The organism is Bradyrhizobium sp. AUGA SZCCT0158, from assembly GCF_018130065.1.
Taxonomy (GTDB): domain Bacteria; phylum Pseudomonadota; class Alphaproteobacteria; order Rhizobiales; family Xanthobacteraceae; genus Bradyrhizobium.
Genome location: NZ_JAFCME010000030.1, coordinates 1 through 55,224, shown reverse-complemented (window position 1 = coordinate 55,224; position 55,224 = coordinate 1). Strand labels below are relative to the sequence as shown.

56 protein-coding genes and 1 other RNA gene (1 of these 57 only partly in view) are annotated in these 55,224 nt (G+C 63.6%); 27 read left to right on the top strand and 30 right to left on the bottom strand.

Annotation, left to right across the window (positions count from 1 at the left end; translation table 11 throughout):
* Positions 1–566 carry the 3' portion of a nicotinate-nucleotide--dimethylbenzimidazole phosphoribosyltransferase gene (gene cobT, locus JQ574_RS29855; RefSeq protein ID WP_212213125.1) on the top strand. 451 nt of this gene lie to the left of the window's left edge, so only the last 566 of its 1,017 coding nucleotides appear in the window; its start codon lies off the left edge, out of view; its stop codon occupies positions 564–566.
* A 179-nt stretch (positions 567–745) separates the two neighbouring features.
* Positions 746–1,177 (top strand): hypothetical protein, encoded by a 432-nt coding sequence (locus JQ574_RS29850; RefSeq protein ID WP_249119690.1) that lies wholly within the window; start codon positions 746–748, stop codon positions 1,175–1,177.
* A gap of 142 nt (positions 1,178–1,319) precedes the next feature.
* Here JQ574_RS29850 and JQ574_RS29845 read toward each other — a convergent pair whose 3' ends face one another.
* Genes JQ574_RS29845 through JQ574_RS29835 form a run of 3 tightly spaced genes read right to left on the bottom strand, consistent with a single transcriptional unit; the run spans position 1,320 to position 2,778 of the window.
* Positions 1,320–1,736 carry a VOC family protein gene (locus tag JQ574_RS29845; protein WP_212213130.1) on the bottom strand — a complete coding sequence of 139 codons (417 nt, stop codon included), beginning with the start codon at positions 1,734–1,736 and terminating at the stop codon, positions 1,320–1,322.
* Positions 1,737–1,791: 55 nt separating this feature from the next.
* Positions 1,792–2,328: an SRPBCC family protein gene (locus JQ574_RS29840; RefSeq protein WP_212213132.1), complete on the bottom strand. Its 537-nt coding sequence runs from the start codon at positions 2,326–2,328 to the stop codon at positions 1,792–1,794.
* A gap of 24 nt (positions 2,329–2,352) precedes the next feature.
* Positions 2,353–2,778 carry a DoxX family protein gene (locus tag JQ574_RS29835; RefSeq protein ID WP_212213280.1) on the bottom strand — a complete coding sequence of 142 codons (426 nt, stop codon included), beginning with the start codon at positions 2,776–2,778 and terminating at the stop codon, positions 2,353–2,355.
* 652 nt (positions 2,779–3,430) lie between these two features.
* Here JQ574_RS29835 and JQ574_RS29830 point away from each other — a divergent pair.
* Positions 3,431–3,856, top strand: coding sequence for a globin family protein (locus JQ574_RS29830; RefSeq protein WP_212213134.1), 426 nt, complete (start codon positions 3,431–3,433; stop codon positions 3,854–3,856).
* A gap of 358 nt (positions 3,857–4,214) precedes the next feature.
* Here JQ574_RS29830 and JQ574_RS29825 read toward each other — a convergent pair whose 3' ends face one another.
* Together JQ574_RS29825 and JQ574_RS29820 are read right to left on the bottom strand one after the other, a co-directional pair.
* Positions 4,215–5,489 (bottom strand): RNA polymerase sigma factor, encoded by a 1,275-nt coding sequence (locus JQ574_RS29825; RefSeq protein ID WP_212213136.1) that lies wholly within the window; start codon positions 5,487–5,489, stop codon positions 4,215–4,217.
* Positions 5,486–5,854 (bottom strand): YciI family protein, encoded by a 369-nt coding sequence (locus JQ574_RS29820; protein WP_212213138.1) that lies wholly within the window; start codon positions 5,852–5,854, stop codon positions 5,486–5,488. Before JQ574_RS29820 ends, JQ574_RS29825 begins: the two co-directional genes overlap by 4 nt.
* 262 nt (positions 5,855–6,116) lie before the next feature.
* On the opposite strand from JQ574_RS29820, the gene JQ574_RS29815 reads away from it, so the two are divergent.
* Positions 6,117–7,082: a glyoxylate/hydroxypyruvate reductase A gene (locus JQ574_RS29815; RefSeq protein WP_212213283.1), complete on the top strand. Its 966-nt coding sequence runs from the start codon at positions 6,117–6,119 to the stop codon at positions 7,080–7,082.
* A gap of 144 nt (positions 7,083–7,226) precedes the next feature.
* Here JQ574_RS29815 and JQ574_RS29810 read toward each other — a convergent pair whose 3' ends face one another.
* A complete protein-coding gene (locus JQ574_RS29810; RefSeq protein ID WP_409411230.1) occupies positions 7,227–7,934 on the bottom strand; it encodes a TetR/AcrR family transcriptional regulator in 708 nt (235 codons plus the stop codon).
* 121 nt (positions 7,935–8,055) lie between these two features.
* Between JQ574_RS29810 and JQ574_RS29805 the strand changes: the two genes are divergently transcribed.
* Positions 8,056–8,700 carry a glutathione S-transferase family protein gene (locus tag JQ574_RS29805; protein ID WP_212213142.1) on the top strand — a complete coding sequence of 215 codons (645 nt, stop codon included), beginning with the start codon at positions 8,056–8,058 and terminating at the stop codon, positions 8,698–8,700.
* 148 nt (positions 8,701–8,848) lie between these two features.
* Here the strand turns inward: JQ574_RS29805 and JQ574_RS29800 are convergent, their stop codons facing one another.
* The 11 genes from JQ574_RS29800 to JQ574_RS29750 form a co-directional block, all read right to left on the bottom strand.
* The gene (locus JQ574_RS29800; RefSeq protein ID WP_249119689.1) at positions 8,849–9,424 is read right to left on the bottom strand and encodes a TetR/AcrR family transcriptional regulator; all 576 of its coding nucleotides are present in this window, start codon (positions 9,422–9,424) and stop codon (positions 8,849–8,851) included.
* 7 nt (positions 9,425–9,431) lie between these two features.
* A complete protein-coding gene (locus JQ574_RS29795) occupies positions 9,432–9,899 on the bottom strand; it encodes a nuclear transport factor 2 family protein (protein WP_212213144.1) in 468 nt (155 codons plus the stop codon).
* 71 nt (positions 9,900–9,970) lie between these two features.
* Positions 9,971–10,420 carry a tol-pal system-associated acyl-CoA thioesterase gene (gene ybgC, locus JQ574_RS29790; protein ID WP_212213146.1) on the bottom strand — a complete coding sequence of 150 codons (450 nt, stop codon included), beginning with the start codon at positions 10,418–10,420 and terminating at the stop codon, positions 9,971–9,973.
* A 69-nt stretch (positions 10,421–10,489) separates the two neighbouring features.
* Positions 10,490–11,401, bottom strand: a complete 912-nt coding sequence (locus tag JQ574_RS29785; RefSeq protein ID WP_212384128.1) for a metallophosphoesterase — start codon at positions 11,399–11,401, stop codon at positions 10,490–10,492.
* A 91-nt stretch (positions 11,402–11,492) separates the two neighbouring features.
* Positions 11,493–12,362: a DUF6869 domain-containing protein gene (locus tag JQ574_RS29780; RefSeq protein WP_212213150.1), complete on the bottom strand. Its 870-nt coding sequence runs from the start codon at positions 12,360–12,362 to the stop codon at positions 11,493–11,495.
* Between the two features lie 170 nt (positions 12,363–12,532).
* Positions 12,533–13,189 (bottom strand): hypothetical protein, encoded by a 657-nt coding sequence (locus JQ574_RS29775; RefSeq protein WP_212213152.1) that lies wholly within the window; start codon positions 13,187–13,189, stop codon positions 12,533–12,535.
* A gap of 12 nt (positions 13,190–13,201) precedes the next feature.
* On the bottom strand, positions 13,202–14,251 hold the full coding sequence (gene ruvB / locus JQ574_RS29770; RefSeq protein WP_212213154.1) for a Holliday junction branch migration DNA helicase RuvB: 1,050 nt from the start codon (positions 14,249–14,251) through the stop codon (positions 13,202–13,204).
* A 39-nt stretch (positions 14,252–14,290) separates the two neighbouring features.
* Positions 14,291–14,605: an NIPSNAP family protein gene (locus tag JQ574_RS29765; RefSeq protein ID WP_212213156.1), complete on the bottom strand. Its 315-nt coding sequence runs from the start codon at positions 14,603–14,605 to the stop codon at positions 14,291–14,293.
* A gap of 25 nt (positions 14,606–14,630) precedes the next feature.
* Positions 14,631–15,248 carry a Holliday junction branch migration protein RuvA gene (ruvA, locus tag JQ574_RS29760; protein WP_212032930.1) on the bottom strand — a complete coding sequence of 206 codons (618 nt, stop codon included), beginning with the start codon at positions 15,246–15,248 and terminating at the stop codon, positions 14,631–14,633.
* Positions 15,245–15,772, bottom strand: coding sequence for a crossover junction endodeoxyribonuclease RuvC (ruvC, locus tag JQ574_RS29755; protein WP_212213160.1), 528 nt, complete (start codon positions 15,770–15,772; stop codon positions 15,245–15,247). The genes ruvA and ruvC overlap by 4 nt, the downstream gene beginning before the upstream one ends.
* A gap of 255 nt (positions 15,773–16,027) precedes the next feature.
* Positions 16,028–16,774 (bottom strand): YebC/PmpR family DNA-binding transcriptional regulator, encoded by a 747-nt coding sequence (locus JQ574_RS29750; RefSeq protein WP_212213163.1) that lies wholly within the window; start codon positions 16,772–16,774, stop codon positions 16,028–16,030.
* Positions 16,775–16,993: 219 nt separating this feature from the next.
* On the opposite strand from JQ574_RS29750, the gene JQ574_RS29745 reads away from it, so the two are divergent.
* The 8 genes from JQ574_RS29745 (at position 16,994) to ppk2 (ending at position 27,082) form a co-directional block, all read left to right on the top strand.
* The gene (locus JQ574_RS29745) at positions 16,994–18,760 is read left to right on the top strand and encodes a methyl-accepting chemotaxis protein (protein ID WP_212213165.1); all 1,767 of its coding nucleotides are present in this window, start codon (positions 16,994–16,996) and stop codon (positions 18,758–18,760) included.
* 196 nt (positions 18,761–18,956) lie between these two features.
* Complete coding sequence (locus JQ574_RS29740; RefSeq protein WP_212213169.1) at positions 18,957–20,381, top strand: methyl-accepting chemotaxis protein; 1,425 nt, start codon at positions 18,957–18,959, stop codon at positions 20,379–20,381.
* Positions 20,382–20,534: 153 nt separating this feature from the next.
* On the top strand, positions 20,535–21,152 hold the full coding sequence (locus tag JQ574_RS29735) for a CDP-alcohol phosphatidyltransferase family protein (protein ID WP_212213171.1): 618 nt from the start codon (positions 20,535–20,537) through the stop codon (positions 21,150–21,152).
* Positions 21,153–21,183: 31 nt separating this feature from the next.
* Entirely contained in the window at positions 21,184–22,935 is a 1,752-nt protein-coding gene (locus tag JQ574_RS29730; protein ID WP_212213175.1) for a bifunctional alpha/beta hydrolase/class I SAM-dependent methyltransferase, read from the top strand.
* Positions 22,932–24,278 carry a phosphatase PAP2/dual specificity phosphatase family protein gene (locus JQ574_RS29725; protein ID WP_249119688.1) on the top strand — a complete coding sequence of 449 codons (1,347 nt, stop codon included), beginning with the start codon at positions 22,932–22,934 and terminating at the stop codon, positions 24,276–24,278. The genes JQ574_RS29730 and JQ574_RS29725 overlap by 4 nt, the downstream gene beginning before the upstream one ends.
* Before the next feature lie 77 nt (positions 24,279–24,355).
* Positions 24,356–24,988 (top strand): lysophospholipid acyltransferase family protein, encoded by a 633-nt coding sequence (locus JQ574_RS29720; protein WP_249119687.1) that lies wholly within the window; start codon positions 24,356–24,358, stop codon positions 24,986–24,988.
* Entirely contained in the window at positions 24,985–25,929 is a 945-nt protein-coding gene (locus JQ574_RS29715; protein ID WP_212213181.1) for a phosphatidate cytidylyltransferase, read from the top strand. The genes JQ574_RS29720 and JQ574_RS29715 overlap by 4 nt, the downstream gene beginning before the upstream one ends.
* Positions 25,930–26,161: 232 nt before the next feature.
* On the top strand, positions 26,162–27,082 hold the full coding sequence (gene ppk2, locus JQ574_RS29710) for a polyphosphate kinase 2 (RefSeq protein ID WP_212213184.1): 921 nt from the start codon (positions 26,162–26,164) through the stop codon (positions 27,080–27,082).
* Positions 27,083–27,087: 5 nt separating this feature from the next.
* Here ppk2 and JQ574_RS29705 read toward each other — a convergent pair whose 3' ends face one another.
* The 5 genes from JQ574_RS29705 to ssrS all read right to left on the bottom strand — a co-directional run bounded on the left by JQ574_RS29705 (position 27,088) and on the right by ssrS (position 31,310).
* Entirely contained in the window at positions 27,088–28,869 is a 1,782-nt protein-coding gene (locus JQ574_RS29705; protein ID WP_249119686.1) for an adenylate/guanylate cyclase domain-containing protein, read from the bottom strand.
* Positions 28,870–28,962: 93 nt separating this feature from the next.
* Positions 28,963–29,604: a hypothetical protein gene (locus JQ574_RS29700; RefSeq protein ID WP_212213187.1), complete on the bottom strand. Its 642-nt coding sequence runs from the start codon at positions 29,602–29,604 to the stop codon at positions 28,963–28,965.
* 21 nt (positions 29,605–29,625) lie between these two features.
* A complete protein-coding gene (locus JQ574_RS29695; RefSeq protein ID WP_212213190.1) occupies positions 29,626–30,453 on the bottom strand; it encodes a TIGR00282 family metallophosphoesterase in 828 nt (275 codons plus the stop codon).
* A gap of 3 nt (positions 30,454–30,456) precedes the next feature.
* Positions 30,457–31,032, bottom strand: a complete 576-nt coding sequence (locus JQ574_RS29690) for a 5-formyltetrahydrofolate cyclo-ligase (protein ID WP_212213193.1) — start codon at positions 31,030–31,032, stop codon at positions 30,457–30,459.
* A gap of 116 nt (positions 31,033–31,148) precedes the next feature.
* Positions 31,149–31,310, bottom strand: a non-coding RNA gene (ssrS, locus tag JQ574_RS29685) — 6S RNA.
* A 164-nt stretch (positions 31,311–31,474) separates the two neighbouring features.
* Between ssrS and JQ574_RS29680 the strand changes: the two genes are divergently transcribed.
* Entirely contained in the window at positions 31,475–31,735 is a 261-nt protein-coding gene (locus JQ574_RS29680; protein ID WP_212213196.1) for a BrnT family toxin, read from the top strand.
* On the top strand, positions 31,716–32,015 hold the full coding sequence (locus JQ574_RS29675) for a BrnA antitoxin family protein (RefSeq protein ID WP_212213199.1): 300 nt from the start codon (positions 31,716–31,718) through the stop codon (positions 32,013–32,015). Before JQ574_RS29680 ends, JQ574_RS29675 begins: the two co-directional genes overlap by 20 nt.
* A gap of 33 nt (positions 32,016–32,048) precedes the next feature.
* On the opposite strand, the gene JQ574_RS29670 is transcribed toward JQ574_RS29675, so the two are convergent.
* Both JQ574_RS29670 and JQ574_RS29665 read right to left on the bottom strand, forming a co-directional pair.
* Positions 32,049–32,432, bottom strand: coding sequence for a cell division protein ZapA (locus tag JQ574_RS29670; protein WP_212213202.1), 384 nt, complete (start codon positions 32,430–32,432; stop codon positions 32,049–32,051).
* The gene (locus JQ574_RS29665; protein WP_192736870.1) at positions 32,429–32,749 is read right to left on the bottom strand and encodes a DUF4164 domain-containing protein; all 321 of its coding nucleotides are present in this window, start codon (positions 32,747–32,749) and stop codon (positions 32,429–32,431) included. Before JQ574_RS29665 ends, JQ574_RS29670 begins: the two co-directional genes overlap by 4 nt.
* Before the next feature lie 350 nt (positions 32,750–33,099).
* Here JQ574_RS29665 and tkt point away from each other — a divergent pair, with 350 nt between their 5' ends.
* The 9 genes from tkt to JQ574_RS29620 all read left to right on the top strand — a co-directional run bounded on the left by tkt (position 33,100) and on the right by JQ574_RS29620 (position 43,326).
* Positions 33,100–35,082, top strand: coding sequence for a transketolase (gene tkt, locus JQ574_RS29660; protein WP_212213204.1), 1,983 nt, complete (start codon positions 33,100–33,102; stop codon positions 35,080–35,082).
* Between the two features lie 299 nt (positions 35,083–35,381).
* Entirely contained in the window at positions 35,382–36,389 is a 1,008-nt protein-coding gene (gene gap, locus JQ574_RS29655) for a type I glyceraldehyde-3-phosphate dehydrogenase (RefSeq protein ID WP_192736872.1), read from the top strand.
* 151 nt (positions 36,390–36,540) lie between these two features.
* Positions 36,541–37,737 carry a phosphoglycerate kinase gene (locus JQ574_RS29650; RefSeq protein WP_212213218.1) on the top strand — a complete coding sequence of 399 codons (1,197 nt, stop codon included), beginning with the start codon at positions 36,541–36,543 and terminating at the stop codon, positions 37,735–37,737.
* Between the two features lie 58 nt (positions 37,738–37,795).
* On the top strand, positions 37,796–38,863 hold the full coding sequence (gene fba, locus JQ574_RS29645) for a class II fructose-bisphosphate aldolase (RefSeq protein ID WP_212213221.1): 1,068 nt from the start codon (positions 37,796–37,798) through the stop codon (positions 38,861–38,863).
* A gap of 111 nt (positions 38,864–38,974) precedes the next feature.
* Positions 38,975–40,015 carry a class I fructose-bisphosphate aldolase gene (locus JQ574_RS29640; protein WP_212213225.1) on the top strand — a complete coding sequence of 347 codons (1,041 nt, stop codon included), beginning with the start codon at positions 38,975–38,977 and terminating at the stop codon, positions 40,013–40,015.
* A 2-nt stretch (positions 40,016–40,017) separates the two neighbouring features.
* Entirely contained in the window at positions 40,018–40,725 is a 708-nt protein-coding gene (locus tag JQ574_RS29635; RefSeq protein WP_212213228.1) for a thiamine phosphate synthase, read from the top strand.
* An 8-nt stretch (positions 40,726–40,733) separates the two neighbouring features.
* A complete protein-coding gene (locus JQ574_RS29630; RefSeq protein ID WP_212213230.1) occupies positions 40,734–41,864 on the top strand; it encodes a tetratricopeptide repeat protein in 1,131 nt (376 codons plus the stop codon).
* A 101-nt stretch (positions 41,865–41,965) separates the two neighbouring features.
* Complete coding sequence (locus JQ574_RS29625) at positions 41,966–42,754, top strand: inositol monophosphatase family protein (RefSeq protein ID WP_212213233.1); 789 nt, start codon at positions 41,966–41,968, stop codon at positions 42,752–42,754.
* A gap of 203 nt (positions 42,755–42,957) precedes the next feature.
* Positions 42,958–43,326, top strand: coding sequence for a hypothetical protein (locus JQ574_RS29620; protein WP_212213236.1), 369 nt, complete (start codon positions 42,958–42,960; stop codon positions 43,324–43,326).
* Positions 43,327–43,329: 3 nt separating this feature from the next.
* On the opposite strand, the gene JQ574_RS29615 is transcribed toward JQ574_RS29620, so the two are convergent.
* From JQ574_RS29615 to JQ574_RS29600, 4 genes are all read right to left on the bottom strand, one after another.
* Positions 43,330–46,467, bottom strand: a complete 3,138-nt coding sequence (locus tag JQ574_RS29615) for a multidrug efflux RND transporter permease subunit (RefSeq protein WP_212213239.1) — start codon at positions 46,465–46,467, stop codon at positions 43,330–43,332.
* A gap of 5 nt (positions 46,468–46,472) precedes the next feature.
* On the bottom strand, positions 46,473–47,681 hold the full coding sequence (locus tag JQ574_RS29610) for an efflux RND transporter periplasmic adaptor subunit (protein ID WP_212213242.1): 1,209 nt from the start codon (positions 47,679–47,681) through the stop codon (positions 46,473–46,475).
* A 309-nt stretch (positions 47,682–47,990) separates the two neighbouring features.
* The gene (locus JQ574_RS29605; protein WP_212213245.1) at positions 47,991–49,019 is read right to left on the bottom strand and encodes a cyclopropane-fatty-acyl-phospholipid synthase family protein; all 1,029 of its coding nucleotides are present in this window, start codon (positions 49,017–49,019) and stop codon (positions 47,991–47,993) included.
* Complete coding sequence (locus JQ574_RS29600) at positions 48,985–49,332, bottom strand: hypothetical protein (protein WP_212213246.1); 348 nt, start codon at positions 49,330–49,332, stop codon at positions 48,985–48,987. Before JQ574_RS29600 ends, JQ574_RS29605 begins: the two co-directional genes overlap by 35 nt.
* Positions 49,333–49,506: 174 nt before the next feature.
* On the opposite strand from JQ574_RS29600, the gene JQ574_RS29595 reads away from it, so the two are divergent.
* Together JQ574_RS29595 and JQ574_RS29590 are read left to right on the top strand one after the other, a co-directional pair.
* Positions 49,507–50,505, top strand: a complete 999-nt coding sequence (locus JQ574_RS29595) for a flagellar motor protein MotA (RefSeq protein WP_212213250.1) — start codon at positions 49,507–49,509, stop codon at positions 50,503–50,505.
* A gap of 150 nt (positions 50,506–50,655) precedes the next feature.
* Positions 50,656–51,687 carry a peptidoglycan -binding protein gene (locus JQ574_RS29590; protein ID WP_212213253.1) on the top strand — a complete coding sequence of 344 codons (1,032 nt, stop codon included), beginning with the start codon at positions 50,656–50,658 and terminating at the stop codon, positions 51,685–51,687.
* Positions 51,688–51,792: 105 nt separating this feature from the next.
* Here the strand turns inward: JQ574_RS29590 and JQ574_RS29585 are convergent, their stop codons facing one another.
* On the bottom strand, positions 51,793–53,652 hold the full coding sequence (locus tag JQ574_RS29585) for an ABC transporter ATP-binding protein/permease (RefSeq protein ID WP_212213255.1): 1,860 nt from the start codon (positions 53,650–53,652) through the stop codon (positions 51,793–51,795).
* 181 nt (positions 53,653–53,833) lie between these two features.
* Here JQ574_RS29585 and rpmE point away from each other — a divergent pair, with 181 nt between their 5' ends.
* A complete protein-coding gene (gene rpmE, locus JQ574_RS29580; RefSeq protein ID WP_192736886.1) occupies positions 53,834–54,061 on the top strand; it encodes a 50S ribosomal protein L31 in 228 nt (75 codons plus the stop codon).
* Between the two features lie 209 nt (positions 54,062–54,270).
* On the opposite strand, the gene JQ574_RS29575 is transcribed toward rpmE, so the two are convergent.
* Positions 54,271–54,783: a DUF1465 family protein gene (locus JQ574_RS29575; RefSeq protein WP_192736887.1), complete on the bottom strand. Its 513-nt coding sequence runs from the start codon at positions 54,781–54,783 to the stop codon at positions 54,271–54,273.
* Positions 54,784–55,224 lie beyond the last annotated feature (441 nt).

The following is a 55,224-nucleotide window of genomic DNA, read 5'->3' as shown; positions in this document are numbered from 1 at the left end:
CCGAAGATTGCGACCTGCTGGCGGTCGGCGAGATGGGCATCGCGAACACCACGTCGGCGGCGATGCTGTGCGCGGCGTTGATCGGCGGCGGCGCGGCGCGCTGGGCCGGCCGCGGCACCGGCGTCGATGATGAAGGGCTGGCGCGCAAGCGCGCGGTGATCGATGCGGCGCTGGACTATCACCGCGGCATTCTCTTGGATCCGCTGGCCGTGGCGGCGGCGCTCGGCGGCCGCGAGCTGGCTGGTATCGCCGGCGCCGTGCTGGCGGCGCGGCGGCACGGCATACCGGTGCTGCTCGACGGGTTCGTGGCGACATCGGCCGTGCTGCCGCTGGCGCATCTCGACGCGGGCGCGCTGGATCACTGCCGCGCCGGGCATGTCTCCGCCGAGTCAGGGCATCGCGATCTCTTGCGCGAACTCGGCCTGGCCCCGCTGCTCGATCTCGACATGCGGCTTGGCGAAGCCTCAGGCGCCGGTCTCGCAATCCTGCTGATGCGTGCGGCGCTGGCCTGCCACGCCGGGATGGCGACGTTCGCCGAGGCCGGGGTTTCCGGCGCGGATGATTAGAGCGTTTTCGAGCGAGCATGCCCTCGGCTTGATCCGGGGGTGGGTACCGGTTCGCGTCAAAAAAGAGAAGTTCGAGCCTCGATTCTGATGCAATCGGAACCGAGGCTCTAGCGAACCTTGCCGGCCGCGCCGAGGTTGACTGGTTCAACAGGTCCGGGACGAAGGAGCCGCACATGCGAATGGCGCTCATCAAGGCAATTGTTGTTGCGGCGGCGCTATGCGCGGCGGTTTCACCTGTTCGTGCCGAGGTGCGCATCCTCGCCAGCCCCGGCGGACAGGTCGGCCCGTTTCTCGACCTGTTCGAGCGCCTGCGCGCGTCCGGCGAGCGCGTCGTGATCGACGGGCCATGCCTGTCGGCCTGCACGCTGGTGCTGAGCACGGTACCGAACGAACGCATCTGCGTGACGCGCCGCGCGGTGCTCGGCTTCCACGGCGCGCGGTCGATCGACCGCCGCGGCCGGTTGTATGCCGAACCGGAAGCGTCGCAGGCGGTGCTGGAAGCCTATCCGGCGCCGGTCCGTAACTGGATCAGCCGCCGCGGCGGATTGACGTCGCGGATGTTGTTGCTGCGCGGGCGCGAACTCGCCGCGATTTACCCGTCGTGCAGGTGAAGGATCTGTAGGGTGGGTTAGGCGAAGCCGTAACCCACCGCCTTTGAGCGGGGAAAGTGGTGGGTTTCGCGGAGTTTATCATCGGGCGCGCATTCGCGCGACCCGGTGGCTCTACCCACCCTACGCAGCTACGCACCCACCGTCATGACTGCATATCTGCCGGGCAGTTGACCATCCAGGGCGTGCCGAACTTGTCGACGCACATGCCGAAACCATTGGAGAAAAAGGTCTTGGCAAACGGCATCTTCACGGTGCCGCCATCGGCCAGTGCATTGAAGCGGCGCTCGGCGTCGGCGGGATCATCGACCTGCAGCGCGACCGAAAAACCCTGCGGCTGATGGAAGTCGCCGGGAAATGCGTCGGAGGCCATCACCACCTCGCCATCGACCGTGAAACTGGCGTGCATGATCTTCTTCTTCCATTCCGCAGGGATCGGCATGTCGGCCGGCCCGCCTTCATAGAGCATCATCGCGTCAATCTTGGCGCCGAGCACTTTCTCATAATACTTCAGTGCTTCTTCGCAATTTCCGTTGAAGAACAGATAGGGATTGACCTGCATGGTTGGCTCCTTGGGTGGACAGATTTGACGTGAACGCATTCGCGGTGACCGTGCGCTACTTCTCGGTGAGCTTCTTCAGATTGGCAAGACCAGTCTCGAAATCCCTGCCGATCATGCGGTCCAGGTTCATGAACACCTGCATCACCTTGGACAGGAACACGGCGGGGCCGGTCATCGTCCAGGTCAGACGGGTAGCATCGCCCTGCGGCAGCATTGTGAATTCGGCGGTGTTGTGACCTTCGAACGGCTTGAAGAAATCGAGCTTGATGAGGATCCTCGAGGGCACTGACGTTTCGAGGATTTCCATGCGGCCGGACCCGACATTCTTGTTGCCGTCCCAGGCATAGACCGCGCCCTTGCCGCTGTCGGCGCCGCCATAGGTGCGCTTCAGCGCAGGATCCCTGTCCTCGTAGGGCGACCAGCTGCGCCATTGGCGAAAATCGTTGATCAGCGGAAATATCCGGTCCGCCGGCGCCTTGATGCTGATGGCGCGCTGGACCTGGAACGTATCCGGCTTGGTCGCGGCCAGAACCAGCACGGCGGCGATGGCAATCGCCAGTATGACGGCGATGATGGCAATGATGTCGAGCATGTCAGGCTCCGTACGGGCTGGTCATTATGATGGAAGTCGGCGGCGGAAAGGAATGAAATTGCGCAAGGCCGGATCGCGCAGCCACAGCCCGCCCCATACCATCAGGCCGAGATAAAGCCCGAACAGCGTGTGGGTGAACAGCGGGCTGTCGATCCGGACATGGGATGCCATCGCGCCGCCGAGGTAACCGGTCAACAGGATGGCGCCGAGGATCGAGGTCGGCGGCACCGAATACAGCACCGTGCAGACGATGGTGATGATGCCCAGGCTGCGCGCCAGCGTTTCGCTCGAACCATAACCCATCTTGTCCATCGTTTCCGTGACGACCGGCCACGGCACCAGCTTGATGGCGCCGTCGAACAGCAGGAACACGATGACCAGGCCGGAGAGAACACGGCCGGTCCAGCGGGCGGTTTTGGCGACCGGCGCGGTTTCGGCGATCGCAGACATGGTGGACATGGCTTTCTCCTGTCATTTGCACAATTCCAGGACGAACGAGCCTGACGCAAACAGACAGGACGGCCGAACTTTTTTCAGAGGCCGCCGCACCCCACGCCACACAAGCGGTGGGAGGTGGGCCGCATGAATCGACAGAGCACGCCGCCAACACGGTCTCCGGCGAAGACATCTCTGATCGAGATGGCACACATCACCATGGTCGATTTCATGCGTGCGATCAGCGGCATGCGATCGAGATAACCGCGCGCCTGGCACGAACCTTTCATCGCGAAGGCGCGACTAACGGCTGTCAATCGAAACAGCCGCCCCCGGCAAAACCCATCCATTCTGGAGCACGACCAATGTCCTGCGAACAAAAGACGCTTGTCCAAACCAACCGGCCTGAGGACTCGATGTCCTACGCCATGATCGTCATCGGCGGCGGTGTCGGAAATCTTGCCGCAGGGATTTATTCTGCTGTTGCATACGCCCTGCGTCGCGTCCTGGCTCCGCAATCGCCGGTTCGGGAACGCCGTCTCCCGGCTGCGTACACTCAGCGGGCTAATTGGGGGCCGCAGCTGGCGCGGCCTTTCACAGCGAAGCGCGACCAATGCCAAATTCATTGAAGACCAATCATTTAAATCATTCATTGCGGAGCACGACCATGACCCCCGACCAGAAGGCGCTTGTCAAAACTACCTGGGGCATGGTGGTCCCGATCGCCGATACCGCCGCGCAACTGTTCTACGGCAGGCTGTTCGAAATCGACCCGTCCACGCGCCCCATGTTTGAGAGCACCGACATGCCGGAGCAGCGCAAGAAGCTGATGCAGGCGCTGGCAACCGTGATCGGCGGTCTCGACAACCTCGCGCCGCTGATCCCGGTGCTGGAAACGCTCGGCAAGAAACACGTCGCTTACGGCGTCCTCGACAAGCATTACGACTCGGTCGGCGCCGCATTGCTGTGGACGCTCGAACAGGGCCTGCAAACCGCGTGGACACCGCCGGTGCAGGACGCCTGGATCGCGGCCTACACGGCCGTCGCCGGCGTGATGCGCAATGCGGCGAAGACGGTTCCGGACGCCGCATGACCGGCGCCGCCTGAAGCCCATTTGCGACAAGATTGATTCGGTGATGAGCGCGCCGTTTCCGGCGGCGCTTCAGCCCCGGCGGAAGCCGTCGTGAGGCGCTAATGGCGTGATGAGGTTATGTTGAATTGGTCTGGCGGCGGTCTCGCTGCACCTCTCCCGCTTGCGGGGTCGAGACGAGCGAAGCTCGCTCTTAGGTCGACGCGCGAAGCGCGGCGGGTGGGGGCTCTCTCCAATCGAAGAGTGCGAATCGCGGATAGACCCCCACCCCAGCCCTCTCCCGCAAGCGGGAGAGGGAGCGCGCTTCCTTCGCGGTTGCTATTTGACCTAACTTGATCAAGCTCTAGATGAGGAAGCTAGGCTACTTCCCCGCCTTGGCGCCGCGCGGCTTGCTGTCGCGCATCAGGCGGTCGAGGTGCATGCGGATGTGGGCGGCCTCGGCCGAGGTATTGGCCAGTGCGATGGCGCGGTCGAAGGCGACACGGGCTTCATCGTTGCGGCCGAGCTGCATCAGGAAGGCGCCGCGCACGCCGAAGTAATGAAAGTAATTCGACAGCCGCGCCGCCAGCGGCTCGATCATGTCAAGCGCGGCTTCGGGACCCTTCACCTTCGAAACAGCGACGGCGCGATTCAGCGTGACCACGGGCGATGGTTGCATGATCTCAAGCGCGCCGTACAGCAGATCGATCTGGGTCCAGTCGGTATCCTCAGGCTTTTCGGCGCGGGCATGCAGGGCGGATATCGCCGCCTGAATCTGATAGGGCCCGCTGCGGCGATGGCGCATCGCCTTGTCGATCAGCGCCAGCCCCTCGGCGATCATCTTGCTATTCCACAGCGTGCGATCCTGGTCGTCGAGCAGGATCACCGCGCCATCGGCATCGAACCGCGCCGCGGCGCGCGCGTGCTGCAGCAACAGCAGCGCGGTCAGCCCCATGATCTCGGGCTCACTCTGGAACAGCCGCAGCAACAGCCGCGCCAGCCGGATCGCTTCCTCGCACAGCGGGCTGCGGATCTCGGCGGTATCGCCGCTCGCCGAATAGCCCTCATTGAAGATCAGATAGATCATCGCGGCTACCGCAGCCAGCCGCTCGGTGCGCTCCACGGCCCCCGGTGTCTCGAACGGCACGTCGGCGTCAGCCACGCGCGCTTTTGCACGCGTGATGCGCTGCTCCATCGCGGCCTCCGAAACCAGGAAGGCGCGCGCGATCTGCTTGACGGAGAGGCCCGAGACGATGCGCAGCGCCAGCGCGATCTGCTGTGTCGCCGGCAAATCCGGATGGCAGCAGATGAACAGCAGCCGCAGAATGTCGTCGCGGTAATGCGAGCCGTCGAGTCGCTCGGCGAGTTGCTCCTCGGCATCGTCGGTATCCGAGATCGCGTGGTCGTCCTCGGGCAGCGGCTCCTGCTTGCGGCCCCGCCTGATGTCGTCGATCGCGACGTTGCGCCCGACCATGATCAGCCACGCCGCGGGGTCGCGCGGCGGGCCGTTCTGCGGCCAGCTTTTCAGCGCCCGCAGGCAGGCGTTCTGGAATGCTTCCTCGGCGGTGTCGAGGTTGCGGAAATAGCGCAGCAGCGCGCCGACCGCCTGGGGGCGCGCCGAGGTCAGCGCGTTATCGATCCAGGCGGTGTCGGTCATTTCGGTGCGCTCCCGGGTGTGAAATGGCCAACTGGGCGGATCTCATAGGCGCCGCCGGGATTGGCCTTGCCGAGATCGCGCGCGACGTCGAGCGCCGCGTCGAGATTCTCGCAATCGACGACATAGAAGCCGAGCAGTTGCTCCTTGGTTTCGGCATAGGGGCCGTCGATCACGACCGGCGGATCGTCCTTGCGCAAGGTGGTCGCCGCCGTGGTCGGCAGCAGCCGCGCCACCGGGCCGAGCCGGCCCTGCTTGGTGAGCTTGTCCTGCACGACCCGCAGTTTCGTCATGACCGCGGCGTCCTGTTCCTTGGTCCAGGAACCCGTTAAATCTTCGTCGTGGTAGCAAAGGATGGCGTACAGCATGCGACCGGCATCTCCGTTCTTTGTAATGACGAATGGTTATGCCCGCTGCCGACAGGGGAGCGAAAGAAATTTTCGAGTGTTCCGTGCCCTGTCAGAGACCGACAATCGAAATGCCGGCAGGTGCATGACAGCCATGACCGCAGCCGGAATTACGATGATTTGGCCATTTGGTATCTCCCTTGCTTGATGAAAGGAGGTTAGAGGAATGTTCAATCCTCAGAAGGTACCGGTCACGCTGCGTGGCGATACGAAGGGAAAATCAATGAAAAAAGGGGCGCTTGCGCTGCTGGTGCGTGGCGGGACCGATAACTGGGCAGCGTCGCGGTGGATGAAGCGGTTTGGCGACGTCTGCCCGGATCGCCTCGTGGTGGAGATGCCGGATCCATCGTTCGACCCGGCCGAGGTCCATTACGCCGCGGTATGGAAGCCGAAGCCGGGGGACCTCGCCGCGTTCAAGAATCTGCGCGTCATCTTCAACCTCGGCGCCGGCGTCGATGCGCTGATGGCTGACACCTCGCTGCCCGACCTGCCGCTGGTGCGGGTCGCGGTAAGCGACCTTACCGAGCGGATGACCGAATATGTCGTGCTGCACGCGCTGATGCACCATCGGCAGGAGCTTTATCTGCGCGAGAGCCAGCGGGTGAAACGCTGGTCGCCGCAGCCGCAATGGGCGGCGGGCGCGATCACCGTCGGCATCATGGGGTTGGGCGCGCTGGGTGCCCATGCGGCCGGGGTCCTCAAGCACGTCGGCTTCAAGGTCGTCGGCTGGAGCCGGAGCCCCAAGGAAATCGCCGGCGTCCCCTGCTTTCACGGCGAACAGCAATTGGAGGCCTTCCTGCGGCAGACCGACATTCTGGTCAGCCTACTGCCGCTCACGGCCGATACGCGGGGTATCCTCAATCGCGGGATGTTCGAGAAACTCAACCGCAGCAGCCCGATGGGCGCGCCGGTCCTGATCAATGCCGGCCGCGGCGCCTTGCAGAACGAAGCCGACATTCTGAGCTGCCTGGAAGACGGCACCCTCGGCGGCGCCTCGCTCGACGTCTACGTGACCGAACCGCTGCCCGCGGACAGCCCGTTCTGGACCCATCCAAAGGTGGTGCTGACCCCGCACAACGCCGCCGACACCGATCCCGAAGAGATTTCGAAATACGTCGCGCAGCAGATCGAACGTTTCGAGGCCGGCGGCGCGCTGGAGAATGTGGTGGACCGCGGACGGGGGTATTGAGTCCAATTTGAATGACGATGTCGTCCCGGCCTTGAGCCGGGGCCCATAGCCACCGGCGATTATTGGTTTGCACGCTGGTCGTTATCTTCCATTCAACAACATCCGCCGCGGCGTATGGGTCCCGGCTCAAGGCCGGGACGACAGTTACCCGCGCACCATCACATCGACAGCGCCGTTGACGAGCGCTTCCAGTTCCGCGCGCGGGATCTGGGCGCGGGCGCGGATCGCAATGGTGTGGATGGTCGCCGACGCGAGATTCGCCAGCACTTGCGGATCGGCGGAGGCGGCGAGTTCGCCGCGCTCCTGTGCGATCTTGAACAGCCGCGCAAAGAATCGATCCATCTCGCCGAGGCCGCTGACCACCAGGGCGCGGATGTCAGGGTCGAACACCGCTTCCGAGGTCGCGGTCATCACAGTGAAACAGCCGCGCGGTCCGCCCTCGCCCGACAGATACATGTCGAGCGCGATGCCATAGATTCGAAGCAGCATCGGCCGCAGCGGCATGTCGGCCGCGAAGGCCTCGCCCATCCGCGCGCGGGCGCGGTTGCGGTAGCTCTCATAGGTCTTCTTGTAGAGTTCGCGCTTGTCGCCGAACGCGCCATAGAGGCTCGGCCGGTTCATGCCGGTGGCGGCGCTGAGATCATCGAGCGAGGTCGCGGCAAAGCCGTCCTTCCAGAACACATCGAGCGCGCGCGACAGCGCCACGTCAGGCTCATAGGCGCGCGGCCGGCCGCGGCGTTTTGGCGGGATGCCGCCGGCCGGGGGTTGCGGCCTCGCAGGCTCGGGCATTGAAAGCTCAGCCTTCGCCTTGGCCCGGGCACGCGGCGGCGGTGGATTCCTTTTTTGTACCATCTTGCAAATAATCCTTGACGCTTATTTATACGAAGCGGTACATAAATCAAGCTCAGCCGTCGCGACCGTCTGAAGCCAAAGACCGAAACCCCAAAAGTGAACCCCACAGGGAGATTCGACCATGGACCTTTATTTCTCGCCCCTCGCCTGCTCGATGGCAACCAGGATCGCGCTGTATGAGGCCGGCAGCCAGGCCAACTTCATCGAGGTCGACCCCAAGACGAAACGCGTGTTGAAGGACGATTCGGATTTCTACGCGGTCAATCCGCTCGGCCTCGTGCCCGTGGTGCGGACCGACGACGGCGTGACGCTGACCGAGAACGCCGCGATCCTGCAGCACGTCGCCGAGCGCCTGTCCGATTCCAATATCGGCGCCGGACCCGGCATCGAACGCTCGAAGCTGCAGCAATGGCTGTGCTTCATCGGCACCGAACTGCACAAGGGCCTGTTCACGCCGCTGCTCGGCAAGACCGTGCCGGCGGAGGTCAAGGCCTATACGCTGGAGCGGTATCTGTCGCGCCTCGACTACCTCAACAAATATCTCGAGGGGCGTGAATTCGTGCTCGATCATTTCAGCGTGGCGGACGCCTATCTCACCACCGTGCTGAACTGGAGCATCGCGACCCCGATGATCGACTTTTCGAAATATCCAGCCGTGAAGGATTATCTCGACCGGATGAAGAAGCGGCCGAGCGTGGCGAAAGCGCTGGCGGAAGAGTTCGACCTCTACAAGGCCGAGATCGCCCGGCACAAGGCGGCGGCGTAATTCAGTTGTCGCCCCGGCGAACGCCGGGGCCCATACGCCGCGGCGTGCGTAATTTAGGCGGGTGTCTGCCGACTTTTTTCTACCGATAGATCACGCGGTATGGGTCCCGGCTCAAAGCCGGGACGACATCAATGGAAAGTGACGTACCTCATTTCGCCAGCAAACGCGCCTTCATATCCACCATCGCCTGCCCGAACACTTTTGTGTCGTCGAGCGCCCGCGCCAGCACCAGCGCGCCCTGAATGGTCAGCAGCGCATCGGCAGATCGCCGCCGCGCTACCCTTGCGCTGAAGCCGGCGCGCCGCAGTGTTTGTGCCAGCGCATCGTTCCAGCGGCTGAAATAATCCGCTACCTGCGAGCTGAAAATATCTCGCGATGCCCCGAGCGCGATGACGCCGACCAGGCAGACGCGGTGGCCCGAACGGAAATAGCGGTCGACACAAGCGGTCATGTCGGAAATCGCCTGTGCGGGATCATCGGAGTTGCGCAGGGCTGCGAAGATATTGACCTCAAACCAGTGATCAATCTCGGCCAGGACTTCCGCCGCCATCTGCGCTTTGCCGTCGGGGAAGAAATGATAGAGGCTGCCCTTCCCCAGACCCGTGGCCTTGCCGATCAGCGCCAGCGTCGCGCCTTCATAACCGTGGCTGCGGAACACCTCCGAGATCAGCGGCAATAGGTCGGCGCGTTCGGAAACGGTCTTGGCTATAGTTCCCTTGGCCATGGCTCCGCTAGAACGGGCTCTCGCTCAAGCCCGCGACATCCGCCGGACGCGGTCCGGGCGCGGCCCAATGAAAGCGCCGGTCTTTCTCGGCAATCTCGACATCGTTGATGCTGGCCTCGCGCCGGCGCATCAGGCCGTGCTCGTCGAACTCCCATTGCTCGTTGCCGTAGGAGCGGTGCCACTGCCCGGCACCGTCATGCCATTCATACTGGAAGCGCACCGCGATGCGGTTGGCGTCGAAGGCCCAGAGATCCTTGATCAAGCGGTATTCGTGCTCCTTCGCCCATTTGCGGGTGAGGAATTCAACGATCGCGGCGCGGCCTTCGAAAAATTCGGCGCGGTTCCGCCAGCGGCTGTCCTCGGTATAGGCCAGCGAGACCCGCACGGGATCGCGCGAATTCCAGGCGTCCTCCGCCATGCGCGCTTTCTGGGCAGCGGTCTCTCGCGTGAACGGCGGCAAGGGCGGGCGCGACATCGGGTATCTCCGGCTTCTGAACGAGCCGGAGACTGTACCGATCGGTACAGAGTGTCAAGTATTCGGCGAAATCAATCCAGATCGGCCTTCAGCAGCAACCGGAGCGATTTCGGGATCGGCTTCGCCCGCCCCTCGCAAATGAAGGCGACGCGCACCTTGGCCGTAACCAGAGCTTCCCCGCCGCGTCGCACTTCCTGCGCCAGCGTGATCGAGGCGCCCTTCACCGCGATCGGCCAGGTCACCACGTCGAGCAGATCGTCCATCCGCGCCGGCCGCAGGAAATCGATTTCCATCGAGCGGACCACGAAGGCAAAGCCCGGCGTCTCCGCCTGCGCCTGCTCGAACAGCGCATGCTGATCGGCACCCATCAGCCGCAGATGATTGGTGCGGCCGCGCTCCATGAAGCGCAGATAATTGGCGTGGTAGACGATGCCGGAGAAATCCGTGTCCTCGTAGTAGACGCGGACCTGCATGTGATGGCGGCCGTCGCGGACCGCGCCGTCGATGTGGGGTAAAGTCAATTGCGGCCCTCGATCGCCTGGAAAGCCATCGTTTTGCGCAAAATCCGCCTGCCGCGCAAGCGCGACAGATTACGCCACGACCGGGCCCTGCCCGCCCAGCGTCACCAGCACGATCTCCGGGGGAACGCCGATGCGGAGCGGCATGATGCTGCAGCCGAGGCCACCGGAGACGACGATGTCGTGCTTCATGCGGATATGGCCGTAGGCCAGTTTCTGTCCCGACGGCGACACCGGCGACCAGCCGAACAGGCGCACCTGACCGCCATGGGTATGACCGGAGAGCTGCAGTGACACCCGCGCCGGCACGCGCCTGGCGATGTCGGGCTCATGCGCCAGCAGAATAACCGGCGCGTCATCGCTGACTTTCGCCAGCGTGGCCCCGAGATCGTCGACGCCGATACGCCGCACCGGGCGGAAGCGGCGTGCCGGAAAATAGGCCAGTTGATCGCCAAGGCCGGCCAGCCAGAACGAACGCCCGTCCTTGGTGAGACGCTTGGCGTCGTTGTCGTAAACCGGAATACCTGACGCCTCCAGCGCGCGGCGGGCGATGGTGTGGCCCTTGCCTTCGCGCTGCACCTCCTTGTCTTCCCACCAGTCGTGATTGCCGAGAATGGCGTGCACGCCGAGCGGGGCCTTGAGCCCGGCCAGCACCGGCGCCCATTCATCGGCCGGGATGAAGCGCGTCACCTTGCGGTGCCCGGCCACGTAGTCGCCGAGCATGACGATGACGTCGGCCTTCAGTGCGTTGGTGCGCTCGACGATCCCCTGGATGCGGTCGAGCGACATCCAGGGATCGCAGGCGTGCAGGTCGGTGATGACGGCGATCTTGAGCTTGAGATCGGCGGGCCATTGCGGCGGCAGAAGGTTGTACCGCGTGACGCGAAGCTGCAGCGCGGGTTCGGAGAATCCGTAGGCCGTGGTCGTGACGCCGAGAGCGCCCAATCCACCAAAGAGTTTAAAGAAATGTCGGCGTGAAATCATGGCTGGTCAATCGTGATGCATCGCAAACATGGGCGGGTATTGAGCCGGAATTGGGGTGCGTTTGTGCAGATCGTCAGCAGTTGCATTAAGGTTACCACCTGTTCTCCCCGACCAGCGCGTCGAGCCGGGCCCTCAATTCGTCGGAGGCGCGGTAGTACCAGACGCCGCCCAAAAGATCTCGAAAACGGTCGCTGGCCTGCGCCTCGCGCTCGATGCGGTCGATGGTTTCCATGCTGATGACATCCTCGAGCGGACCGGCCGCGAGGAGCGACAGCAGCGCCGGATTGGTCTCGATCTCGAGGATCGCGACGATCAGATCGATCGCCCTGTCCGGATCCTCCTCCCGCAATTCGCTCTCATAATCCATCATCGCAAAGAAATTGTCATCGCGGTCGCTGTCGGATTTCGAATGTTGTTCGACCCAGGCGCGAGCCAACTCCGGCAGCGTCATGGCTTCGCAATCGAGCGGCTGTTTTGGGGTCCGTCGCGCGATGTCGTCGGCCTTCCAGCCCTTGAGGTCGGCGATCGCCTGGATGCGTTGCTTCAACGGCTTGTTTGGTCCGAGCAGAATGCCGCCGAGCAGCCAGCGCAGCCGGGCATTGTCCTTCGCCTCGGCCTCGATCCGATCGATCACGCTTTCGCCGTGGGCATACATCAGCGACATCATGAACTTTTCATTGAGCTGCATCACGGTCGGCTTGTCGGATTCACTGCGCAGCACTTCGAGCGCAAGATCGAGCGCGCGATCCGGCTTGCGGTGCGGCAGATGATCGAAATAGAGCTTGGCCGCCCAGGCGCCGGAGGTCTGGTCGCGCTTGCTCAGCCGCTGCAGCACAGCCCACAATGAGGCCAGTTCGTCGACAGGCATCGCGTTGAGGAAGTTGTCGGAATCGTCGGGCGTGCCCAGTTCCGGCGCTGCCGCGACAACGGCCAGCACCTTGGCGTCTTCGGTCGATTTCATCTGGCACTCCACGGCAAAAACAGCCGGTCCCGCGCGATGCGCGCGCCGCCGACTTGTTGATATTTTCTGTTAGTGCGTGATTGGGCCGATCCGGTTCGATGATCTCAGTCGTCGCGATGCTGGCCGCCGAAAAATCCGACTGGCTCGGATCACGCGCGCCGCTGTCGGGTTCACTTCATCGCGCGACTTCGGTCTCTGCTGACGAGGACAAGAGCCCAGATCGACTGGGTAAAGAGAAAGAACGGCCAAGCAAACCAACCCCAGAGCCAGCAGACCTGCGACCCGCACGCCTTGAACCCGACTTCAGGGTGAATGAGCAACCTTACGCTTTCGCCGGCAAGCTGTGGACCAACAGTTGTTACTTCGATACGCACGCTGTTCATACCGGACTGGAGAGCGAGACCGGGGTTTGTCGGCGGCCAATTCCATACCCCAAGAGCCTCATTCAATTCAGCAACCAAACCTCGGTAAATATGAGAACTGTCGTAGCCTGTCTTCGGTAACGCCGAATACGGGGTCGGGATTTCTGACGAGTCCGACGATGCCTTGAGAAGAATTTCCGCACCTGGGTTCGAGAATTCCAGACGATCCGAAGGACGTGATCGGGTCGTATACTCGCCGAGCTCGGGTCTGTCGGTATGCTCCCCGCGGAATTCCAATTCCATCCGCAAGCGATCGTCTCCGAATCGGAACAGCGTCTGGTTGGCGACGAAGCCGGGCGAGAGCGTGATCGGAACAGCCGCGCTTAGGCTGGCGACATAACCGGCCAGGAAGTAACCACTCAGGGGCACAGTCACCGCAAGCCAGATCAGCCATGCTGCGCGCAACGAAAGGCCTCCTCAGTCTTCGTCGTTCCCGCCGCCGAACAGGCCGAACTGCGCCGGATCGCGGGCGGGTTCGGCGAGGCCGAGATGTTTGAAGGCGTGCGAGGTCAACAGCCGGCCGCGCGGGGTGCGCTGCAGGTAGCCGCACTGGATCAGGAACGGCTCGATGATGTCCTCGATCGCATCGCGCGGCTCCGACAGCGCCGCCGCCATGGTCTCGACGCCGACCGGGCCGCCGCCATAGTTCAGCGCGATGGTCGAAAGATATCGCCGGTCCATCGCATCGAGGCCGGCGGCATCGACTTCCAGCGCGCTCAGCGCATGGTCGGCAATGGCGCGGTCGACAGAGGTGGCATCCGCGGCGGACGCAAAATCCCGCACCCGGCGCAGCAGCCGACCGGCGATGCGCGGCGTGCCGCGGGCGCGGCGCGCGATCTCGTTGGCGCCGTCCGGCGTCATGCCGATGTTGAGCACACGGGCGCCGCGGGTGACAATCTTCTCCAGCTCTTCCACGGTGTAGAAATTCAGCCGCACCGGAATGCCGAAGCGATCGCGCAGCGGATTGGTGAGCAGGCCCGCACGCGTCGTGGCGCCGACCAGGGTGAATTTCGCCAGCTCGATTTTTACCGATCGCGCCGCCGGGCCCTCGCCGATGATGAGATCGAGCTGAAAATCCTCCATCGCAGGATAGAGCACCTCCTCGACCGCCGGGCTGAGGCGATGGATTTCGTCGATGAACAGCACGTCGCGCTCTTCGAGATTGGTCAGGAGCGCGGCGAGGTCGCCGGCCTTGGCAATCACAGGTCCGGAGGTCGCGCGAAAGCCGACGCCGAGTTCACGCGCCACGATCTGCGCCAGCGTGGTCTTGCCGAGGCCGGGAGGCCCGACGAACAGCACGTGATCCAGCGCCTCGCCGCGCTTGCGCGCCGCCTCGATGAAGATCGAGAGATTCTTCCGCGCCTGCGCCTGGCCGACGAACTCCGCCAGCAATTGCGGGCGCAGCGCGGTATCGCCGACATCGTCGCTGCGGCGCTCGGGGGTGACGATGCGGGAGGGCGTGTTCATGCGGCTACTTGTATGTCTTTCTCACCTCTTGGCCCAGTCCTAGGCCGTTTTTGGAAACAACGGCCGGAAAAACGACCGTTCATACCGGATGAAGCAGCGAGTCCGTTTTGCGAAGGCGACCGCCTTCTGGCAGTCGGGATCGGTGCCGGCATCCTTGCGGTACTGTTCGTAGGCCGCAAGGCTCGGAAAGCTGAACATCGCCAACGCCACGTCGCTCTCGCCTTCGGATGGCAGAAAGTAGCCGTGATGGACGCCACCGAACCGCGGCAGCAGTTCAAGCCACATCGCGCCGTACGCCTCGAAGTCGGCGAGCTTGTCCGGATCGAGCTGGTAACGCAGATAACAGGTAATCATTTTGTGATGCTCCAGCGCAGTTCGTTCATTTCGCGAGTTCCTTCAGCCCCAACCGGATCAGTTGGGCCGTTTCCGCATTCTCGCCGGCGCTGCGCGAGGCGGACGCGATGGCGGCCGCCGCCTGCGGCTGGCCGTAGCCGAGATTGACCAGCGCCGAGATCGCGTCGGTGACCGGGCGTGGCGCGCGATCATTGTCGATCGCTCCAGAAAGATGCACCAGCGCCGGATCGACGCTGGCGAATGCCGGCGCCTTGTCCTTCAATTCGGTGACAATGCGTTCGGCGACTTTCGGCCCGACGCCGGGCGTGCGCGTCACCGCGGCCTTGTCGCGCAGCGCGATCGCGTTCGCAAGTTCAGCCGGCGGCAAGGTCGAGAGCACCGCCAGCGCCACCTTGGCGCCGACGCCCTGCACCGTCTGCAGCAGGCGGAACCATTCGCGCTCGATATCGCCGCGAAAGCCGAACAGCTTGATCTGGTCCTCGCGCACATAGGTCTCGATCGAGAGCACCGCGGCCTCGCCGGGCGCGGGCAGCGCCTGCAGCGTGCGCGATGAGCAATGTACCTGATAGCCGACACCACCGACGTCGAGGATCACGTAGTCCTCGCCGTAGGAGTCGATCAGGCCTTTCAGTTTGCCAATCATATCCCCGCCACCTTCAGCCGCAGCGCCGTGCCGGCGCGGTGATGGGCGTGCGTGATCGCGATCGCGAGCGCGTCGGCGGCGTCGGCGGATTTCGGCTCGGCCTTCGGCAGCAGGATTTTCAGCATCACCGCGATCTGGTTCTTGTCGGCATGACCGGCGCCGACCACGGTCTTCTTGACCTGGTTCGGCGCGTATTCGGCAACCGATATGCCGAACATTGCCGGCGCCAGCATGGCGACGCCGCGCGCCTGGCCGAGTTTTAGCGTCGCAACGCCGTCCTTGTTCACAAAGGTCTGTTCGACCGCAGCCTCCATCGGGCGGAAATCGCCGAGCACAGCGGCGAGGCCTTCATGGATCGCGAGCAGTCGGCTCGCCAGCGGCTGATCATCCGGCGGCTCCACCGAGCCGCAGCCGATGAAGACCAGCCGGTTGCCCTCGGTCTCGATCACGCCCCAGCCGGTGCGGCGCAGGCCGGGGTCGATGCCGATAATCCGGACGGGTTGGCGAATCGGAGGAGATGTCATGGCCTGTGATAACGCCAGAGCACCGTGAACGAAACATAAAGAGAACAGTCATCCCCTGCCCAGGTCGCGTACCCACCATCAATTGTCATCCCCGCGAAGGCGGGGATCCAGTACGCCGGGAAGCCTGTGATGAATCGCAACTGCCCGGAGTACTGGATCGCCCGGTCGTAGGCGAGCGGAAGCGACGCCGTCCTTCAGACGGCTATGCCGGGCGACGACAGCGGAGCGTGGGGCCGCGTTCGCAGGGACGACAAATCACCCGCCCATCTTCGCCATCAGCGCGTCCGAGACTTCGAAATTGGCGTAGACATTCTGCACGTCGTCGTGCTCGTTCAAATGGTCGATCAGCTTGAGCAGCTTCTCGCCGGTCTCGTCGTCCACCGGCACCGTGTTCTGCGGCTTCCAGGTCAGCGCCGCCTTGCGGGCTTCGCCGAACTTCGCTTCCAGCGCCTTGGCGACCTCGCGAAACGTTTCCTTGGAGGCATAGATTTCGTGGCCGTTCTCGCTCGAAATAACGTCGTCGGCGCCGGCTTCGATCGCCGCATCCAGCATCGCGTCATCGGAGGCCACCTTGGCGTCGTATTCGATGATGCCGGTGTGATCGAACATGAAGGAAACCGATCCGGTTTCGCCGAGGTTGCCGCCGGACTTGGTGAAGTAGGAGCGGATGTCGGAAGCCGCGCGGTTGCGGTTGTCGGTCAGCGCCTCGACGATGACGGCGACGCCGCCGGGTCCGTAGCCCTCGTAGCGAATCTCGTCGTAGTTCTCGCCCTCGCCGCCGCTCGCCTTCTTCACCGCGCGCTCGATCGAATCCTTCGACATATTCTCCTGGCGGGCGGAAATGATCGCCGCGCGCAGCCGCGCGTTCATCGCCGGATCAGGCTGGCCCATTTTGGCCGCGACCGTGATTTCCCGCGCCAGCTTGCCGAACAGTTTCGACTTCTGGGCATCCTGCCGCCCCTTGCGGTGCATGATGTTCTTGAACTGGGAATGGCCGGCCATGCGGGGGTCTCTTGGATTCGTTCGTGAGCGGATTTGAATGAAAACGCGGCCTTATAGGCCGTCAACCGGCCAAAATCAAAGATTCAAGGCCGTTCTGGTACTTAAGTAGTGCCCGTAAGATGGAATATGAGGCAGTTGTTAACCATGACTTCATGCCCGGATGAGAGGATGCGCCGCACCTACTCAACTTTTAAGAGACCCCAACCGTTAAGAGAGCCCATGGCGTTCGGTTTGTTTCGAAAGCGAGTGCCGGAGGCGTCCGCGCCTGCCGTTGAACCCAACAATCCGGGTGCGGTTCCGACGGCAGCAGCCGCGAGCGACGGCACCCTTGAAAGCGATTCGGCCAAGGAAATCCTTGAACTGCTCGAACTCGAACTCGGCGGCATGATCCGCCAGCTCGAGCGCGCGGCCCATTCGGTCGCTGGCGGCGCCGAGGCGACCGCGGCGACGCTGACCACCATCCGCCACCGCACTGACGCCCTGACCGGCCGCACCACCGCAGCCCAGAGCACCGCGACCACTTTCTCGCAGGCCGCCGACAAATTCACGCATTCGGCGCAGGGCATCGGCGAGCAGGTGCGCGATGCCGGCAAGCTCGCCGACCAGGCCAGCGAGGCCGCCCGCGAAGCCAGCGCCAATGTGGACCGGTTGCGCGAATCCTCCGCGGCGATTGGCAATGTCGTCAATCTGATCGCGCAGATCGCGCGGCAAACCACGCTGCTGGCGCTCAATTCGACGATCGAGGCCGCGCGCGCCGGCGAAGCCGGGCGCGGATTTGCCGTCGTCGCCACCGAGGTGAAGGCGCTTGCGGTGCAGACCCAGAACGCCACCGAGGAAATCACCAGGAAGATCGAAGCGCTGCAGCGTGACGCCGCCGGCTCGGTCGACGCCGTGCATCGGATTTCGCAGGCGATCGAATTGATCCGGCCGGTGTTCGACAACGTCAACGGCGCGGTTGCCGAGCAAAGCCAGACCACCGGCGAAATGTCCGACAATGCCGCCTCCGCATCGCGCTTCATCGTCTCGGTCGGCGAAAGCGCCACCGAGATCGATGTTGCGACCAAGGAAGCCGAAGCGCATGGCGAAAGCGTCGCCAGTGCCGGACGCGCGGTCACGACCTTTGCGCAGAAGCTCAAATCGCGCTGCGCGGTGCTGCTGCGCCAAAGCGAGCGCCAGGGCCAGCGCAAACAGGAAAAGCTGCCTTGCAGCCTCAAGGTCGAAATCCAGACCCCGCGCGGCCTGATCACGGCGCCGGTCTACGAGATTTCGATCGACGGCATCCTGATCAGCGGCGCAGACGCCGAAAAGCTGCCGCCCAACCAAAGCCTCGATGCCACGCTGCCGGATATCGGCGTCTGCAAAATTCGCATCAGCGAGCGTTCCAAGGCCGGCGCGCAGGCGCAGTTCGAGCGGCCGGATGCCGCGTTGCGCGAGGCGATCGAAGACAAATTGTGGGCGATCCACGACGAGAACACCGAGTTCGTCACCCGCGCCATGGAAGCAGGCGCGGCGTTGACGAAAATTTTCGAGCAGGGCGTCGCCAGCGGCGCGATCTCGATCGAGGACATGTTCGACACCAACTATGTCGAAATACCAGGCAGCAACCCGGTGCAGTACCGCACCAAAATTCTGGACTGGGCGGACCGCGCGCTGCCGCCATTCCAGGAAGCTTTCCTTGCCAAAGACAAGCGCATGACGTTCTGCGCGATGATTGACCAGAACGGCTACCTGCCGGTTCATAACAAGATCTATTCACACCCGCAGCGGCCCGGCGACGTCACCTGGAACACCGCCAACAGCCGCAACCGCCGCATCTTCAACGATCCCGCGGGCCTCGCCGCCGGCCGCAACCAGCGCGCCTATTTGGTGCAGAGCTACGCCCGCGACATGGGCAACGGCAACACCGTGATGATGCGCGAGATCGACGTGCCGATCCGCGTCAAGGGCCGGCACTGGGGCGGCTTCCGCACGGCCTATAGGCTGTAGATTCTCGATTGACGCGTTTTCTCGACGCGAACCAGTATCCACCTCGGATCAAGTCCGAGGACACGCTTCGCTCGAAAACGCTCCAGCAGTTCGCTCTCAGGCAAGACGCAAGGCGCGAATCGCATTCTAGACTTGAAACTGGAATGCGCTCGCCGCGGTGAGCCGATCGTCGGCTCTGACTGGAGAAAGCTTGAGCATGTCCTTTGTGCAGCGTGCAGTCCTGGACACTCAATCCAACCAGACACTTGCCGAACGACTGATTGACCAGCTTGCCGACCGCATCGGCGGGCTCGGCGTGGAGCTTGCCGACATCGCCGGCAACGTCCAGGAGGTCGCAAGCCGCGTCGCGAACCAGTCGGACCGGTTCCACCACTTGCAGAAGACGGCCCAGACGATGGTCTCGGCCAACCGCGACATCGCCAATGCATCGCAGGCGGTGCAATCGACCACGTCGGCCGCCGTCGGAGAGATCGTTCAGTCGCGCAGCGCGGTGGATACGGCCGTCCAGCACATCGCCGAACTCGTCGAAGCGGTCGGCCGCATCGAGGCCCGGCTCAGCACCGTCGGCTCGGCCCTGTCGCAGGTCGCAAAAGTTTCCGGCTCGATCGAGGCGATTGCGAAGCAGACCAACCTTCTGGCGCTCAATGCCACGATCGAGGCGGCGCGCGCCGGAACCGCCGGCCGCGGCTTTGCCGTGGTCGCGAACGAAGTGAAGAGTCTCGCGGAAGGAACTCGCCAGGCCACGCAGCAGATTTCCGATACCATGCGCGATCTCGACGGCCAGATCGGCAGCCTGATCGGCGAGAGCAGCGACGCCTCGCTCCGCGCCAAGAGCGCTAGTGAAGGCGCACAGCAGATCAGCGGCATCATCGCGCGCGTGCATCAGGGCATCGCGTCCGTAGGCTATGAGATCGACGGCGTCGCCAGGGCCGCGACGTCCAATCTCGGCCATTGCGACCGCGTGATCGAGGAACTCGGCCAACTTGCCCAGGGCGTCGATTTGTCTTCCAGCGAGCTGAAGCAGGCCGACGGACGGGTCGCGAAGCTGCTCGAACTGTCGGAAGGCCTGATCGTACTGATCGCCGACAGCGGCGTCGAGACGGCGGATGCGCCGTTGATCCGCGTGGTGATGGATACCGCAAAGCAGATTTCCGACGCGTTCGAGGCCGCCGTCGCGCGCGGCGAGATCACGGTCGAGCAGTTGATGGACGAGAAATACCGCGAAATATCAGGTACCGATCCGAAGCAATATCTGACCGACTATGTCGCCTTCACCGACCGCGTCCTGCCCTCCATCCAGGATCCGATCCAGAAGAGCGATCCGCGCATCGTGTTCTGCGTCGCCTGGGCCAAAGGCGGCTATCTGCCGACCCACAATCCGAACTACCGCCTGCCACAGGGGCACGACCCTGTCTGGAACAACGCCAATTGCCGCAACCGCCGCCTGTTCAGCGACCGCGCGGTGAAGAAGGTGGCGGCGAACACAAAACCGTTCCTGCTGCAGACCTACCGCCGCGACATGGGCGGCGGCAATTTCGTGCTGATGAAGGACCTCTCCTCCCCCATCCACGTGCGCGGCCGCCATTGGGGCGCCTTCCGCATGGGATTTCGGCAGAGCTAGATGTGGTCGTTCGGCGACCTCCGGGCGGTATACCGCAGGGCGCAGATACAAAATCGCACAACCCCTAGAAAAGCTCTGCTGTAACATACATTTCAGTAGGAAATGAATGCCATTGTTCGGGCTGAAAGCGGTCTCTGTCGAACAACGGTAGATATGTCTCTTTACGCTCTTAAGCCGCGCTTCCAGACATTTCTGCGTCCGCTGGTCGCGTGGCTCGCCGCAAATCGCATCACGGCGAATGCCGTCACCGTTGTGGCGACCGCGGGATCGGTGGCGATCGCTTGCATCGTCATGTGGAAAGCCGACGAAAGGCTCGTCTTCCTATTGATGCCACTGTGGCTGTTCGTTCGCATGGCGCTCAACGCCATCGACGGCATGTTAGCGCGCGAATTCGGTCAAAAGAGCAGGCTCGGCGCCTATCTCAATGAAATCGGCGATGTGGTCTCCGACGCTGCGCTCTATGCGCCGTTCGCGACCGTCGCGCCATTCGGTCCGATCGACGTTGTGACGGTGATCTTTCTTTCTATCCTGGCGGAGTTTGCTGGTGTGCTTGGTCCGCTGGCCGGCGCGTCGCGCCGCTATGACGGCCCGCTCGGCAAGAGCGACCGCGCTCTCGTCTTTGGTACGCTTGCTTGCTGGATCGGCTTTGGCGGAGCACTGCCGGGCCCGCTGTTCTGGCTGATGCCGGCGATCGGGCTTCTTCTGCTCGTCACAACGGTCAACCGCGTTCGCGCCGGCCTCGCCGAAGGCGGGTACGGCCGTATAGGGTAAGTGTCACGTAGCCGGCTTATCGGAGTTCTCGATGCGCGCCGTTCACGAAAATACATTTCAAACGCACGATGGCGTCTCGTTGTTTTACCGGCATTGGCCTGCCGTGTCCGAAAAGCCGCAAGGCGCGATCCTCCTCTTCCACCGCGGCCACGAGCATTCTGGCCGCATGGCCCATCTCGCCGATGAGTTCGACCTTCCCGACTTCGCCGTGTTTGCTTGGGACGCGCGCGGTCACGGGCGCTCACCCGGAGAACGCGGCTACAGCCCTAGTCTCGGCACCTCCGTGCGCGACGTGCAGACGTTCGTCGATCATATAGCGGCAACCTACAGCATCGCCGTCGAGGACATGGCGGTCATCGCACAGAGCGTTGGCGCGGTGCTGATTGCGGCGTGGGTGCACGACTATGCACCAAAGATCCGCTGCATGGTGCTGGCCTCGCCCGCCTTCAAGGTGAAGCTCTATGTGCCGTTCGCGCGCCTCGGCCTCAAGTTGCAGCACGCCTGGCGTGGAAAATTCTTCGTCAACTCCTACGTTAAGCCGCAATTCCTCACCCATGACCCCGCACGGATCGAGTCATACCGTGCCGATCCGCTGATTACGCGCCCAATTGCCGTCAATATCCTGCTGGGCCTTTATGAGACCGCAGAGCGTGTCGTGACCGACGCGCGTGCAATCACGGTGCCGACCCAATTGTTGATCTCCGGCGCCGACTGGGTCGTGCATCACGCGCCGCAACACCGCTTCTTCGAGCGGCTCGGAACGCCGATCAAAGAGCGCCATATCCTTCCGGGATTTTATCACGACACACTCGGCGAGTTCGGCCGTGCCACCGCGGTCACCAAGTTACGTCGTTTCATCCTCGATCGCTTCGCTGAACCCTTGAACCGGCCGATCCTGCTCGAATCCCACCGCATGGGCTATACCCGCGAAGAGGCCGACGCGTTGGCCTCGCCGTTGCCGATGATTTCGCCGCGCGGGCTATATTGGGCGCTGACGCGTCTAAGCATGCGGATCGGCGGATTGCTTTCGAATGGCATCGCGCTTGGCCATCGCACCGGCTTCGACTCCGGCTCGACCCTCGACTACGTCTACCGCAACGCGCCGCAGGGCAAGGGCGTACTCGGCCGCCTGATCGACCGCAACTATCTCGGTGCAATCGGCTGGCGCGGCATCCGCCAGCGCAAGCGGCACCTGGAAGAACTGCTGCGCGCCGCGATGGCGCGCCTTGGCGAGAACAATGTTCCGATTCGCGTGATTGACATTGCTGCCGGGCACGGGCGCTATGTGCTCGAAGCGCTCGATGGCGTGCGGACGAAACCGGCTTCAATTCTGTTGCGCGATTACAGCGACATCAATGTCGAGGCGGGCGCGAAGCTGATTGCCGAGAAAAGCCTCGTGGACGTCGCCACCTTCGTCAAGGGCGACGCTTTTGATCGCGACGATTTGGCCGCTGTGCAGCCGAAGCCGACGATGGGCATCGTATCTGGTCTCTACGAGCTGTTTCCTGATAACGAAATGGTCGGCCGTTCGCTGGCAGGACTTGCGGCGGCAATCGAACCCGGTGGTTATCTGCTCTACACCGGCCAACCCTGGCATCCGCAGATCGAACTGATCGCCCGGGCGCTCACCAGCCACCGAGAGGGGCAAGCGTGGATCATGCGTCGGCGTACCCAGGGCGAGATGGATCAACTCGTGGAGGCGGCGGGCTTCCGCAAGATCGAACAGCGCATCGACGAATGGGGCATCTTCACCGTGTCGCTTGCGCAGCGGGTCGGACCGTGACCGTTACGGAGAGCTCACCAACTACCACAACCCGGGAAAGCGTCCCGGAGCGGCCGTGGCGCCGCGCCTTCGCATGGTTGTGTTTTCTCACGCCGTTCTTCTACCTCACCTACGGTGCTGCCAACTGGCTCGCGTTGTTGCGTCCGGGGGTGCCTTCGATCGTCTTCGGCTGGGAGCACGCCATCCCGTTCCTTGGCTGGACGATTATTCCATACTGGTCGATCAACGCCTTCTACGGCCTGTCGTTGTTCGTCTGCGCGAGCCGGGACGAGCTTGACACGCATGGCCGCCGCCTCCTGACGGCACAGGTCGTTGCGGTTATCTGCTTCATCCTGCTTCCGTTGCGTTTTACCTTCACCCAACCCGAGACGGTCGGGCTGCCCGGCTTTCTGTTCGCAGCCTTGACGAGCTTCGACAAGCCGTTCAACCAGGCTCCTTCGCTGCATATCGCTCTGCTGGTTATCCTTTGGGTGCTTTATGCCCGCCATCTTCCGCGCTGGGCGCTATATCTGCTCCACCCATGGTTCGCCCTAGTCGGCGCTTCAGTGCTCACCACCTATCAGCATCACTTCATCGACGTTCCCACCGGCGCGCTGCTCGGGTTGTTCTGCCTCTGGCTTTGGCCGGATCGCGGGCCGACCCCGATCTCGGTTTTCGCGCTCACGCGCGATCCACAAAGGCGCCGGCTAGCAATCCACTACGCCGCCGGAGCTTTGGTTTTCGCCGGCGCGGCATTGCTTACCGGCGGGGCCGGTTGGTGGCTGTTCTGGCCAGCGCTCGCACTTGCCTTTGTGGCAGCAAATTACGCCGTCTTCGGCGCCGCTGGTTTCCAGAAAGGAGCGGATGGACGCATGAGCCTTGCGGTGCGCCTTCTGCTTGCACCGTATCTGGCGGGCGCCTGGATCAATTCCCGCATCTGGACGCGCAACGAGCCGACGCAGGCGGCGGTTGACGATGGCGTAGCGATCGGCCGAATGCCCTCCAGGGGCGATTCCAGGACGTTTGCGTCAATCGTGGACCTGAGCGCCGAGATGCCGGCGCTGCGCGCTCACGACGGCTGGCACGCATACCCGGCGCTCGATCTGGTGGCGCCGCCGCCGTCCACCCTGCGGGAAGCGGCTGCCATGATCGAGCGGACGCGCGCGAGCGGCGCGGTTCTCGTCTGCTGCGCGCTCGGCTATTCGCGCAGCGCATCGGCGGTAGCGGTTTGGCTGCTGGTCACAGGTCGTGCCTCAAGCATCCAGGATGCGGTCGAGCGCGTGCGCCGAGTGCGGCCGCGAATCGTCCTGGGCGCGGACGCGCTGCAGGCCATCGAGCACGCGGCACGAGGCAACACCCCATGAACAGCGGTGATTCAGGGGGCTATCCTGCTGTCCGCAGCAGCAGTGGCGCTCGTCTCTTGAAAATGCGGGCATGGTCGATGATCGACATGTTGTTTGGCACGGCCGTAACCCTCCTTGCGCGCGGGGTCACCGGCGTGCGAGCCGAGTGGCAGGGCTGCGCGCCAGACGCGCGCTCCCGCGTCTACTTCGCCAACCACACCAGTCATGGTGATTCGGTGCTGGTCTGGACGGTGCTGCCACCTGTCATGCGACGAAACACGCGGCCGGTTGCGGGATCGGGCTATTGGAACGCAAACGCGACCCGCCGCTTCTTCGCCGACCGCGTCTTCCATTCGGTGCTGATCGACCGCAATTGGGCGGCGCGCAACGGCGACCCTATGAAGCTGATGACGGATGCGCTCGATGCGGGCGCTTCGCTGATCATGTTTCCCGAGGGCACCCGCAACGTGACCGATGAGCGACTGCTGCCGTTCAAGAGTGGGCTCTACCATCTCGCGATGGCGCGGCCGCAGGTCGAGCTGGTGCCGGTATGGCTGGAAAACCTCAACCGGATGATGCCGAAGGGCGAGGTATTTCCTATCCCCTTGCTGTGCACGGTGACGTTCGGAGTCCCGCTCACGATTTCGGCGCAGGAGGACAAGTCCGCCTTTCTCCGGCGAGCGCGCGCGGCTCTGCTCGCCGCGGCTGCAGCGAGGGCGGCCGCGCAATGACGGTCACCGAGCAAACGCTTGCCTTGTTCGGCGGCATCGTCGTCGTCCTCATCGTCGCGTCCTTGATCGGCTTCCTGCTCCAGCGCCGGTACGCGGCCGAGGGCCCGAACGCCGTCATCGACAATCTCAACACCCGTATCAAGGCCTGGTGGGTCATGGTCTGCGTGATCAGCTTCGCCTTTGCCTTCGGCAAGGCGGGCCTGATCGCGCTCTTCGCATTCGCATCGTTCACGGCGCTGCGCGAATTTATAACGCTGCTGCCGACGCGCCGTGGCGATCACTATGCGCTGGGCGCGGCGTTCTTCATCGTGCTGCCGCTGCAATACTATCTTGTCTGGATCGAGTGGTACGGCCTCTATTCGATCCTCATCCCGGTCTACGCCTTCCTGCTGCTGCCAATCGTCGCGGCGCTGCGCGGCGACACGACGAACTTCATGCGACGGGTGGCGGAAGTGCAGTGGGCCCTGATGATCTGCGTCTTCTGTATCTCCCACGTACCGGCTCTGCTCACCCTGCCGATCCCGGACTATGAAGGGCGTCAGGTATTGCTGATCGCGTTCCTGGTACTGGTGGTGCAATCGAGCGATGTCCTTCAGTACGTCTGGGGAAAGCTGCTGGGCAGCCGCAAGATCGCACCGTTGCTCTCGCCCTCGAAGACCGTCGAGGGATTCGTCTGCGGAGTTGCGAGCGCGAGCTTGATCGGCGCCGCCCTGTGGTGGATCACGCCGTTCGAGCCTTGGCAGGCAGGGATTATGGCGCTGATTATCAACCTTATGGGGTTCCTCGGCGGTCTCGTCATGTCAGCGATCAAGCGTGACCGTGGAGTGAAGGACTGGGGGCACATGATCGAGGGCCACGGCGGCATGCTCGACCGTCTCGACTCGGTGATTTTTGCCGCACCGATCTTCTTCCACATCACCCGCTACTGGTGGACAATTTAAAAAAGCGGAAAACGACCAACCGCATCACTGGCTTTTGATTGGCGATTGGCAAAGGCCGGCGATGGATCATTCGCGTCGATTTTGCATGTCCGCAGTCACCCCCGCATCAAGAGGGCATGCTTCGCTCGAAAACGCTTTGCCCGGCGTGCGCTGTCACACCGCTGACATGCGCATTTGAAACTAACGGTGATGCTGTGCATTTCCTTTACGCTTTCTTGGGCGGAGTACCTCGATGACCGAAAAACCACTGAATGGCTCGATCCATGACCGCATCCACGCGGAAATGATGGACAGTTTCGATGAGGAACTGGAACTCGAGATCGACGACGACCTCCTCGACGCGCTGACCACCGAATTCGAGGGCGATACATCAGAGAAAACCGTCGACCGTCACCTTTATTTCAAGGAACTGTTCCGCCTGCAGGGTGAACTCGTCAAACTGCAGAGCTGGGTGCAGCACCAGAAGCTGAAGGTGGTTGTCATCTTCGAGGGACGCGATTCAGCCGGCAAGGGCGGCGTCATCAAGCGCATCACGCAGCGGCTGAATCCGCGGGTCTGCCGGGTCGCCGCGCTGCCGGCGCCGAACGAGCGCGAACGCACCCAATGGTATTTCCAGCGCTACGTCTCGCATCTGCCGGCCGGCGGCGAGATCGTGCTGTTCGACCGCAGCTGGTACAACCGCGCCGGCGTCGAGCGGGTGATGGGATTTTGCAGCGAAGCCGACGTCGAGGAGTTCTTCCGTTCGGTGCCGGAATTCGAACGCATGCTGGTGCGTTCCGGCATCATCCTGATCAAATACTGGTTCTCGATCACCGACGAGGTGCAGCATCTGCGTTTCACGATGCGGATCCGCGATCCCCTCAAGCAGTGGAAGCTGAGCCCGATGGACGTGGAGGCGCGCAGCCGCTGGGAGCAATACACCAAGGCCAAGGAGGCGATGCTGGAGCGCACCCATATTCCGGAAGCGCCGTGGCACCTGGTCGAGGCCGTCGACAAGAAGAGGGCGCGGCTGAACTGCATCGCCCATCTGCTTGAACAGATTCCCTACAGCGAGGTCCCGCAGGCCCCCGTCATCCTGCCAGCGCGCGTGCGCAATCCGGATTACCAGCGCGGCCCGGTCCCGCCGGAGATGTACGTGCCGGCGCGCTACTAAACGAGCTAGTCCGGCAAACCCGCGTCGCGCAGTGCTGCTGATATCTCGTCCTGCCGCTTGGCGCGGCGGACGGGATAGGCCTCCGCCACGTGAGACGTCCGAAAACCGGGTTGAATCTTCAAGAGCCGGCTGACCGCTTTTTGCGCTTCCTCGATCCGGCCGGCGCGCACCGCGTTGATGATCAACGCCCCCAGCGTATGGGCATTGACGTTGAACTGCATCGCCTTCATCGCCGCGACACAGCCTTCCTCATAGCGTTCGAGCGAGAACAGGGCGTGTGCGGCGCCGTCCCAGGCGCTGATCCGCAAGGGATCCAGCGGGCTCAACCTGATCATGCGGTCAAAGCTCTCGATCGCGCGCTCGGTCTCGTCGCACATCAGCGAGACCCATCCGCGCGAATACCACACGATGGCGAGATTCGGATTGAGCGCGACCGCCTGCTCGACCAGGGAAACGCCATAGTCATATTCGTGGCCGAGATAGGTCAGGACGTGACCGGCACGTGACAGCACGAACGCATCTTCTTCCGAGAGTCGCGCCGCCAGCCGTGCATGCCGGATGGCTTCGGCGCGATCTTCGGCGGCGAGCGGCAGGCCATCGACGGCCTGCCGGGCCATCCACGTCCAGGCCACCATGGCGTGCGCCGCCGCGTATTCCGGATCGAGTTCGATGGCTTTCCTGAAGAACCCGTATGCGTCGACCAGCGAAGAGCGGTGATGCAGCAGCGCCGCACCGCGCAGATAATGATCGTAGCTGTCGAGCTTCTCGGTCGGCTTGTGGCGCGCGCGCTCGAATTCGGCCTGTTCGAGCCGAGGCGCGATCAGGCCGACGACGCTGGTCGTCACCTGATCCTGCAGGCCGAATACGTCCTCCAGCCCGCCATCGAACCGGTCGGCCCAGATATGCGTGCCGGTCGCGGCCTCGATCAGCTGGCCGGAAATGCGAACCCTGTCGCCCGCCCGGCGGACGCTGCCTTCGAGGACATAGCGCACGCCGAGTTCGCGCCCGACGTGCTTGATATCGACGGATTTGCCCTTGTAAGTAAAGCTCGAATTGCGCGCGATCACGAACAGCGATTTGAAGCGCGACAGCGCGGTGATGATCTCTTCGACCATGCCGTCGGCGAAATACTCCTGCTCGGGATCGCCGCTCATGTTCTGGAACGGCAGCACCACGATCGACGGCATATCGGGAAGCGCAGGAGGCGGGCTGGACGGGACCGGATTGTTCGAGAGGGCGGCCACGGAAGGCGTCTCGCCGCCGATCCGGATTCGCCATGCCCGCATCGGCTCGGTGATGTTCTTGAGGGTCTGCGCGCCGAGGTCATCGAAGTTGGCGCCGACCTTGCCCCGGATTTGCCGGTGCGCGTCGTCGGAGATGCAGATGCCGCCGGGCTCGGCCAGCTTCTCAAGCCGCGCGGCGATGTTGACGCCGTCGCCGAAAATATCGCTCTCGTCGATCATGAGGTCGCCGAGATGAATGCCGATGCGGAATTCGATGCGCTTGTCCTGCGGCACGGCGGCGTTCTGCGTCGCCATGCCGCGCTGGACTTCGATCGCGCACTGCGCCGCGTCGACGGCACTGGCGAACTCGACCAGCATCTCGCCGCCGACGGTTTTCACGATGCGGCCGCGATGCGCCGTAACGGCCGGGTTGATCAGGGTCCTTCTGGCACTCTTCAGGTCGGTCAGCGTCCGCGCATCGTCCACGCGCATCAAACGGCCGTAGTCGGCGACATCAGCCGCCACCACCGCCGCCAACCGCCGTTCCAAGCGCTCGCTGGCCAAACAACCTCCACGATCGAAACGATCCGTCCGGTTGCATCAAAGCATGGCAAGGTAGCGCACGCCAGCTCACCAAAAGGCGGGCATCGCCGGAATCTAGCGCAGGCCTGCCGGCAATTCGAAGCCCTTGTACTCGCGCAGCAGCATCGCCTTGAGCACCGGCGTTTCCGGCCTGGCGTCGGGCCCGGGCACCGGATTGCTGTCCGCCTTGATGAAATCCGGTGGCGTCCCCGGCAATTTGTAGAGATTGAAGCCGTTCCGCCGCACCGCGAAATCGGCCTGCAGATAGCCGTCCGCCATCATGCTGCCGGCGGGCGCGAGGTAGAAGCCGTCCTCACGATAAGGCCCGAGCATCGAATAGGTCTTCGAGCCTTTCCGGACGCCGCTGAGCTGGCTGCTCAACCTTACCAGTTCGGTTTCGCGGCCGTCGATGTTGACATAGACCCGGCGCAGCGGCAGCTCGGCCTGGTCCTGCGTCACCACGCTGACGAGCACGAGCACATGCTTGGCCAGCGCGCGGTGTTCTTCCGCACTGGAGGCCCAGGAGAAATCCACCGAGGATCCTCGTGCCGCGCCCTTCGGCGCGACCTTCGCCGTGTCGATCGCGGACTTCTCCAGCCGCCCGGCCATGTCTTCGGGCGATACCGGGTTCTGCGATACCGGGCGCTGGGTGAGCTTTTGCGCGGACGCCGGCTGCGACAGCAACAACGCGAGCAGGAAGACCAGAAACCTTTGCATCACACCTTCTCGCACGCCCGTTCAGTGGCCGGTCCAAAATCCCGGCACCGCCGGCTCCAGCCTGCCGCCCGCCCGCACTGGCGCTATTCGCAGCGCCAGCCCGGTGGCATCGTCGGTTTCGACCGCGACACCGCTTAGTGTCGCGACACCGAACGCCGGTTCGAAACGGCCCGAGGGAATGCCGGTGACGAACCGGTGCAGCGGCTCTTCCTTCTGCATGCCGATGATCGAATCGTAATCGCCGGTCATGCCGGCGTCGCTCATATAGGCGGTGCCGCCGGGCAGCACCTGGTGATCGGCGGTGGGCACATGGGTATGGGTGCCGACCACGAGGCTGGCGCGGCCGTCGCAGAAGAATCCCATACCCTGTTTCTCGCTGGTCGCCTCGCCATGGAAATCGACCACGATGGCGTCGGCGGCTTCACGCAGCGGACAGGCGTCGAGCTCCTTGCCGACCGCGTTGAACGGATCGTTGAGCGGCTCCATGAAGACGCGGCCCATGGCGTTGATGACCAGCGCGCGCTTGCCGTTCTTGGTGTCGATCAGTGCGGCGCCGCGGCCCGGCGTATGGCGCGGAAAGTTCAAGGGGCGGATCAGGCGCGGCGCGCGCTCGATGAACACCAGCGCCTCCTTCTGATTCCAGGCGTGGTTGCCGAGCGTGATCGCATCCGCGCCGGCGTCGAGGAATTCCTGGTAGATCGCCTCGGTGATGCCGAAGCCGCCGGCCGAATTCTCGCCATTGACGATGACGAGATCGAGCGACCAGTCTCTGACCATGCCCGGGAGATGTTCTGAAATGGCGGTGCGGCCGGTTTTGCCGACGACGTCACCGATGAAGAGGATGCGCAAAATTCAGCTCCGGAAATCGAACACTTTCTTTTCCGTTAGCACATAATCCAGCGCCACGTCGTGCGGCTGGGCCGGAACCGCCTTTATTTGCTGCACGGCAAACGCCGTGCCGACGGCGGTAACGGCCTTCGCCTTGCGCAAATGCTCCAGCGTGAAATCGTAATGTCCGGCGCCATAGCCGATCCGGTGCCCCTCGGCGTCGAACGCCGCCAGCGGGATCAACATGATGTCGGGAATGAGTTCAGCGGCGGCCGGCGAAGGCTCGGGAATGCCGAGTGGCCCGAGCATCAGCCGATCGTTCCCGGACCACGCACGGAAGGCCAGCGACTTGCCGCGCGCCATCACCGCCGGGAGCGCCAGCCTGGCGCCCGCTTCCGCGAGCTTGCGCATCAAGGGTGCCGGGTCGATCTCGTTGCGGATGGGCGAATAACCCGACACGACCATGCCCGGCGTGATCTCAAACGGCAGGCCGCGCTTGGCGAGGGCTTGCGCGGCCGCCGCGCGCTGCTCATCGCTCAATGCATCGCGCTTTGCCAAAGCGGCAGCGCGAAGGTCTGCTTTCGAAGCACTTGCCGTCATGCAGCGTTCTGTTCCGCCGAACATCGCCCGCGAAGACGGACGAAGCGAAAGTTGCAGGGCCTGGGTGGTGAAGCCGGTAGAGTAAAAGCTCGACGCAAAAATCAACCGAAACAAAGTGCGAAGCCGCAGAGGCCGTTGAAGCGCTCGATCCCGGAGTTCCCTACGAAAGTAGGTGGGCACCATATGACCGGATCCACGGACCCGGCCAGGGACAGTTCCCTGAAGGATCGATAAGGCCCCGGGGATATAATGGCTCCTGACGCGCGACGCAGCTTCGCCCACCCAATGTAGGCGTTAAAGGTCCAATCCGCCAGCGCTAACGCGCGATACACAAGCGAATGAGTTGGCACCCTCTCCCAGAGGGCCCCTCGGAATCGCACTGACATCTCGCTTCCGACCTTTGCCATTGACGCAGGATTATTTCGTATATACGATTTAATCAATGAAAATCATTTGGGACGAGCCGAAGCGCCTTGCAAACCTTGCCAAGCACGGAATGGACTTCGCAGACCTCAATGAGAGGTTCTTCGATCAGGCGTTTGTGCTTCCGGCGCTCGGGAATCGCCACCGCGCCATCGGCGTGAACATCCGCGGAGTCATCTGCGTCGTTTTCGCGTACTACGGCAAGGAGGCCATCAGCATCATCAGCATGCGCCCCGCCAGCAGCATTGAGAGGAAGGCATATGAAGAAAGCCGCCGCTAAGAAGCGCCCTTCCAAAAAGGGCTACACTGCGAGCGACATGCGCGCAGTCAGTGACAATCCGGAGTGGACGAAGGAAGACTTCGCGAAAGCCCGCCCCTTCTATGAGGTCTTTCCGGAGTTGCGCAGAGGGCGGGGCCCGAACAAGGCGCCGACCAAGAAGCCCGTCTCTATCCGACTAAGCCCGGAAGTGATCGATCACTTCAAGCGTGGCGGGCCGGGTTGGCAGAGCAGGATTGATGAGGCTCTGGTCAAGGTTGTGCGGCGCAAAGCCGCCGGCTAGGCCGAGCCCGGCAAGCCTTGCTAGAGAAAACCGTCACCCGATCGCGACGCCGCCGCCGATGGTGCGGTTCAGCATTTGCGTGGTCTTTTCGATGCGGTCGGCCGCGGCATTGAGCGCGTTGGCGACCGCAGTCTGCGTCGTCCTAGCGCGATCGGTGGCTGCTACGCGCACATTGCGCAAGGCTTCGAGTTCTTCCTCGAGCGCACGGATGCGATGGTTGGCGTCGAGCAGTTCGTCGCACACGGTCAGCGCCGCCATCACGGTAAGCCGCGCATCGCCGATCTCGCCGAACTTGCCGCGCAGCGATTCGACACGCGCTTCGAGGCTCTCGGCGAGCTTGAGCAGCCGCACCTCCTGCCCTTCCTCGCAGGCCATGCGGTACTGCCGGCCGTTGATGGTGACGTTGATGTGGCTCATGAGCTTTCTCCGGCGTCCAGCACGGCGCGGATGGTGCCGATCGCGGCGTCGAGTTTTTCCGATATCTCGCGGTTGGTGCGCTCCAGCCGCCGGGTCTTCACCAGCGAACCGTCGAGTTCGTCGGCGAGACGCGAGCGGTCGGCGCCGAGTGCCTGGATCCGGCTCGCAAGTTCATTCTCGTCACGGTCGGCATCGCGCCGCCGCTCGGCCGCAGCTTCCAGCGCATCCAGCGCCGCCATCAGCCGCCTTGTTGCAGCGTCGATGTCGGCAAAGGCGAGCTCGGGGTTGCCGGCCCCGTTGGCGGGACGATCGCTCATGAGAGACAGCGCGCACCTTCGGTTAAGCCGGCCGCTCAGCAAAATCTGCGGTTCGGCAAGCGGTTAGGCCGCTAAATTTACGTGGCAAGCGAGGACAGCGCAACGCCCGCGCGAAGCTATGCACCGGTAGATCGGGCGAGCTTCGCGCCGGTCCCGTGGAAACCCGGTATCCGCTCTTCCGGATCATACGGATAAGCAACCTTTCGCACCGGAAGTGCGTTTCCTGAGCCTTGGACTCCGGGAATTGAGGTGCTATCCAGCCCTTAAGTCCTTCTGCCGAAGGGCAGCCCCATCACTGCAGTTCGCCGGCGGGCGGACATCAACCTCCTCATTTCAAGCGGATTTTCATCATGACGCAGGTCGATCATTCCCGTATGGCCAATGCGATTCGTGGCCTCGCCATGGATGCCGTCGAGAAGGCGAAATCCGGCCATCCGGGCCTGCCGATGGGCGCCGCCGACATCGCGACCGTGCTGTTTACCCAGTTCCTGAAATTCGACGCCGCCGAACCAAAGTGGCCGGACCGCGACCGTTTTGTCCTCTCGGCCGGGCACGGCTCGATGCTGCTGTATGCGTTGCTGTACCTGACCGGCAACAAGGACATGACGCTCGACCAGATCCGGAATTTCCGTCAGCTCGGATCGCTGACGCCGGGTCACCCCGAGAACTTCCACACCAAGGGTATCGAGACCACGACGGGTCCGCTCGGCCAGGGCATCGCGACTTCGGTCGGCATGGCGCTGGCGGAGAAGATGCTCGCGGCCGAGTTCGGCAAGAAGGTGGTCGGCCATCACACCTATGTGCTCGCCTCCGACGGCGACCTGATGGAAGGCGTGTCGCAGGAAGCGATCGCGATGGCCGGGCACTGGAAGCTCAACAAGCTGATCGTGCTCTACGACGACAACGGCATTTCGATCGACGGCCCGACTTCGATTGCCGATTCGGTCGACCAGGTGAAGCGCTTCAAGTCGGCCGGCTGGGCCGCCGAACTGATCGACGGCCATGATCCGAAGGCAATCGCCGCCGCGATCACCCGCGCTCAGAAATCCAACAAGCCGTCGCTGATCGCCTGCAAGACCACGATCGGCTTCGGCGCGCCGACCCGCGCCGGCACCGCAAAAGCCCATGGCGAGGCGCTCGGCGCCGAAGAGCTGAAGGGCGCCAAGGAAAAGCTCGGCATTTCGCTCGAGCCGTTCTCGGTGCCTGACGACGTCCTCAAAGCGTGGCGCGCCGCCGGCAGCCGCGGCGCCGCTGCGCGCCAGGAATGGGAAAGTGTCTTCGGCGAACTGGGTCCGCGCAAGCGCGCCGAATTCGAGCGCCGGCTGCGCCATGAGCGCCCGGCCTCGCTCGCCAAGGCGCTGCGCGACCACAAGAAGAAGCTGCTCGAGACGCCGCAGAACGTCGCGACCCGGAAATCCTCGGAATCGGCGATCGAGGCGATCGCCGGCGCAATGCCGATGGAATTCCTCGCCGGCTCGGCCGATCTGACCGGCTCCAACAACAACAAGGCGAAATCGGCTGTGGCGTTTTCCGCCAAGACGCCGAAGGGTCGCTTCATCCATTACGGCATCCGCGAGCACGGCATGGCCGCGGCCATGAATGGCGTCTTCCTGCATGGCGGTTTTGCGCCCAATGGCGCCACCTTCCTGGTGTTCACCGATTACGCGCGGCCGGCGATGCGGATCGCGGCGCTGATGGGCGCTGGCGTCGTCTATGTCATGACCCATGATTCGATTGGGCTTGGCGAAGACGGACCGACGCATCAGCCGGTCGAGCATCTGGCGGCGCTGCGCGCGATTCCCAACATGCGCGTGTTCCGGCCCTGCGACGCCGTCGAGGTTGCCGAATGCTGGGAGCTCGCGCTCAACCGCATCGACGGCCCGACGGTGCTGGCGCTGACCCGCCAGAACCTGCCGCAATTGCGCACCACTGCCCCGAACGACAATCCCTGCAGCCACGGCGCCTATGAATTGGTCGCCGCGCAAGGCGAGGCAAAGGTCTCGCTGTTCGCCTCCGGATCCGAGGTCGAAATCGCGGTCACCGCCCAGAAGCAGCTGGCCGAACGCGGCATCGCGTCGCGGGTGGTTTCGGTGCCTTCGCTCGAATTGCTGCTGGCGCAGCCGGCGGACCGCCAGAAGTCCGTGATCGGCAACGCACCGGTCAAGATCGCGATCGAGGCCGCGGTACGCTGGGGCTGGGACGCCGTGATCGGCCAGGATGGTGAATTCGTAGGCATGCACGGTTTCGGCGCCAGCGCGCCCGCCAAGGACCTTTACAAGCACTTCGGCATTACTGCCGAGGCTGTAGTTAACGCTGCCCTGAAGCGCCTATAGGTGCCCGTTTCCGAAGTTCGCGCGCCATTTGCGGCCCTGCGAACTTCGGACACAAAAGGGCAGTAGACGACAGCTAACTTTGGTGTGCCGCTTATCGAAGTTCCTGACTGTGCTCTGCGCAACCATTGCAGGAACTTCAACTCGGCGGCGCGCTGCTGACGGTTGAGCTTGTTGGCAAAAAGGTCTACCTAAAAGCTCATCTTGACCGTTCTCGCCCGGCCGAACCGGGCGATCCGCCGTAAGCACCGCCGTGGAACCATTCCACGGGGGTGACACCAGCTATTAAAGGAGAAACGAGCATGGCAATCCGGGTCGCGATCAACGGATTTGGCCGCATCGGCCGCAATATCTTGCGGGCGATTGCGGAGTCCGGCCGCAAGGATATCGAAGTCGTAGGGATTAACGATCTCGGCCCGGTCGAGACCAACGCCCATCTGCTGCGTTTCGATTCCGTGCATGGCCGTTTCCCCGGCACCGTGACCGTCGACGGCGACTCGATCAACCTCGGCAACGGCAAGATCAAGGTTTCCTCCGAACGCGATCCGTCAAAACTGCCGTGGAAGGAACTCGGCGTCGACATCGCGATGGAATGCACCGGCATCTTCAGCGCCAAAGCAAAGGCTACTGCGCATCTGACCGCCGGCGCCAAGCGCGTGCTGGTTTCCGCGCCGTCGGATGGCGCCGACGCCACGATCGTCTACGGCGTCAATCACGACAAGCTGACCCGCGACCATCTCGTGGTCTCCAACGGTTCCTGCACCACCAACTGCCTGGCCCCGATCGCCAAGGTCCTGAACGACACCGTCGGTATCGAAACCGGCTTCATGACCACGATCCACGCCTATACCGGCGACCAGCCGACGCTCGATACCCTGCACAGCGACCTCTACCGCGGCCGGGCCGCCGCGATGTCGATGATCCCGACCTCCACCGGTGCGGCCAAGGCGATCGGCCTCGTGCTGCCCGAGCTTCAGGGCAAGCTCGACGGCGTCGCGATCCGCGTGCCGACCCCGAACGTCTCTGTGGTCGATCTCAAGATCGTCGCCAAGCGCGCCACCGACGTGAAGGAAATCAACGAAGCGATGAAGCGCGCCTCCGAGCAGGAGCTGAAGGGCATCCTGGGCTACACCACCGCGCCCAACGTCTCGATCGACTTCAACCACGATCCGCACTCGTCCACCTTCCATGTGGACCAGACCAAGGTGCAGAACGGCACGCTGGTGCGGGTGATGTCCTGGTACGACAATGAATGGGGTTTCTCCAACCGCATGGGCGACACCGCCGTGGCGATGGGGAAGCTGCTGTAAGCTAAAGTCTCGTGTCCCGGACGCGGTGCAGCGTTCTTCACGCTGCTCCGCAGAGCCGGGACCCATTTGCACCGCGACCAGCCCAACCATGGGTCCCGGTTCTGCACAGCGGCGCTTCACGCCGCAGTGTCCGGGACAAGAGACAGCCCCAATGACAAAATCATTCCGCACCCTCGATGACGTCGACGTGAAGGGCAAGCGCGTGCTGCTGCGCGTCGACCTCAACGTCCCCACCGACAATGGCCGCGTTACCGATGCCACCCGCCTGGAGCGCGTCGCCCCCACCATCATCGAGATTTCCAGCAAGGGCGGCAAAGTCATCCTGCTGGCGCATTTCGGCAGGCCGAAGGGACGCGACGTCAAGGAGTCGCTGAAGCCGGTCGCGGCGGCGCTGTCGGAGGTCATCAAGAAGCCGGTTGGCTTTGCCGATGACTGCATTGGCGAGGCTGCCGAGAAAGCCGTCGGCGCGATGAAGGATGGCGACATCCTCTGCCTGGAAAATACCCGCTTTCACAAGGAGGAAGAAAAGAACGATCCGGCCTTTGTCGGCGAGTTGGCAAAGCTCGGCGACATCTGGGTCAACGACGCGTTCTCGGCAGCGCATCGCGCCCACGCCTCGACCGAGGGTCTCGGCCACAAGCTGCCGGCCTATGCCGGCCGCACCATGCAGGCTGAGCTCGACGCGCTCGGCAAGGCGCTGGAAGCGCCGACCAAGCCCGTGATCGCGATCATCGGCGGCGCCAAAGTCTCGACCAAGATCGATCTGTTGGAAAACCTCGTCAGCAAGGTCGATGCGCTCGTCATCGGCGGCGGCATGGCCAACACCTTCCTGCACGCGCAGGGCGTCGGCGTCGGCAAATCGCTGGCGGAAAAGGATCTGGCAGCGACCGCGCTGCGGATCATGGAAAAGGCCGAGGCCGCGAACTGCGCCATCATCCTGCCCGTGGACGCCGTGGTCGCCTATCATTTCGCGGCCAATTCGCCCTCGCATGCCTATGGCCTCGACGCCATTCCGGCCGAAGGCATGATCCTCGACGTCGGCCCGCAATCGATCGCGCGGATCCACGCTGCGATCGACGACGCCGCGACGCTGGTCTGGAACGGCCCGCTCGGCGCCTTCGAAATGACGCCGTTCGACCGCGGCACCATGGTATCGGCCAGGCACGCCGCCGAGCGCACCAAGGCCAAGAAGCTGATCTCGGTCGCGGGCGGCGGCGACACCGTCGCGGCCCTGAACCAGGCCGGCGTGGCCGGCGATTTTTCCTATGTTTCGACCGCCGGCGGCGCGTTTCTTGAATGGATGGAGGGGAAACCCCTGCCCGGTGTCGAAGTTCTAAAAATTCGCTAGTACCTTCAACTGACAGCAGATCGAGCGCTTAGGCGCTGTAAATACAAGGAGAATTCGGATGGCTCGGATTACGTTGCGTCAACTGCTCGACCACGCGGCGGAGCATGATTACGGCGTGCCGGCCTTCAACATCAACAATATGGAGCAGGCGCTGGCCATCATGGAGGCCGCCTCCAGCGTCGATGCGCCCGTCATCATCCAGGCCTCGCGCGGCGCGCGCTCCTACGCCAACGACATCATGCTCAAGCACATGATGGACGCCGTCACCGAAATCTATCCGCAGATTCCGGTCTGCGTGCATCTCGATCACGGCAATGCTCCCGACACCTGCATGACCGCGATCCAGGCCGGATTCACCTCGGTCATGATGGACGGCTCGCTGAAGGCCGACGGCAAGACGCCCGGCGATTGGGATTACAATGTCGGCGTCACCAAGACCGTCACCGGCATGGCCCATCTCGGCGGCATCTCGGTGGAAGGCGAGCTCGGCGTGCTCGGCTCGCTCGAAACCGGCATGGGCGACAAGGAAGACGGCCACGGCGCCGAAGGTAAATTGTCGCACGACCAGCTGCTGACCAACCCGGACGAGGCTGTCAAATTCGTCCAGGAGACCAAGGTCGACGCGCTGGCGATCGCAATGGGCACCTCGCACGGCGCCTACAAGTTCACCCGCAAGCCCGACGGCGACATCCTCGCCATGAACGTGATCGAGGAGATCCACCGCAAGCTGCCGAACACGCATCTGGTGATGCATGGTTCGTCCTCGGTGCCGCAGGACCTGCAGGAGATCATCAACGCCAACGGCGGCAAGATGAAGCCGACCTGGGGCGTGCCGGTTTCCGAGATCCAGCGCGGCATCAAGCACGGCGTGCGCAAGATCAACATCGACACCGACAACCGCATGGCGATGACCGGGCAGATCCGCAAGGTTCTGAAGGACAATCCGGAAGAGTTCGACCCGCGCAAATATCTCAAGCCGGCGATGGAAGCGATGACCAAGCTGTGCAAGCAGCGGCTGCAGGAATTCAACACCGCGGGCCAGGCCAGCAAGATCAAGAAGGTGCTGACCACGGCCGAAATGGCCAAGCGCTACAGCAAGGGCGAGCTCGATCCCAAGGTCGCCTGACCCTCGCGCCAACCCGCCGCGGAGGCTGCCGGCCGCGACGAACGTTTTCTAGGCAATTGCCCGAGAACCGCCTATTTTGGTTTGCAAGGCAGGTGTCTGGAGAACGGATCGATGAATCTCGCTGACCTCAACAAGGTCGCCCTCGCCATGGTCACGCCGGGCAAGGGCATACTCGCCGCTGACGAGTCCTCAGGTACGATCAAGAAGCGGTTCGACGCCATCAGCGTCGAATCGACCGAGGAGACGCGCCGCGACTACCGGGAAATGCTGTTTCGCTCGCAGGAGGCGATGAGCAAATACGTCTCGGGCGTCATCCTCTATGACGAAACCATCTGGCAGAACGCCAAGGACGGCACGCCGCTGGTCAAGCTGATCGAGCAGTCCGGTGCCATCCCCGGCATCAAGGTGGATGAGGGGACCCAGGGCCTGCCCGGCTGCCCCGGCGAACTGATCACGGCCGGGCTCGACAAGCTCGCCGAGCGCCTGAAGAAATATTACGAGCGCGGCGCACGGTTCGCCAAATGGCGGGCGGTGATCGACATCGGCCACGGCACTGACGGCCGGAACATTCCCTCCATGACCGCGATCCATGTCAACGCGCATGCGCTCGCCCGCTACGCCGCGTTGTGCCAGCAGGCGCAGATCGTGCCGATCGTCGAGCCGGAAGTGTTGATGGACGGCGATCACGACATCGACCGCTGCTTTGAGGTGACCCAGCGCGTCCTGAACAAGACATTCCAGGAATTGCGGATCCAGCGCGTCGCGCTGGAGGGCATGATCCTGAAACCCAACATGGCGATCGCGGGCAAGAAAAGCCCGAAACCGTCGCCCGTTGAAGAGGTCGCGGAGAAGACCATCCTGCTGTTGAAGAGCTGCGTTCCGGCGGCCGTCCCCGGCATCGCCTTCCTTTCCGGCGGACAGTCCGACGAGGATGCGACTGCGCATCTCAATGCCATGAACCGGATCGGCGGCCTGCCCTGGCGGCTGACCTTCTCCTACGGCCGCGCGCTGCAGGCGGCGCCGCAAAAGGCGTGGTCGGGCAAGGCCGAGAACGTCGCGGCCGGCCAGCGCGCCTTCACGCACCGGGCGCGGATGAATGCGCTGGCGAGCAAGGGTGAGTGGGAAGCCGGCCTGGAAAAGAAGGTGGCATAGCATTGGCCGCTAAACCCGTTCCGCAGCGCCCGGTGCCGCGCCTCTATCTCGCGACATCGGTCGTGGACGACCCGTCGCAGCTCATCGCCAGCCTCCCCGGACTGCTCGCCGCGGCCGACGTCGCCGCCGTGCTGCTGCGGCTGCGCGAGACCGACCAGCGCACCATGATCTCGCGGATCAAGGCGCTGGCGGCCCCGGTCCAGGACGGCGGCGCGGCGCTGCTGCTTGATGGCCATGTCGAGCTGGTGGCCCGTGGCGGCGCCGATGGCGCGCACCTGACCGGGTTAGCTGCCATCGAAGACGCCTTCCCGTCCCTGAAGCCCGATCGCATCGCCGGCGTCGGCGGCCTCGCCACGCGGCACGATTCGATGGCCGCGGGCGAAGCGGGTGCGGACTACGTGCTGTTCGGTGAACCCGACGCCAAAGGCGAGCGCCCCTCGGCGGAAGCGATCGCCGAGCGCCTGCAATGGTGGGATGAATTGTTCGAACCGCCCTGCGTCGGCTATGCGGCCTCACGCGAGGAGGCCAGCGAATTTGCCGCCGCGGGTGCGGATTTCGTGCTTGTCGGCGATTTCATCTGGGCCGATCCGCGCGGGCCCGAGGCGGCGCTGGTCGATATCGAGCAGACGATCACGCAAGCACACGCCGACGCGTTTGGAAAAAACAAGAGCACGGACGACGCCACCGAGCCGACGACCGGACGGGGATAGCGCCGGACATGAGACTGCTGCGTCCGATATCGATCCTTGGCTGCTGCCTGATGGCGGCGACCGGCGCATCGGCGCAGATCTCGCTGACGCCGCCCGCTGCGCAAACGCCGGCGCCTGCCAGCAAGCCGGCCGCGAAGAAAGAGGCGCCCAAAGCGACGACCAAAGAGACTTCCAAGGATGCTTCCAAGGAGGCTCCGAAGCCGAAGGCGCCCGCTGTCGCCAAGAAGCCTCCGGCCACGCCCAAACCGGCCGCGACGCCCGCCCCGACAGCTTCACCCACGCCCAGCTTTGACGATCCCAATGTCGATCTCGTCTACGGCGCCTATCAGCGCGGCCTCTACAAGACCGCGCTCGATCTGGCGCTGACGCGGGCGCAATATGCCGGCGACGCCAAGGCGATGACGATGATCGGCGAGCTCTACTCCGGCGCCCTCGGCGTCAAGCGCGACTACGCGAAAGCCATCGAATGGTACCAGCGCGCCGCCGACGCCGGCGACCGCGAGGGCATGTTTGCGCTGGCGATGATGAAGCTTTCCGGCCGCGGCGGCCCGGTCAACCGCGAGCAAGCGGTCAAGCTGCTGGCTTCCGCCGCCAAGCTCGGCAGTCCCAAGGCGGCGTATAATTTGGCGCTGCTGTATCTCGACGGGCAGACGCTGCCGCAGGATGTGAAACGTTCAGCCGAATTGCTGCGGGTCGCGGCCGACGCAGGAAACCCGGAAGCGCAATACGCGCTTGCGACCTTCTACAAGGAAGGCACCGGCGTGCCCAAGGACATCGACAAGGCGGTGCGCCTGCTGCAGGCCGCGTCGCTGGCCGACAATGTCGATGCCGAGGTCGAATACGCGATCGCGCTCTATAACGGCACCGGCACGCCGAAGAACGAGGCCGCCGGGGTCGCGATGCTCCGCAAGGCGGCCCGGCAAAACAGCCCGATTGCGCAGAACCGCCTCGCCCGCGTGCTGGTCAGTGGACAGGGCGCGCCGGTGGACAAGGTCGAGGCCCTGAAATGGCACATTGTCGCCAAAACCGCCGGCAAGGGCGATCCGATGCTGGACGATGCGCTGGCGGACCTCAGTCCCGAGGACCGCACCAGGGCCCAGGAGGCCGCCCGCAAATGGATCGGCAACGACAAGAAATGACGCCTTGACGGCGACACATCGTCAGGGCACCCAGTCCCTCAACCCTTGCACTACCCTTGGCGGCATTGGCCGTTTCCCTCCTAACCCATAAGCCCCGCATCATGCTGCATTCAGCCCTTATCAACGTCATGGTGAAAGCCGCGCGCCACGCCGGCCGCAGCCTCAAGCGCGACCTCGGCGAGGTCGAGCATCTGCAGGTGTCGCTGAAGGGGCCTGCGAATTTCGTCACGATGGCCGACAAGCGCGCCGAGGAACTGCTCTATGCGGATCTGACCAAGTCGCGGCCGGGTTACGGCTTCATCGGCGAGGAAGGCGGCACGCGCGAAGGCGCCGACAAGAGCCATACCTGGATCGTCGATCCGCTGGACGGCACGACGAACTTCCTGCACGGCATTCCGCAATTCGCGATCTCGATCGGCCTGCAGCGCGAAGGCACCATCATCGCCGGCGTGATCTACAATCCGGCCAATGACGAACTCTACATCGCCGAGCGCGGCAAGGGCGCGTTCCTCAACGACCAGCGGCTGCGCGTCGCCGGCCGGCGCCAGCTCGACGAATGCGTGGTCGGCTGCGGTCTGCCGCATATCGGACGCGGCGATCATGACCAGTCGCGGCTGGAAATGACCGCGATCCAGCAGCGGGTTGCTGGCCTTCGAAGGTTCGGCGCCGCCTCGCTCGACATGGCCTTCGTCGCCGCCGGCCGCCTCGACGGCTATTGGGAGCGCAATCTTCAACCATGGGACATGGCAGCCGGACAGATCATGATCCGCGAAGCCGGCGGCGTCGTGTCAGGCATGGCGGGCGACGACGATCCGCTCACGACCGGTCACCTGATCTGCGGCAACGAGTTCGTGCACAAAGAGCTGGTGAAGATTCTGAAGCCGCTGTGACGGCGCCGCCGCCGCCGCGGCCACCACGCTCCTCTCCGCTCTTGTACTGGCGATCTACCTCTGGCGCATCGGACCCTCCCTGCCCGAACGCGGTGGCACGACCTGCTTTGCCGCGAACTATGATCCGCCACGTCCCATCGATCTGTCCTCGCCCAGAAATGACAAGCGCAGATCAGGCGAAGTGAGTTCGATGCGGATCGAGATTGATCTCGATCCCGACGAAAAAGCCCTACCGCAGCGGTCCATCGGGTGGCGGCTACGACTGGCGCTACAGCCTGCGCCTTGCTGCCGACCTCGCCAACGGCGAACGCCTGGCGAGCGGCGCCATCTACGAATGGCACGACACCTTCATCGACCGGATCATGCCCACCCTGTCCTGCTACATCGATTGTGAAGGCGGCAGCGTCACCGTCTGGCGCACGTTCGGGCGCAGCGCGCTCTCCGCCCGCTTCGAGGCGGGCGAGCGGCTCAGGACGGGCGGAAGTTGCGGTGCCGGCGGCAGCCTGTTTATCGGCGCGGAACGGGATGCCAGGAGCCTGCCGGTCGATGCGACGGGCCGGTGCGGTGAATGATCGCTACTCCGCCGGCCTCGGCGCCGCCTGCGCTTCCGCCACCACTTCCCGGTCTCCCGCAAAGAACCTTTGCACCACGACGAAGAACACCGGCACCATCAGCAGCGCCAGGATCACGACCGCGATCATGCCGCCCATCACGCTGGTGCCGAGCGCCTGCTGGCTGGCGCCGCCGGCGCCGGTCGCGATCACCATCGGCAGCACGCCGCAAACGAAGGCGAGACCGGTCATCAGGATCGGGCGGAAACGCAAGGTACAGGCTTCGATCGTCGCTTCGACCAGCGGCTTGCCTTGCGCGCGCAGCTCCTTGGCAAACTCGATGATCAGAATGGCATCTTTCGCAGCCAGTCCGATGATGGTGATCAGGGCGACGGTGAAGTAAACGTCGTTCGGCAAGCCGCGCAACGACGCGGCCAGCACCGAACCGCAGATGCCGAGCGGCACCGTCAGCAGCACGGCGAGCGGAATGGTCCAGCTTTCATAGAGCGCCGCCAGACACAGGAACACCACCAGCGCCGACAGGCCAAGCAGGAACGGCGCCTGCGAGCCCGAGAGCTTCTCCTGCAGCGATTGCCCGGTCCACTCAAAGCCGAAGCCGCGCGGCAGCTTGCCGGCGAGCCGCTCCATCTCGGCGATGGCATCGCCCGAGGTAAAGCCGGGCTTGGCTTCGCCGCTGATGCGTACCGCGGGATAGTAGTTGAAGCCGGCGATCTGCGTCGGCCCCTTCGACCATTCGACGGAGGCGAACGAGGACAGCGGCACCAGCTGGCCACGGCTGTTCTTGACGTTGTAGTTCAGGATGTCGTCGGCGTTCATGCGGCTGCCGCGGTCGGCCTGCACGATCACGCGCTGCATCCGGCCCCGGTTCGGGAAGTCGTTGATGTAGTTCGATCCGAGATTGGTCGAGATGGTGTTGTTGATGTCCTCGAAGGTGACGCCGAACGCGCCGGCCTTCTCGCGGTCGATCATCAGATTGACCTGCGGCCCCGGCGGCAGGCCTTCGACATAGACCTTTTGCAGCACGCGGCTGGCATTGGCTTCCGCGATCAGCTGCTCGGCGGCGCTCACCAGCGCCGGATAACCCTTCTGGCCGCGGTCCTGCAGGCGGAATGAGAAGCCCGAGGAGTTGCCGAGATTATCGATCGGCGGCGGCTGCAGCGCGGAAATCCGGGCGTCACGGATCGAGGACAGATCGCGGTTGATGTCGTTGACGATCGCCGCGGCCGAATCCTTCGGTCCGCGATCCGACCAGTCCTTCAGCGTGATGAAGGCCTGCGCGGTGTTGATGCCCTGGCCGAGGAAGCTGAAGCCGGTGAGGAAGGTGACGTTCTCGACGCCGGAACGCTTGGCCAGATATTGCTCGACCTTCTCGACCGCCGCCTCGGTGCGGGCGTAGGACGAGTCAGCCGGCGTCTGCACGTCGGTGGTGATGAAGCCCTGGTCATCGACCGGCAGGAAGCCGCCGGGCAGGCGAATAAAGGCCCAGCTCAGCCCGACGATCAGCGCCGCATAGATCAGCATCAGTCGGCCGGTTCGCTTTAAGGAGTGCCCGACGACGCGCGTATAACCATCCTTGGTGCCGTCGAGCGCGCGGTTGAACCAGCCGAAAACACCCCTCTTGGCATGGCCGTGGCCGGCCGTGACCGGCTTGAGCAAGGTCGCGCACAGCGCCGGCGTCAGCGACATCGCCAGCAGCGCGGAGAACGCGATCGCCGCGACCATCGTTACCGAGAACTGCCGGTAGATGACGCCGACCGATCCCGGAAAGAACGCCATCGGCACGAACACCGCGATCAGCACCAGCGTAATGCCGATGATGGCGCCTGTGATCTGCGACATCGCCTTGCGGGTGGCCTCCTTCGGCGGCAGGCCCTCCTCGGACATGATACGCTCGACGTTCTCGACCACCACGATGGCGTCGTCGACCAGAATGCCGACCGCCAGCACCATGCCGAACATCGTCAGCATGTTGATGGAGTAACCGGCCGCCAGCAGGATCGCGCAGGTGCCGAGCAGCGCCACCGGCACCACGATGGTCGGGATGATGGTGTAGCGGATGTTCTGCAGGAACAGGAACATCACGATGAAGACCAGCACGATGGCCTCGACCAGCGTCATCAGCACCTTTTCGATCGAGGCCTTCACGACGGGCGTGATGTTGTAGGGAATTTCATAGGCGATGTTGGCCGGGAAGAAGCGCGACAGCTCCTTCATCTTGGCTTCGACCGCGCTTGCGGTCGCCAGCGCATTGCCGGTCGGCGACATCAGCACCGACAGACCCGCCGTTGGTTTGCCGTTAAGCCGCGTGTTGAACTGATAGCTCAATCCGCCGATCTCGATCCGGGCCACGTCGCGCAGCCGCACCGTCGAGCCGTCCGCATTGGCACGCAGGATAATCGAGCCAAATTCGTCCGGCGACGAGAGCTGTCCCTTGACCAGCACCAGCGCCGAAATCTTCTGGTCATCCGTGCTCGGCTCGGCGCCGATGCTGCCGGAGGCTACCTGCGCGTTCTGCGCCGTGATCGCCTTGTTGACGTCATCGGCGGTCAGCCCGTAGCCGACCAGCCTGGCCGGATCGACCCAGATACGCAGACTGCGTTCAGTGGAGTAGAGCGTGGCGCGGCCGACGCCGGGAATGCGCCTGATTTCGCCGAGAACGCTGCGAATCATGAAGTCGCCGAGGCCGACCTCGTCGAGGCTTCCGTCGGTCGAGCGCAGCGTGATGATCTGCAGCACGGCGCTGGAAGCTTCCTCGATCAGGATGCCCTGCTGGATCACCGCGCGCGGCAGACGTGCCTCGACGCGCTTGATGCGATTCTGCACTTCCACCGACGCGGTGCCGGTGTCGGTGCCCGGCACGAAGTTGGCGATGATCTCGACCTGGCCGAGCGAGTCGCTGGTGGATTCGAAGTTCAGGATGCCGTTGGCGCCGTTGAGCTCTTCCTCGATCAACCGCGTGACGCTGTTGTAGAGGTTTTCCGGCGACGCGCCGGGATAGCTGGTCGATATCGAGATCGAGGGCGGTGCGATGATCGGGTATTGCGCGATCGCCAGCAACGGGATCGAGATCGCGCCGATCAGACAGATGAAAAGCGCGACGACCCAGGCGAAGATTGGCCTGTCGATGAAGAAACTCGGCATCTAATCTACCGTGTCGCTTGCGCGGACGGCTTGGCGCCAGCGAAATCGGCGGACGCGTCGGCCTCGGTCAGCAGCTGCGGCCGGACCTTATCGCCGGCGGCAAACTTCTGGAATCCCTCGACGATGACCCTGTCTCCGGCCTTCAAGCCCTCGGTGACGAACCACTGGCCGCTCTGCAGCGAGCCGGTGCGTACCGGCTGGACGGCGACGAGGTTGTCGCTCTTGACCACGAACACTTCGCTGCCGCCGCCGCCATTACGCTGGATCGCCTGCTGCGGCACCGCGATGGCGTCGGTATCGATGCCCTGCTCGATCAGCACGCGGACATACATGCCCGGCAGCAATTCGCGCCTCGGATTGGGAAACTCGCCGCGCAACGTCACCTGCCCGGTATGGGCATCGACCTTGGCGTCCGAGAACAGCAATCTGCCGGCAATCGGATAAACCGAGCCGTCGTCCAGCACCAGTCGAACCTTCATGGCGTCAGGCGCGATACGGTCGAGATCGCCGCTCTCCACCGCCCGGCGCAGCTGATTGAGCTCGTTCACCGATTGGGTGAAATCGGCATAGATCGGATCGAGCTGCTGGATGGTCGCAAGGCTCGTGGTTTCGTTCTGCACGACAAGCGCGCCTTCGCTCACCAGCGCGGCGCCGACGACGCCGTCGATCGGGGCGCGAATGGTCGCATAATCTAGATTGAGCTTGGCGCGGGCAACGTCGGCCTTGCGGCCTTCGACATCGGCGGCCGCCTGACGCTCGGCCGAGATGGCCTTTTCGTTCTCGGCTTCGGGGGCTGCGCGCTGGCTGGTCAGCGTGGCGATGCGGCGTGCATGCGATGCGGCCTGATCGAGCGTGGCTTTGGCGCGCGCCAGCGCGGCTTCGGTCGATTGCACTTCGACCTCGAACGGCCGCGGATCGATTCTGTAGAGGGCGTCGCCGGCCTTGACCTCGCTGCCCTGATGGAACAGGCGCTCGACGACAATCCCGGACACCCGCGGCCGCACTTCGGAAACACGGGTCGGCGCGATACGTCCCGGCAATTCGCGGATAATCGCACGCGCCTGAGGCCTCACGGTAACGACACTGACGTCTGGCTCGGAAGAATGTGGCACGGCAGCCGTTGCAGCGGTTGGCTCTTTGCATCCAGCCAACAGCGGCGCCATCGCAAGGAGCATGAGCGCGAGGCCAGCCGATTGCGCACGAATTCCAGACATCAGAAATATCGCCCCTTAGTCGAGTTGAAGCGCAAACAAATGTTTGCGCGATATGTCGCGAAGACACCGCGTTCTTGTTGAGATCAAGGATAGGATGAGTTTGCTGCGATGCAATGCGCATTCGCGGCGGCCCAATGTCACACGACGCTATCACACTGAACAAACAGCGGTTTTGTTGACTCACCGGATTGTGACAACGTCACGCTTCAGCGCGTCGGAATGGAACGCAACAAGTGTGAGCGGGAACCGGCGCTCCAAACGCGGCATCCCGCGAATTTGCGCAAAACTGGCGCGAATCACTGCTCCCCGTTAACCAGCCGTCTTCATCCGGTAGTGGCTGATACCCCATTCGCTGCCGTCGGCGTAGCCGAACAGGCCTGACGTTGCGAGGAAGAACCAGCGCCAGCGCCGCATCCACAACGCGGTCTCGCGGCCATAGACAGGACGCAACACCGCTTCGATCTCCTCGCGGTGCAGATCGAAATTGGCCAGCCAATCCTGCGCGGTGCGGTGATAATGCAGCCCGCTCCAGCGCCATTCCTTTTCGATTTCGAGCAGATCGGAATATTGCCGGATCAGATGGTGGCTCGGCATCATGCCGCCGGTGAAGAAATGCTGCGCGATCCAGTCCTCGCCATCGGCGCGGTCGAACAGGTAGGCGCCCGAGCGATGGGTGAAGATGTGCATGAAGAAGCGGCCGTCGGGCTTCAGCCACGAACGGATCCGCGACATCAATTCGCGCCAGTTCAGCAGGTGCTCGAACATCTCGACCGAGACGATGCGATCGAACTGCGTCTGCGGATCGAACAAATTCATCTCCGCGGTAACCACACGCAGATTCTTCAATCCGCGCTTGCCGGCTTCGCCCTCGATGAATTCGCGTTGTGAGGCGGAGTTCGATACTGCCGTCACTTCCGAATGCGGGAATTGCCGCGCCATCCACAGCGACAGCGAACCCCAGCCGCAGCCGAATTCGAGAATCGATTGGCCGTCGGCGATATCGGCATGCCCGACAGTCTGACGCAGCGCCTCCTCTTCGGCCTCCTGCAATGTCGTGGCCGGCTCCCGGTAGAAGCACGAGGAATATTTGCGGTGTGGCCCGAGGACAAGCGCGAAGAACGCCGACGGCACCTCGTGATGCTGCGCGGTGGCCTCGTCGCTGTATTCGGCGATGGCACGCGCGGCCATCTCGTCGGCAAACCAGGCGTCGCTTTCGGCGTTGCCGATGGCGAGTCTTGTTGCGGTGCGCGAACACAGCCGGTGGATCGCGGCACGGATGATGACGTCAGGCAGCGGCACCCGCTCAGCAGTGCCGATGATCGTGGAAACAAAGCTCATGTGACCACTCCCTTTCTGAGCACGATCCATTTTGGAAAACCGGCCTCCACTTTCGGGGATCATCTTGCGGCGACAGCGAGAAGAACTGACGGGCACGCAACGGATAGTCGCGATAGCGGTGATCGCGCGAGCGCAGCAGCTGCGGCTCCCGCGACGGAATGCCGGTTACACGGGCCAAACCGAGCGAAAGGGTCCAGATTGCATTCACCCAGCCGGCATTGCCGGTGCGTGGCTGCACCATCCGGGCGCCCGCCATCCGGACCGAGAGCAAAACGGCCATCGCCGCCGGCGCTTCGAGATGCAGGACCGTCATGAAAATCCCGGTTGGACAAAGAACGTTTCCAAAAATACGCTCAAGTCAAAGCCCGGTTTCGGCGTGAAGTTCCCCCTCGTTTGCCTGAAACAGCGCTTTCCGATCTTTTTTCTCAGCCGTGCTGTGCCATATTGGCCTCCCAAACGCGGCTTTTCGCAACGGAAGACCCCCGCAATGCCCCAAGGCCCCTCCGCCCGCTCCGAAATGGAGATCGAGCTCACCAAATTGTCGTCGCCACAGATCTTTCTAGTGCGGATGCTGGTGTTCCTGGTGCTGTGCGGCCTGGTCATGACCGTGCTCTACAAGCAGATCGTCACCGCGTTCTTCGCCAATCCCGGCCTCAACGCCCTGATCGGCGCGGTGCTTCTGATCGGCATCATCCTGTCGTTCCGGCAGGTGATCCGGCTCTACCCGGAAGTCTCCTGGGTCAACAATTTCCGCATCGCCGATCCCGGTCTCGCCATCGACCGGCGTCCCACGCTGCTGGCGCCGATGGCGGCGATACTCGGCGGCGAGCGCACCGGGCGGATGTCGATCTCGCAGCAGACCATGCGGCATTTGCTGGATTCGATCGCAACAAGGCTCGACGAAGCCCGCGACATCTCCCGCTACATGACCGGCTTGCTGGTCTTTCTCGGCCTGCTCGGCACCTTCTGGGGCCTGATCGAAACCGTAGGCTCCGTCGGCCAGGTGATCGAGGGGCTGAAGGTCGGTGGTGATTCGGGCTCGCTGTTCGATACCCTGAAGGAGGGTCTGGCGGCGCCGCTCAAGGGCATGGGCATCTCGTTCTCCTCCTCGCTGTTCGGCCTCGCCGGATCGCTGATCCTGGGTTTCCTCGACCTGCAATCGAGCCAGGCGCAGAACCGCTTCTATACCGACCTGGAAGACTGGCTCGCCTCGACCGTGCGCGAATATTCAGGCGACGGCACCACCGGTGTTTCCGGCGAGCTGCAGCACGCGATGGAGCGGCTGCGTGCGGTGGTCGAGGAAGGCGGCAGCAGCCGCAGCACCACGGCGGCGATGGCCAATCTCGCCGAAGCCATTCAGGGCCTGGTCGCGCATATGCGCACCGAGCAGCAGATGATCCGCGAATGGGCCGACGGCCAGGGCGAACAGAACCGCGAGATCAAGAAGCTGCTGGAGCGGATCGCGCGCCAACCCGAGAAGAGCTGAGATGGGTATCGTGCCCCGGACGCTGCGCAGCATGAAATGCTGCGCTGCTGAGCCGGGGCCCACAATAACGGCATCTGGGTCCCGGCTCTGCGGAGCAGCGTTAGCACGCTGCACCGCGTCCGGGACACGAGAGTAGCGGAGAAACAATAAATGGCCCTCGCGCGCGCACGCCGCAACGAATCGGGAATGAACTACTGGCCGGGCTTCGTCGACGCGCTGTCGACGCTGGTGCTCTCGATCGTGTTCCTGCTCTCGGTGTTTCTCGTTGTGCAGTTCTTCCTGTCGCAGGAAGTTACCGGCAAGGATAAGGCGCTGGAGGCGCTCAACGCCAAGATCGCGCAGTTGAACGATCTGCTGTCGCTGGAAAAACTCACCGGATTGAACCTCAGCGACCAGCTCTCGCAGGCGCGCGCCGGATTGACATCGGTGGAAGCGGAGCGCGATCGCATCAAGGGGCTTTATGAGGGGCTCGCCGGCGCCGGCAACGACGCCCAGGGCCGCGCCAACGAACTCAACAAGGCGCTGGATTCCGAGAAGGCGGTGACGTCGCGCGCGCTGGCGCAGATCGAGGTGCTGAACCAACAGATCAGCGCGCTGCGCCGGCAGCTCGCCGCGCTTGAAGAAGCGCTCGACGCCTCCGAAAAGCGCGACAAGGAATCGCAGGGCCGCATTGCCGATCTCGGGCAACGGCTCAACGTGGCGCTGGCGCAGCGGGTGCAGGAACTGACGCGCTACCGTTCCGAGTTCTTCGGGCGGCTGCGTGCGATTCTCGGCAATCGGCCGGATGTGCGGATCGTCGGCGATCGCTTCGTGTTCCAATCCGAGGTGTTCTTCGACACCGGACAAGCCTTGCTGCTGCCCGAAGGCCGCGCCGAGCTCGACAAGCTTGCTTCCGCGCTGGTCGAACTCGATAGCAAGATCCCGACTGAAATCGCCTGGGTGCTGCGGGTCGACGGCCACACCGACGTGCGGCCGATCATGAACAGCCCGGTGTTCAAGTCGAACTGGGAACTGTCATCGGCGCGCGCGATCTCGGTGGTGCAGTATCTGATCTCGCTCGGCGTCCCCGCGCAGCGGCTGGTCGCCGCAGGCTTTGCCGAATTCCAGCCGCTCGACACGGCGCCGACCGAGGAAGCCTACAAGCGCAACCGCCGCATCGAGCTGAAGCTGACGGAACGGTAAGGGTGCCAACATTGTCATTGCCGGGCTTGACCCGGCAATCCATCAAGAGAGATTCTTTCGAAGTGGGTGGATGCCCGGATCAAGTCCGGGCAGGACGAGCGGGGTTTAGATCCCCTCGAACTGCAGCCGCGCCAGCCTTGCATACAGCCCGTTCGCCGCAACCAGCTCGGCATGCGTGCCGTGCTCGACGATGCGGCCCTGATCCATCACCATGATGCGGTCGCAGGACAGGACGGTCGCGAGCCGGTGCGCGATCACCAGCGTGGTGCGGTGGCGCATCAATTCTTCCAGCGCGGTCTGCACCAGGGTCTCGCTTTCGGCATCGAGCGCGGAGGTTGCTTCGTCGAGCAGCAACAGCGGGGCATCGCGCAGTATGGCGCGGGCGATCGCGATGCGCTGGCGCTGGCCGCCCGACAGCGTCACGCCACGCTCGCCAAGCTGCGCCTCGAAACCGTCAGGCAGGCGGCGGATGAATTCGGTGGCATGCGCCTGATCAGCCGCGCGTTCGACCTCGGCATCGCTGGCACCAGGCCGGCCGAAGCGAATGTTTTCACGGGCGCTTGCCGCGAACACCACCGAGTCCTGCGGCACCAGCGCGATGCGCGCGCGTAACTCGCGCGGATCGGCCGACCTGATCGGCACGGCGTCGACCGAAATCGTTCCGCTGGCGGGATCGTAAAACCGCAGCAAGAGATGAAACAGCGTGCTCTTGCCGGCGCCTGACGGGCCGACGATCGCGACCTTCTCTCCGGCCCGCACCGACAGCGAGACGCTGTCGATCGCCCGCACATCCGGGCGCGTCGGGTAATTGAAGCTGACATTCTCAAACCCGACATCGCCGCGCGCCGGCGACGGCAGCGCGACCGGCGAGGCCGGCGCCGTAATCTGCGGCTTGACGCGCAGGATCTCGAACAGCCGTTCGGCGGCGCCCGAGGCGGCCGAGACTTCACCCCACACCTCGCTGAGCTGGCCGAGGCCCGTCGCGGCGAACGCCGCATAGAGCACGAACTGGCCGAGCCGGCCCGGGCTGATCGAACCGGTCAGCACGTCGTGCGAGCCGACCCACAGGATGACGACGACGCTGGAAAACACGATGAAGATGATGATCAAGGTCAGCACCGCGCGCGCCCGCGTCGAACTGCGCGCGGCGTCATAGGCCTGTTCGACCTCGCGGCCGAAGCGCGTCGCGGCCAGCCGCTCGCTGGTGTAGGCCTGCACCGTCCTGATAGCGCCGACCAGCTCGGAGGCATAGGCGCTGGCGTCGGCCAGCGTGTCCTGTGCGTTGCGCGACAGCCGCCGCACCCAGCGGCCGAACGCGACCAGCGGAATCACGATCACCGGAATTGCCAGCAGCACGAACAGCGAAAGTTTTGGGCTCGTGATCACCATCATGGTGGTGGCGCCGATGAACAGCATCAGGTTGCGCAGCGCGATCGACACCGACGCGCCCACCGCCGACTTGATCTGGGTGGTGTCAGCGGTGAGCCGCGACACCAGTTCGCCGCTGCGGGCGGAATCGAAGAACGAAGGCGACAGCGAGATCAGGTGCGCGAACACGTCGCGCCGCAGGTCCGCAACGATGCGCTCGCCGATGGTCATGACCAGGTAGAACCGCGACGCGCTGGCGCAGGCCAGCACCGCAACGACCGCGATCATCACGCTGAAATAGCTGTTGATCATCGCAATGCCTTCGGGGCTGAAGCCGAAGTCGATCATGCGCCGCACCGCGATCGGCACCACCAGGGTCGTCACCGCCGCGACGGTCAGCGAGATAAACGCCAATATCGCCCGGCCGCGGTAGCGCGCGACGTAGGGCGCCAGCGCCAGCAGGGGACGCAGTTTTGCGCCGGTTTTGGCCGGCGACTGCGTCAGCTGGGTTTCGATGAAGGCCTCTTCCTCGAGCAGCGCGTCGCGGCGCGGCGGCACGCCGCCGGGTGGGTCTTCAAGCTGTTCGGCTGCGCTCATGAAAAGGGACCAGTTTCGATGCCCCCAGATAGGCCCCGGAAGCGGCGCTGGCAAATCCGGCAGATCGACCCATCAGACGGCTCTGGCAGCTTGTTTTGGCGGCCTTGTTGCGTTATAGACCCGCCCAAATCCCGTACCCCTGACATTTCGAGACGGGCGCAGGCGCGCCGAAGGATATGCCATGAAAGCCGAAATTCATCCGAATTATCATACGATTACGGTCGTTATGACCGACGGTACGGAGTATCAGACCCGTTCCACCTGGGGCAAGGAAGGCGACAAGCTGAACCTCGACATCGACTCCAAGTCGCATCCGGCCTGGACCGGCGGCACCCAGCAGATGCTCGACCGCGGCGGCCGCGTGTCGCGCTTCCAGAAGAAGTTTTCGGGCTTCCTCAAGAAGGATTGAGGGTTTTTCGACCCCGCGCCCTGCGGCGCAGGAATGCAAAACGCCCCGGTTTCCCGGGGCGTTTTTTTGTTTCTGACCGTCATTGCGAGCGAAGCGAAGCAATCCATGCCCCAACTTGCGGCGCTATGGATTGCTTCGCGGAGCCTGTCATCGGGCGCGCATTCGCGCGACCCGTTGGCTCGCAATGACGGCGGAGAGAGTTTCCGAGCTTACCGCTCGAAGGCCGCCTTCAGGCGATTGAGCTGCGGCACCAGCGGATTGCCGATCGGGGCGCGTTCGGCCGCCGGCGCATGGATCGACGTGTCGAGCCGGCGCACTCGCGACTGCAAGTTCATCGAACGCTCGATCAGGTGCTGCAATTGCAGCGGCAGTTTGGCGATCATGTCTTCGGGACCGGGATCGGCGGCGGAGAGTTTGACCTTGGTCTTTTCGCGGTTGGCCTGGGTCAGCGTCATCTCGCCTTCCTTGACCGCGCGATGCAGCAGCAGCCAGGAGGCGAGCTGCATCAGGCGGGTGGTCAGCCGCATGCTTTCGGTCGCATAGGTGAGACTGACGGAGCGTTCGAGCGCCTTGGCTTCAGCGCGGCCGTCACCGTCGAGATAGGCCGCGGTCTCCTCGACCAGATCCATGCCCTCGCGGAACAGGGTTCCGAATGCCGCCGAATTAGTCAGCCGCTCGCTGAATTGAACGAGCGCGGAATCGCTGTGCAGCCGGTCCGCCATAGTTAACGCCCTCACGCCACTGATACGCTGCCGGCTTTTCAAACCGCCGACTTATGATGAACAAATCATTGCGCTTGCGAGGGCGAGAGTCCAGCCGCAACCGGAAATATGGTTTCCAGCCTTGCGGAGACAAAAAAGAGCCGCCGTTTCCGGCGGCTTTTGAAGTTGATAACAGGGAGGCGTCAAACAGAGTGGACAGGAGCCACTCGGTGTCCAAACGAGGACGATGCCAGTCATAAACGAGAAAGCTTAATTGATCGTAAACGAACGATTTTCTTCAGGCTTTGTTTGCCATGTCGGCCATTGGCCTAGTGTCGATGTTGACTCGGCTCTCCCCACACGTCGTCCCCGCGCAGGCGCTAGGGCATGCACACATCTGATGTCGGGGATTCCCGAATCGGCATTTTGTGTGATTCATATTGTGACACTTCGGCTTTGGCA

Excerpts from the sequence above, each read along its gene's own strand:
- JQ574_RS29850 (WP_249119690.1), top strand. The coding sequence starts at position 746 with ATGGCGCTCATCAAGGCAATTGTTGTTGCGGCGGCGCTATGCGCGGCG.
- JQ574_RS29845 (WP_212213130.1), bottom strand. The coding sequence starts at position 1,736 with ATGCAGGTCAATCCCTATCTGTTCTTCAACGGAAATTGCGAAGAAGCA.
- JQ574_RS29840 (WP_212213132.1), bottom strand. The coding sequence starts at position 2,328 with ATGCTCGACATCATTGCCATCATCGCCGTCATACTGGCGATTGCCATC.
- JQ574_RS29835 (WP_212213280.1), bottom strand. The coding sequence starts at position 2,778 with ATGTCTGCGATCGCCGAAACCGCGCCGGTCGCCAAAACCGCCCGCTGG.
- JQ574_RS29830 (WP_212213134.1), top strand. The coding sequence starts at position 3,431 with ATGACCCCCGACCAGAAGGCGCTTGTCAAAACTACCTGGGGCATGGTG.
- JQ574_RS29825 (WP_212213136.1), bottom strand. The coding sequence starts at position 5,489 with ATGACCGACACCGCCTGGATCGATAACGCGCTGACCTCGGCGCGCCCC.
- JQ574_RS29820 (WP_212213138.1), bottom strand. The coding sequence starts at position 5,854 with ATGCTGTACGCCATCCTTTGCTACCACGACGAAGATTTAACGGGTTCC.
- JQ574_RS29815 (WP_212213283.1), top strand. The coding sequence starts at position 6,117 with ATGAAAAAAGGGGCGCTTGCGCTGCTGGTGCGTGGCGGGACCGATAAC.
- JQ574_RS29810 (WP_409411230.1), bottom strand. The coding sequence starts at position 7,934 with ATGGTACAAAAAAGGAATCCACCGCCGCCGCGTGCCCGGGCCAAGGCG.
- JQ574_RS29805 (WP_212213142.1), top strand. The coding sequence starts at position 8,056 with ATGGACCTTTATTTCTCGCCCCTCGCCTGCTCGATGGCAACCAGGATC.
- JQ574_RS29800 (WP_249119689.1), bottom strand. The coding sequence starts at position 9,424 with ATGGCCAAGGGAACTATAGCCAAGACCGTTTCCGAACGCGCCGACCTA.
- JQ574_RS29795 (WP_212213144.1), bottom strand. The coding sequence starts at position 9,899 with ATGTCGCGCCCGCCCTTGCCGCCGTTCACGCGAGAGACCGCTGCCCAG.
- JQ574_RS29785 (WP_212384128.1), bottom strand. The coding sequence starts at position 11,401 with ATGATTTCACGCCGACATTTCTTTAAACTCTTTGGTGGATTGGGCGCT.
- JQ574_RS29780 (WP_212213150.1), bottom strand. The coding sequence starts at position 12,362 with ATGAAATCGACCGAAGACGCCAAGGTGCTGGCCGTTGTCGCGGCAGCG.
- ruvB (WP_212213154.1), bottom strand. The coding sequence starts at position 14,251 with ATGAACACGCCCTCCCGCATCGTCACCCCCGAGCGCCGCAGCGACGAT.
- JQ574_RS29765 (WP_212213156.1), bottom strand. The coding sequence starts at position 14,605 with ATGATTACCTGTTATCTGCGTTACCAGCTCGATCCGGACAAGCTCGCC.
- ruvA (WP_212032930.1), bottom strand. The coding sequence starts at position 15,248 with ATGATTGGCAAACTGAAAGGCCTGATCGACTCCTACGGCGAGGACTAC.
- ruvC (WP_212213160.1), bottom strand. The coding sequence starts at position 15,772 with ATGACATCTCCTCCGATTCGCCAACCCGTCCGGATTATCGGCATCGAC.
- JQ574_RS29750 (WP_212213163.1), bottom strand. The coding sequence starts at position 16,774 with ATGGCCGGCCATTCCCAGTTCAAGAACATCATGCACCGCAAGGGGCGG.
- JQ574_RS29745 (WP_212213165.1), top strand. The coding sequence starts at position 16,994 with ATGGCGTTCGGTTTGTTTCGAAAGCGAGTGCCGGAGGCGTCCGCGCCT.
- JQ574_RS29740 (WP_212213169.1), top strand. The coding sequence starts at position 18,957 with ATGTCCTTTGTGCAGCGTGCAGTCCTGGACACTCAATCCAACCAGACA.
- JQ574_RS29735 (WP_212213171.1), top strand. The coding sequence starts at position 20,535 with ATGTCTCTTTACGCTCTTAAGCCGCGCTTCCAGACATTTCTGCGTCCG.
- JQ574_RS29730 (WP_212213175.1), top strand. The coding sequence starts at position 21,184 with ATGCGCGCCGTTCACGAAAATACATTTCAAACGCACGATGGCGTCTCG.
- JQ574_RS29720 (WP_249119687.1), top strand. The coding sequence starts at position 24,356 with ATGATCGACATGTTGTTTGGCACGGCCGTAACCCTCCTTGCGCGCGGG.
- JQ574_RS29715 (WP_212213181.1), top strand. The coding sequence starts at position 24,985 with ATGACGGTCACCGAGCAAACGCTTGCCTTGTTCGGCGGCATCGTCGTC.
- ppk2 (WP_212213184.1), top strand. The coding sequence starts at position 26,162 with ATGACCGAAAAACCACTGAATGGCTCGATCCATGACCGCATCCACGCG.
- JQ574_RS29700 (WP_212213187.1), bottom strand. The coding sequence starts at position 29,604 with ATGCAAAGGTTTCTGGTCTTCCTGCTCGCGTTGTTGCTGTCGCAGCCG.
- JQ574_RS29690 (WP_212213193.1), bottom strand. The coding sequence starts at position 31,032 with ATGACGGCAAGTGCTTCGAAAGCAGACCTTCGCGCTGCCGCTTTGGCA.
- JQ574_RS29680 (WP_212213196.1), top strand. The coding sequence starts at position 31,475 with ATGAAAATCATTTGGGACGAGCCGAAGCGCCTTGCAAACCTTGCCAAG.
- JQ574_RS29675 (WP_212213199.1), top strand. The coding sequence starts at position 31,716 with ATGAAGAAAGCCGCCGCTAAGAAGCGCCCTTCCAAAAAGGGCTACACT.
- JQ574_RS29670 (WP_212213202.1), bottom strand. The coding sequence starts at position 32,432 with ATGAGCCACATCAACGTCACCATCAACGGCCGGCAGTACCGCATGGCC.
- JQ574_RS29665 (WP_192736870.1), bottom strand. The coding sequence starts at position 32,749 with ATGAGCGATCGTCCCGCCAACGGGGCCGGCAACCCCGAGCTCGCCTTT.
- tkt (WP_212213204.1), top strand. The coding sequence starts at position 33,100 with ATGACGCAGGTCGATCATTCCCGTATGGCCAATGCGATTCGTGGCCTC.
- gap (WP_192736872.1), top strand. The coding sequence starts at position 35,382 with ATGGCAATCCGGGTCGCGATCAACGGATTTGGCCGCATCGGCCGCAAT.
- JQ574_RS29650 (WP_212213218.1), top strand. The coding sequence starts at position 36,541 with ATGACAAAATCATTCCGCACCCTCGATGACGTCGACGTGAAGGGCAAG.
- fba (WP_212213221.1), top strand. The coding sequence starts at position 37,796 with ATGGCTCGGATTACGTTGCGTCAACTGCTCGACCACGCGGCGGAGCAT.
- JQ574_RS29640 (WP_212213225.1), top strand. The coding sequence starts at position 38,975 with ATGAATCTCGCTGACCTCAACAAGGTCGCCCTCGCCATGGTCACGCCG.
- JQ574_RS29630 (WP_212213230.1), top strand. The coding sequence starts at position 40,734 with ATGAGACTGCTGCGTCCGATATCGATCCTTGGCTGCTGCCTGATGGCG.
- JQ574_RS29625 (WP_212213233.1), top strand. The coding sequence starts at position 41,966 with ATGCTGCATTCAGCCCTTATCAACGTCATGGTGAAAGCCGCGCGCCAC.
- JQ574_RS29615 (WP_212213239.1), bottom strand. The coding sequence starts at position 46,467 with ATGCCGAGTTTCTTCATCGACAGGCCAATCTTCGCCTGGGTCGTCGCG.
- JQ574_RS29610 (WP_212213242.1), bottom strand. The coding sequence starts at position 47,681 with ATGTCTGGAATTCGTGCGCAATCGGCTGGCCTCGCGCTCATGCTCCTT.
- JQ574_RS29605 (WP_212213245.1), bottom strand. The coding sequence starts at position 49,019 with ATGAGCTTTGTTTCCACGATCATCGGCACTGCTGAGCGGGTGCCGCTG.
- JQ574_RS29600 (WP_212213246.1), bottom strand. The coding sequence starts at position 49,332 with ATGACGGTCCTGCATCTCGAAGCGCCGGCGGCGATGGCCGTTTTGCTC.
- JQ574_RS29595 (WP_212213250.1), top strand. The coding sequence starts at position 49,507 with ATGCCCCAAGGCCCCTCCGCCCGCTCCGAAATGGAGATCGAGCTCACC.
- JQ574_RS29590 (WP_212213253.1), top strand. The coding sequence starts at position 50,656 with ATGGCCCTCGCGCGCGCACGCCGCAACGAATCGGGAATGAACTACTGG.
- JQ574_RS29585 (WP_212213255.1), bottom strand. The coding sequence starts at position 53,652 with ATGAGCGCAGCCGAACAGCTTGAAGACCCACCCGGCGGCGTGCCGCCG.
- rpmE (WP_192736886.1), top strand. The coding sequence starts at position 53,834 with ATGAAAGCCGAAATTCATCCGAATTATCATACGATTACGGTCGTTATG.
- JQ574_RS29575 (WP_192736887.1), bottom strand. The coding sequence starts at position 54,783 with ATGGCGGACCGGCTGCACAGCGATTCCGCGCTCGTTCAATTCAGCGAG.